52 protein-coding genes and 5 pseudogenes (2 of these 57 running past the window's edge) are annotated in these 55,874 nt (G+C 73.5%); 25 read left to right on the top strand and 32 right to left on the bottom strand.

All coding sequences use genetic code 11. The features are described from left to right. From BJF86_RS00540 to BJF86_RS00530, 3 genes and pseudogenes are all read left to right on the top strand, one after another. Positions 1–1,180, top strand: the 3' portion of a protein-coding gene (locus tag BJF86_RS00540) for an ABC transporter permease (RefSeq protein WP_075812728.1). It extends 155 nt beyond the left edge of the window; 1,180 of the gene's 1,335 nt are visible here — the last part of the coding sequence; its start codon lies off the left edge, out of view; it ends in the stop codon at positions 1,178–1,180. Then, positions 1,177–2,483 (top strand): annotated as a pseudogene (locus BJF86_RS00535) (ABC transporter permease). Before BJF86_RS00540 ends, BJF86_RS00535 begins: the two are co-directional and overlap by 4 nt. A 64-nt stretch (positions 2,484–2,547) precedes the next feature. After that, positions 2,548–2,934, top strand: a pseudogene (locus tag BJF86_RS00530) (cytidine deaminase); the annotation flags it as partial. Between the two features lie 413 nt (positions 2,935–3,347). Here BJF86_RS00530 and BJF86_RS00525 read toward each other — a convergent pair. Beyond that, complete coding sequence (locus BJF86_RS00525; protein WP_143553606.1) at positions 3,348–4,013, bottom strand: hypothetical protein; 666 nt, start codon at positions 4,011–4,013, stop codon at positions 3,348–3,350. Between the two features lie 69 nt (positions 4,014–4,082). Between BJF86_RS00525 and BJF86_RS00520 the strand changes: the two genes are divergently transcribed. Both BJF86_RS00520 and BJF86_RS00515 read left to right on the top strand, forming a co-directional pair. After that, on the top strand, positions 4,083–4,787 hold the full coding sequence (locus tag BJF86_RS00520) for a hypothetical protein (protein WP_075816541.1): 705 nt from the start codon (positions 4,083–4,085) through the stop codon (positions 4,785–4,787). Positions 4,788–4,847: 60 nt separating this feature from the next. Further along, on the top strand, positions 4,848–6,137 hold the full coding sequence (locus BJF86_RS00515) for a thymidine phosphorylase (protein WP_075816540.1): 1,290 nt from the start codon (positions 4,848–4,850) through the stop codon (positions 6,135–6,137). Between the two features lie 12 nt (positions 6,138–6,149). Here BJF86_RS00515 and deoC read toward each other — a convergent pair whose 3' ends face one another. Further along, on the bottom strand, positions 6,150–7,019 hold the full coding sequence (gene deoC / locus BJF86_RS00510) for a deoxyribose-phosphate aldolase (RefSeq protein ID WP_083652602.1): 870 nt from the start codon (positions 7,017–7,019) through the stop codon (positions 6,150–6,152). 24 nt (positions 7,020–7,043) lie between these two features. Here deoC and BJF86_RS00505 point away from each other — a divergent pair, with 24 nt between their 5' ends. Together BJF86_RS00505 and BJF86_RS00500 are read left to right on the top strand one after the other, a co-directional pair. Then, on the top strand, positions 7,044–7,394 hold the full coding sequence (locus tag BJF86_RS00505; RefSeq protein WP_022924970.1) for a cupin domain-containing protein: 351 nt from the start codon (positions 7,044–7,046) through the stop codon (positions 7,392–7,394). Beyond that, a complete protein-coding gene (locus tag BJF86_RS00500; RefSeq protein WP_075816539.1) occupies positions 7,387–8,529 on the top strand; it encodes an adenosine deaminase in 1,143 nt (380 codons plus the stop codon). Before BJF86_RS00505 ends, BJF86_RS00500 begins: the two co-directional genes overlap by 8 nt. On the opposite strand, the gene BJF86_RS00495 is transcribed toward BJF86_RS00500, so the two are convergent. Next, positions 8,517–9,323 carry an RDD family protein gene (locus tag BJF86_RS00495; RefSeq protein ID WP_075816538.1) on the bottom strand — a complete coding sequence of 269 codons (807 nt, stop codon included), beginning with the start codon at positions 9,321–9,323 and terminating at the stop codon, positions 8,517–8,519. The genes BJF86_RS00500 and BJF86_RS00495 overlap by 13 nt on opposite strands. A 48-nt stretch (positions 9,324–9,371) precedes the next feature. Between BJF86_RS00495 and BJF86_RS00490 the strand changes: the two genes are divergently transcribed. Continuing rightward, positions 9,372–10,367, top strand: a complete 996-nt coding sequence (locus BJF86_RS00490; protein ID WP_075816550.1) for a stage II sporulation protein M — start codon at positions 9,372–9,374, stop codon at positions 10,365–10,367. 104 nt (positions 10,368–10,471) lie between these two features. Here BJF86_RS00490 and BJF86_RS00485 read toward each other — a convergent pair whose 3' ends face one another. The 9 genes and pseudogenes from BJF86_RS00485 to BJF86_RS00445 all read right to left on the bottom strand — a co-directional run bounded on the left by BJF86_RS00485 (position 10,472) and on the right by BJF86_RS00445 (position 19,827). Further along, positions 10,472–11,782: a DUF58 domain-containing protein gene (locus BJF86_RS00485; protein ID WP_075816537.1), complete on the bottom strand. Its 1,311-nt coding sequence runs from the start codon at positions 11,780–11,782 to the stop codon at positions 10,472–10,474. A gap of 12 nt (positions 11,783–11,794) precedes the next feature. After that, a pseudogene (locus tag BJF86_RS00480) lies at positions 11,795–12,818 on the bottom strand (AAA family ATPase). Continuing rightward, on the bottom strand, positions 12,815–14,080 hold the full coding sequence (locus BJF86_RS00475) for a DUF4350 domain-containing protein (RefSeq protein WP_075816536.1): 1,266 nt from the start codon (positions 14,078–14,080) through the stop codon (positions 12,815–12,817). The pseudogene BJF86_RS00480 and the gene BJF86_RS00475 overlap by 4 nt, the downstream one beginning before the upstream one ends. After that, positions 14,077–14,757, bottom strand: coding sequence for a DUF4129 domain-containing protein (locus tag BJF86_RS00470; protein WP_075812714.1), 681 nt, complete (start codon positions 14,755–14,757; stop codon positions 14,077–14,079). The genes BJF86_RS00475 and BJF86_RS00470 overlap by 4 nt, the downstream gene beginning before the upstream one ends. A 14-nt stretch (positions 14,758–14,771) precedes the next feature. Further along, a complete protein-coding gene (locus tag BJF86_RS00465; RefSeq protein WP_075816535.1) occupies positions 14,772–15,815 on the bottom strand; it encodes a hypothetical protein in 1,044 nt (347 codons plus the stop codon). Between the two features lie 172 nt (positions 15,816–15,987). Further along, positions 15,988–16,554 carry a uridine kinase gene (locus BJF86_RS00460; protein ID WP_237768007.1) on the bottom strand — a complete coding sequence of 189 codons (567 nt, stop codon included), beginning with the start codon at positions 16,552–16,554 and terminating at the stop codon, positions 15,988–15,990. Positions 16,555–16,598: 44 nt separating this feature from the next. After that, a complete protein-coding gene (locus BJF86_RS00455; RefSeq protein WP_075816533.1) occupies positions 16,599–17,210 on the bottom strand; it encodes a hypothetical protein in 612 nt (203 codons plus the stop codon). Between the two features lie 39 nt (positions 17,211–17,249). Beyond that, the gene (locus BJF86_RS00450; protein WP_414819921.1) at positions 17,250–18,947 is read right to left on the bottom strand and encodes a phospho-sugar mutase; all 1,698 of its coding nucleotides are present in this window, start codon (positions 18,945–18,947) and stop codon (positions 17,250–17,252) included. Positions 18,948–18,987: 40 nt separating this feature from the next. Continuing rightward, positions 18,988–19,827 (bottom strand): purine-nucleoside phosphorylase, encoded by an 840-nt coding sequence (locus BJF86_RS00445; protein ID WP_075816531.1) that lies wholly within the window; start codon positions 19,825–19,827, stop codon positions 18,988–18,990. A gap of 31 nt (positions 19,828–19,858) precedes the next feature. Here BJF86_RS00445 and BJF86_RS00440 point away from each other — a divergent pair, with 31 nt between their 5' ends. Next, positions 19,859–21,325 (top strand): NAD(P)H-quinone dehydrogenase, encoded by a 1,467-nt coding sequence (locus BJF86_RS00440; RefSeq protein ID WP_075816530.1) that lies wholly within the window; start codon positions 19,859–19,861, stop codon positions 21,323–21,325. A gap of 102 nt (positions 21,326–21,427) precedes the next feature. Here BJF86_RS00440 and BJF86_RS00435 read toward each other — a convergent pair whose 3' ends face one another. Further along, positions 21,428–23,209: an acetyl/propionyl/methylcrotonyl-CoA carboxylase subunit alpha gene (locus BJF86_RS00435; RefSeq protein WP_075816529.1), complete on the bottom strand. Its 1,782-nt coding sequence runs from the start codon at positions 23,207–23,209 to the stop codon at positions 21,428–21,430. A gap of 86 nt (positions 23,210–23,295) precedes the next feature. Next, a complete protein-coding gene (locus tag BJF86_RS00430) occupies positions 23,296–23,682 on the bottom strand; it encodes a MerR family transcriptional regulator (RefSeq protein ID WP_075812702.1) in 387 nt (128 codons plus the stop codon). Positions 23,683–23,808: 126 nt separating this feature from the next. Between BJF86_RS00430 and BJF86_RS00425 the strand changes: the two genes are divergently transcribed. From BJF86_RS00425 to BJF86_RS19250, 8 genes are all read left to right on the top strand, one after another. Continuing rightward, positions 23,809–24,993 carry an acyl-CoA dehydrogenase family protein gene (locus BJF86_RS00425; protein ID WP_075816528.1) on the top strand — a complete coding sequence of 395 codons (1,185 nt, stop codon included), beginning with the start codon at positions 23,809–23,811 and terminating at the stop codon, positions 24,991–24,993. 24 nt (positions 24,994–25,017) lie between these two features. Beyond that, positions 25,018–26,598 carry an acyl-CoA carboxylase subunit beta gene (locus tag BJF86_RS00420; RefSeq protein WP_075816527.1) on the top strand — a complete coding sequence of 527 codons (1,581 nt, stop codon included), beginning with the start codon at positions 25,018–25,020 and terminating at the stop codon, positions 26,596–26,598. Beyond that, positions 26,598–26,837: a hypothetical protein gene (locus tag BJF86_RS00415; RefSeq protein WP_143553605.1), complete on the top strand. Its 240-nt coding sequence runs from the start codon at positions 26,598–26,600 to the stop codon at positions 26,835–26,837. The genes BJF86_RS00420 and BJF86_RS00415 overlap by 1 nt, the downstream gene beginning before the upstream one ends. A 139-nt stretch (positions 26,838–26,976) precedes the next feature. Next, entirely contained in the window at positions 26,977–27,576 is a 600-nt protein-coding gene (locus tag BJF86_RS00410) for a GNAT family N-acetyltransferase (protein ID WP_075816525.1), read from the top strand. Beyond that, a complete protein-coding gene (locus tag BJF86_RS00405; protein ID WP_075816524.1) occupies positions 27,573–29,525 on the top strand; it encodes a GNAT family N-acetyltransferase in 1,953 nt (650 codons plus the stop codon). Before BJF86_RS00410 ends, BJF86_RS00405 begins: the two co-directional genes overlap by 4 nt. Positions 29,526–29,599: 74 nt before the next feature. Next, positions 29,600–29,941, top strand: a complete 342-nt coding sequence (locus tag BJF86_RS00400; RefSeq protein ID WP_075816523.1) for an ArsR/SmtB family transcription factor — start codon at positions 29,600–29,602, stop codon at positions 29,939–29,941. Beyond that, complete coding sequence (locus tag BJF86_RS00395) at positions 29,938–30,375, top strand: SRPBCC family protein (protein WP_075816522.1); 438 nt, start codon at positions 29,938–29,940, stop codon at positions 30,373–30,375. Before BJF86_RS00400 ends, BJF86_RS00395 begins: the two co-directional genes overlap by 4 nt. A 36-nt stretch (positions 30,376–30,411) precedes the next feature. Continuing rightward, on the top strand, positions 30,412–30,540 hold the full coding sequence (locus tag BJF86_RS19250; protein WP_269087242.1) for a hypothetical protein: 129 nt from the start codon (positions 30,412–30,414) through the stop codon (positions 30,538–30,540). 307 nt (positions 30,541–30,847) lie between these two features. Here BJF86_RS19250 and BJF86_RS00390 read toward each other — a convergent pair whose 3' ends face one another. The 5 genes from BJF86_RS00390 to BJF86_RS00375 all read right to left on the bottom strand — a co-directional run bounded on the left by BJF86_RS00390 (position 30,848) and on the right by BJF86_RS00375 (position 35,636). Then, positions 30,848–32,095 (bottom strand): alpha/beta hydrolase family protein, encoded by a 1,248-nt coding sequence (locus tag BJF86_RS00390; RefSeq protein ID WP_202817285.1) that lies wholly within the window; start codon positions 32,093–32,095, stop codon positions 30,848–30,850. Beyond that, positions 32,092–32,781: a TolB family protein gene (locus tag BJF86_RS18230; RefSeq protein ID WP_143553604.1), complete on the bottom strand. Its 690-nt coding sequence runs from the start codon at positions 32,779–32,781 to the stop codon at positions 32,092–32,094. Before BJF86_RS18230 ends, BJF86_RS00390 begins: the two co-directional genes overlap by 4 nt. A gap of 173 nt (positions 32,782–32,954) precedes the next feature. Next, positions 32,955–33,962: a dihydrofolate reductase gene (locus BJF86_RS00385; RefSeq protein WP_083652594.1), complete on the bottom strand. Its 1,008-nt coding sequence runs from the start codon at positions 33,960–33,962 to the stop codon at positions 32,955–32,957. Continuing rightward, a complete protein-coding gene (locus BJF86_RS00380) occupies positions 33,959–34,780 on the bottom strand; it encodes a thymidylate synthase (RefSeq protein ID WP_075816521.1) in 822 nt (273 codons plus the stop codon). Before BJF86_RS00380 ends, BJF86_RS00385 begins: the two co-directional genes overlap by 4 nt. 25 nt (positions 34,781–34,805) lie before the next feature. After that, a complete protein-coding gene (locus tag BJF86_RS00375; RefSeq protein ID WP_075816520.1) occupies positions 34,806–35,636 on the bottom strand; it encodes a DMT family transporter in 831 nt (276 codons plus the stop codon). A gap of 124 nt (positions 35,637–35,760) precedes the next feature. Here BJF86_RS00375 and BJF86_RS00370 point away from each other — a divergent pair. Continuing rightward, positions 35,761–37,445: pseudogene (locus BJF86_RS00370) on the top strand (ribonuclease J). 22 nt (positions 37,446–37,467) lie between these two features. Further along, complete coding sequence (locus BJF86_RS00365; RefSeq protein ID WP_075816519.1) at positions 37,468–38,430, top strand: endonuclease/exonuclease/phosphatase family protein; 963 nt, start codon at positions 37,468–37,470, stop codon at positions 38,428–38,430. Positions 38,431–38,456: 26 nt separating this feature from the next. On the opposite strand, the gene BJF86_RS00360 is transcribed toward BJF86_RS00365, so the two are convergent. The 5 genes from BJF86_RS00360 to BJF86_RS00340 form a co-directional block, all read right to left on the bottom strand. Next, positions 38,457–38,828, bottom strand: coding sequence for a 2TM domain-containing protein (locus BJF86_RS00360; protein ID WP_083652601.1), 372 nt, complete (start codon positions 38,826–38,828; stop codon positions 38,457–38,459). Between the two features lie 13 nt (positions 38,829–38,841). Next, the gene (locus BJF86_RS00355) at positions 38,842–39,225 is read right to left on the bottom strand and encodes a 2TM domain-containing protein (RefSeq protein ID WP_075816518.1); all 384 of its coding nucleotides are present in this window, start codon (positions 39,223–39,225) and stop codon (positions 38,842–38,844) included. A 118-nt stretch (positions 39,226–39,343) separates the two neighbouring features. Further along, positions 39,344–40,111 carry a hypothetical protein gene (locus BJF86_RS00350; protein ID WP_075816517.1) on the bottom strand — a complete coding sequence of 256 codons (768 nt, stop codon included), beginning with the start codon at positions 40,109–40,111 and terminating at the stop codon, positions 39,344–39,346. Further along, complete coding sequence (locus BJF86_RS00345; RefSeq protein ID WP_143553603.1) at positions 40,111–41,907, bottom strand: M91 family zinc metallopeptidase; 1,797 nt, start codon at positions 41,905–41,907, stop codon at positions 40,111–40,113. The genes BJF86_RS00350 and BJF86_RS00345 overlap by 1 nt, the downstream gene beginning before the upstream one ends. A 2-nt stretch (positions 41,908–41,909) precedes the next feature. Further along, complete coding sequence (locus BJF86_RS00340) at positions 41,910–42,227, bottom strand: hypothetical protein (protein WP_143553602.1); 318 nt, start codon at positions 42,225–42,227, stop codon at positions 41,910–41,912. A gap of 330 nt (positions 42,228–42,557) precedes the next feature. Between BJF86_RS00340 and BJF86_RS00335 the strand changes: the two genes are divergently transcribed. Next, positions 42,558–45,215: an FtsK/SpoIIIE family DNA translocase gene (locus BJF86_RS00335; protein WP_237768009.1), complete on the top strand. Its 2,658-nt coding sequence runs from the start codon at positions 42,558–42,560 to the stop codon at positions 45,213–45,215. Between the two features lie 43 nt (positions 45,216–45,258). Here BJF86_RS00335 and BJF86_RS00330 read toward each other — a convergent pair whose 3' ends face one another. After that, positions 45,259–46,401 (bottom strand): dipeptidase, encoded by a 1,143-nt coding sequence (locus tag BJF86_RS00330; protein WP_075816513.1) that lies wholly within the window; start codon positions 46,399–46,401, stop codon positions 45,259–45,261. Between the two features lie 75 nt (positions 46,402–46,476). Here BJF86_RS00330 and rimO point away from each other — a divergent pair, with 75 nt between their 5' ends. Genes rimO through BJF86_RS00310 form a run of 4 tightly spaced genes read left to right on the top strand, consistent with a single transcriptional unit; the run spans position 46,477 to position 49,541 of the window. After that, on the top strand, positions 46,477–48,000 hold the full coding sequence (gene rimO, locus BJF86_RS00325) for a 30S ribosomal protein S12 methylthiotransferase RimO (protein ID WP_075816512.1): 1,524 nt from the start codon (positions 46,477–46,479) through the stop codon (positions 47,998–48,000). Next, positions 47,997–48,599 carry a CDP-diacylglycerol--glycerol-3-phosphate 3-phosphatidyltransferase gene (gene pgsA, locus BJF86_RS00320; RefSeq protein ID WP_075816511.1) on the top strand — a complete coding sequence of 201 codons (603 nt, stop codon included), beginning with the start codon at positions 47,997–47,999 and terminating at the stop codon, positions 48,597–48,599. The genes rimO and pgsA overlap by 4 nt, the downstream gene beginning before the upstream one ends. A gap of 7 nt (positions 48,600–48,606) precedes the next feature. Next, positions 48,607–49,203 carry a CinA family protein gene (locus tag BJF86_RS00315; RefSeq protein ID WP_075816510.1) on the top strand — a complete coding sequence of 199 codons (597 nt, stop codon included), beginning with the start codon at positions 48,607–48,609 and terminating at the stop codon, positions 49,201–49,203. A gap of 2 nt (positions 49,204–49,205) precedes the next feature. Beyond that, a complete protein-coding gene (locus BJF86_RS00310) occupies positions 49,206–49,541 on the top strand; it encodes a helix-turn-helix domain-containing protein (RefSeq protein WP_033418823.1) in 336 nt (111 codons plus the stop codon). A gap of 58 nt (positions 49,542–49,599) precedes the next feature. On the opposite strand, the gene BJF86_RS18225 is transcribed toward BJF86_RS00310, so the two are convergent. Next, entirely contained in the window at positions 49,600–49,947 is a 348-nt protein-coding gene (locus BJF86_RS18225; protein WP_202817288.1) for a DUF3459 domain-containing protein, read from the bottom strand. 42 nt (positions 49,948–49,989) lie between these two features. Beyond that, entirely contained in the window at positions 49,990–50,436 is a 447-nt protein-coding gene (locus BJF86_RS18220) for an alpha-amylase family glycosyl hydrolase (protein ID WP_269087243.1), read from the bottom strand. Between the two features lie 53 nt (positions 50,437–50,489). On the opposite strand from BJF86_RS18220, the gene BJF86_RS00295 reads away from it, so the two are divergent. Further along, positions 50,490–51,884: a DUF6395 domain-containing protein gene (locus BJF86_RS00295; protein ID WP_075816507.1), complete on the top strand. Its 1,395-nt coding sequence runs from the start codon at positions 50,490–50,492 to the stop codon at positions 51,882–51,884. Here the strand turns inward: BJF86_RS00295 and BJF86_RS00290 are convergent. The 5 genes and pseudogenes from BJF86_RS00290 to BJF86_RS00270 all read right to left on the bottom strand — a co-directional run. Then, positions 51,878–52,735, bottom strand: a complete 858-nt coding sequence (locus tag BJF86_RS00290) for a DNA-formamidopyrimidine glycosylase family protein (protein WP_075816506.1) — start codon at positions 52,733–52,735, stop codon at positions 51,878–51,880. The genes BJF86_RS00295 and BJF86_RS00290 overlap by 7 nt on opposite strands. After that, positions 52,728–53,738: a hypothetical protein gene (locus BJF86_RS00285; RefSeq protein ID WP_075816505.1), complete on the bottom strand. Its 1,011-nt coding sequence runs from the start codon at positions 53,736–53,738 to the stop codon at positions 52,728–52,730. Before BJF86_RS00285 ends, BJF86_RS00290 begins: the two co-directional genes overlap by 8 nt. Then, positions 53,735–54,220, bottom strand: coding sequence for an ATP-binding cassette domain-containing protein (locus tag BJF86_RS19430; protein ID WP_083652592.1), 486 nt, complete (start codon positions 54,218–54,220; stop codon positions 53,735–53,737). The genes BJF86_RS00285 and BJF86_RS19430 overlap by 4 nt, the downstream gene beginning before the upstream one ends. Then, positions 54,221–55,114, bottom strand: a complete 894-nt coding sequence (locus BJF86_RS00275) for a hypothetical protein (RefSeq protein WP_075816504.1) — start codon at positions 55,112–55,114, stop codon at positions 54,221–54,223. 158 nt (positions 55,115–55,272) lie between these two features. After that, positions 55,273–55,874: pseudogene (locus tag BJF86_RS00270) on the bottom strand (DEAD/DEAH box helicase); it runs 4,442 nt beyond the window's last position.

Raw genomic sequence — 55,874 nt, 5'->3', positions numbered from 1 at the left:
CGCCCTGATGTCGGTGCTCGCCGTCGTGCTCGCGCTCTTCATCGGCGGATTGCTCATCGCCTTCGCCGACGAGGACACCCGCGAGGCCGCGACCTACTTCTTCGCCCGGCCGCTGGACACGATCTCGGCCGGGTGGACCGCCATGTGGGAGGCCTACGTCGCGATGTTCCGCGGCTCGGTCTTCGACTGGCGGGCCGACACCCTCGCCGGGATGGTCGACCCGCTCACCGAGTCGATGGTCTTCGCCGTCCCGCTCATCCTGGCGGGCCTGGGCATCGCGATCGGCTTCCGCGCGGGCCTGTTCAACATCGGCGCGCAGGGGCAGATCATCGTCGGCGCCATCGTCTGCGCCTGGCTCGGGTTCGCCTTCGACCTGCCCCCGGTGATCCACCTGCTCGTGGCGATCATGGGTGGCCTCGTCGGCGGCGCCGTCTGGGGCGGGATCCCGGGTGTGCTCAAGGCCCGGTTCGGCGCCAACGAGGTGATCGTCACGATCATGCTCAACTACATCGCGGTCTACCTCATCAGCTACATGCTCAAGCAGCCGAGCTTCAACCCGGGGCGGACCGGGCAGCGCAGCCCGGCGGTCGGGGCGGACGCGACCTACCCGCTCCTGGTGCCGCAGTGGCTGTGGCCGGACAACGGCTTCCGGCTGCACTGGGGCTTCGTCGTGGCCATCCTCGCCACCATCGCGGTGTGGTGGCTCATGGAGCGCTCCACCGTCGGCTTCCAGATCCGGGCCGTCGGGGCCAACCCGGCCGCCGCCCGCACGGCCGGCATGTCGGTCGGTCGGATCACCGTCATCACGATGGTGCTCGCCGGCGCGCTCGCCGGGCTCGCCGCGACGGCGCAGGTGCTCGGCACCGAGCGTTCGCTCACGGCCGGGGTCGCCGCCTCCTTCGGCTTCGACGCCATCACCGTGGCGCTGCTCGGGCGCTCCCGACCGTGGGGCACCTTCTTCGCCGGCCTGCTCTTCGGCGCGCTCAAGGCCGGCGGCTTCCTCATGCAGTCGCTGACCGCGACCCCCATCGACATCGTGCTCGTCGTGCAGTCGCTCATCGTGCTGCTCATCGCGGCCCCGCCGCTGGTGCGCAGCGTCTTCCGGCTGCCCGACCCCGACAAGCCGCGACGCAGACGCGTCTCCCGCGGCGACGCGAAGACCCAGGAGGCCACGGCATGAGCACCCCCACGCAGGCCCCGGCACCGACCACCCCCTCCGAGGGGGAGGGTCCGGCCCGCGGTCGCCCGAAGGTCGGCATCAAGACGACCGTCGTGTATGCCCTCGCCGCCCTGGTGACGCTGCTCGCCTGGGTGCTGGACACCCCGGCGGACGCCCGGACGACGTTCCAGTTCGGCACCGGCGGCGACCTGTTCCGCATACCGAACATCCCGCTGCCGGCGCTGGCCACCCTCGTCGTGCTGCTCGTCGTCATGCTCGCCGCGACGGCCTTCGCGTGGGTGCGCTACCGCGCCCGCCGGCCGGTCCCGGTGTGGTTGCACGTCGTCGTCGGCGCAGCTTCGTCATCTCCTTCCTGACCTTCGTCGGCGCCGGCCGCAGCACGGTCATCCCGATGGTCTCGCTGCTCGCGGGCGCGCTGGCGCTGTCGGTGCCGCTGGTCTTCGGCGCGATGTCCGGCGTGATCTGCGAGCGCTCGGGCATCATCAACATCGCCATCGAGGGGCAGCTGCTCATGGGTGCCTTCGCCGGTGCCGTGGTCGCCTCGGCGGCGGGCTCGGCCTACCTCGGTCTCGTCGCGGCGCCGATCGCGGGCGGTCTGGTCGGGGCGGCCCTGGCGTGGTTCGCGGTGTCGTTCCGGGTCAACCAGATCATCGTCGGTGTCGTGCTCAACACGCTCATCATCGGGCTCACCGGCTTCCTCTTCTCCACGGTGCTGTCAGACGACAAGGCGCTGTGGAACACGCGGATGCCGCTACCGCGCATCCGGATCCCGCTGCTGGCCGACATCCCCGTCATCGGGCCGGTGCTGTTCAACCAGACGATCCTGGTCTACCTCATGTACGTCCTGGTCATCGGGCTGCACTTCATGCTCTTCCGCAGCCGCTGGGGCCTGCGGACGCGCGCCGTGGGCGAGCATCCCAAGGCCGCGGACACGGTCGGCATCAAGGTCAACGTGCGCCGGGTGTGGAACACCATCCTCGGCGGGGCGGTCGCCGGCCTCGGCGGCGCCTTCTTCACCGTCGGCTCCGGGCTGGCCTTCGGTCGCGAGATGTCCGCCGGGCAGGGCTACATCGCGCTGGCCGCGATGATCCTCGGCAAGTGGAACCCGTGGGGCGCCGTCATGGCGGCGCTGCTCTTCGGTTTCTCCAAGAACCTCGGCAACGTGCTGTCGACCATCGGCAGCGGCGTCCCCTCCGAGCTGCTGCTCATGCTGCCCTACGTCATCACGATCCTGGCCGTCGCCGGCTTCGTCGGACGGGTCCGCCCGCCGGCCGCCGAGGGCGTGCCCTACACCAAGAGCTGAGCCGGGCGCCCAGGTGGAGCCGGGCGAGCGGCATACCAGAACTGCGCAGCACCGAGGAGGAGACGTGGCCGAGATCGACTGGCAGCCGCTGCACGACCGGGCGGTGGAGATGACCCGGCGGGCGTATGCGCCGTACTCCGGCTACCCCGTGGGCGTCGCCGGCCTGGTGGACGACGGCCGGGTCGTGGCCGGGTGCAACGTCGAGAACGCCGGCTACGGCGTCACGCTGTGCGCCGAGTGCGGCATGGTCTCCGACCTCGTGGCCGGTGGCGGCGGGCGGCTCGTGGCGGTGTGGTGCGTCGACGGGCGCGGCGAGACCATCATGCCCTGCGGCCGGTGCCGGCAGCTCGTGTGGGAGCACGGGGGAGCGGAGTGCCTGCTGCAGACGCCCGAGGGCGTGCTGCGGATGGACGAGGTGCTGCCCCAGGCCTTCGGCGCTGAGGACCTCGACCGCTCCTGCGCCCGGCCTTCGCGGCCTCCCCTGACTCACGGGCCCGGCCCCCCGCCCCCCGGGCCCGCACATGCTCGGCTCCCCGGCTCTGGGGACCAACGTCAGGCTAGCCCGACTTGCATGAGGAAATATGCCGATGAAGGTCGGGCTATCCCAACGTTGGTTCCGGGTCCCGGCGGCGACTGGACACCGCACATAACGTGCGCCCCGGTGGTCACCGGCTGCCGGGAAATGCTCATCTGCTGGGCCTATGAGCCCGGCATACGGGGATTTCCTGGCGCTGCGATGCGGGTGGGGGGCGTGTGACTGCTGCCGCGTGGCCGAGGGTGGGAGGCGCGCGACTGCCGGGTGGACGCGTGTGGGGTGCCGGCGGGACTGGCAGCGCGCGACCCCCGGGTATGCGCGGGCGCGGCTCAGGCGGAGCCGGGATAGCCGCCGAGCAGGCAGGCACGGGGGAGGCCGGCGGACAGCGCCAGCCGGCCCGCCTCGGGGCTGCGGGCGACGTAGAGCGCCCGACCGCCGATCTGGGCGACCCGCTCCTGCAGCGTGGCCAGGGTGCCGGCGTCGACCACGACCCGGCCCTGCTCGGGCGGCAGGAAGGTCTCCTCGCCGAAGGTGCCACCCCGGTCGCTCCGCGCCACCGTGCTGACGTCGACCGGCCGCTGCGCCATCGCCTCGGCCAGCAGCCGCAGCGTCCCGGCCGCCTGCCCGGTCGGCTCGCCCCCGTCGACCGGCACCGAGAAGCGCACCTCGTCGCCGGACCCGGTGATCTCCTGCAGCACCCAGCGGGCGGTCCGCTCCCGGGTCATCACGGCATACGTCAACGCCGGCTGCTCACCGTCGAAGCGTGCCTCCGTCGCGACGACGAGCGCCTGCGGGTCGAGCCCCACGGCCAGGCTGGTGGCGGCCGACATCGTGGCCTCGATGCGCGGCGTCGAGACGATCGCCACGACGCGGTCGTTGCGGACCGCCACCATCGTCGGGAACATCGGCTGCGGTGACGGCGTCCCAGTCTGGGAACGCCGCAGCAGATCGGTCACCGGAGGAGCGACGAGGGTCATGAGGTCAGCCACGAGCACGCCGCTCAGGATGTCACACCAGGTCGGTGCGACCACCGGTCGCACCGAGGGAGCGGCATGATGTCCCCCATGAAGGGCAAGCAGGTGCCGTGGGCCGGGATCATCTTCGCGATCATCCTGCTCAACATCTTCACCGACCTCGACCTCCCGGTCATCCCGATCATCATCGGCGCGGTGATCTTCAGCATGGTCACCGGCCCGCGGCGGGCGCGGCAGGTCGGCGGTGGACGGCCGCAGGGGCAGCAGCCGCCCGCGCCGCAGCAGGACCCGGCAGCACGAGCCGAGGACGACGGTGGGCTGCCCCGGATCGACGTGCCGCGCTTCCCCGGAGAGTCATCGCCCCCTCCGCTGCCCGGCCAGGGCCCGAGCGGCGCGGACCAGCCGACGCCCGAGCCGCCGACCACCCGACCCGCTGCCTCGGCGACGCCCGGCGCCGCGGCATACCCCTCCAGCACGTCGACCGATCCGGTCGTCTCCCTCGGGCAGCTGCACCTGGGCCGCCTCGCCCGTGAGCTCGACGCCGCGGCGCGCACCGGCTCCGACGCGGACACGCAGCGACTCCTCGGCGAGATCGAGGAGATGACCCGCCGGTCGCTGATGATGCTCGACGGGGCCAGCGGCGTGCCGGGCAGCGGGCGCAAGGAGTTCGAGGCGGGGCTGCGCCGGCTGGAGCGGGAGGTCTCGGCGGCACGCGGGGAGCAGCCGCCCGGCGGCAAGGTAGCGCGCGTGGTCCAGACGTGCAGCGCGCTCGGGCAGACCGGGCGGTATGCCTGAGCCCACCGGCTCGGCTTACCCGGCGGCGGCGAGGATCGTCGATAGGCCACACTGGCCTGCATGAGTGAGTCCTTCGACGCCGTCGACATCATCCGCACCAAGCGCGACCGGGGCGAGCTGAGCCCCGAGCAGATCGCGTGGGTGATCGACGCGTATACCCGGGAGGTCGTCGCCGACGAGCAGATGGCGGCCCTGGCCATGGCGATCCTGCTCAACGGCATGGACCGCCGCGAGATCAGCGACTGGACCAGCGCCATGATCGCCTCGGGGGAGCGGATGGACTTCTCCTCGCTGTCCCGGCCGACGGCCGACAAGCACTCGACCGGTGGTGTCGGCGACAAGATCACGCTGCCGCTGGCGCCGCTGGTCGCGGCATGCGGCGTCGCCGTGCCGCAGCTCTCCGGGCGGGGCCTGGGCCACACCGGCGGCACCCTGGACAAGCTGGAGGCCATCCCCGGCTGGCGGGCGGCGCTGTCCAACGAGGAGATGCTGGACCAGCTCGAGGACGTCGGTGCCGTCATCTGCGCGGCGGGGTCCGGCCTGGCCCCGGCGGACAAGCGGCTCTACGCCCTGCGCGACGTGACGGGGACCGTCGAGGCGATCCCGCTCATCGCCTCCTCGATCATGAGCAAGAAGATCGCCGAGGGCACCGGCACGCTCGTGCTGGACGTCAAGGTCGGCTCCGGGGCCTTCATGAAGACCCAAGAAGACGCGCGCGAGCTCGCCGAGACGATGGTGGCGCTGGGGCAGGACGCCGGCGTGCACACCGTCGCCCTGCTCACCGACATGTCGACCCCGCTCGGGCTGACCGCCGGCAACGGCGTCGAGGTCGCCGAGTCGGTCGAGGTGCTCGCCGGAGGCGGCCCCCAGGACGTGGTGGACCTCACCGTGGCACTGGCCCGGGAGATGCTCGAGGGCGCCGGCGTCACCGACGTCGACCCCGCGGACGCGCTCGCCGACGGCCGCGCCATGGACGTCTGGCGGCGGATGATCGAGGCCCAGGGAGGTGACCCGGACGCCCCGATGCCGGAGGCGAAGGAGAGCCAGGAGGTCCTCGCGGACGCCGACGGGGTGCTCACCCGGCTGGACGCACTCGCCGTGGGTGTCGCGGCATGGCGGTTGGGCGCCGGTCGCGCCCGCAAGGAGGACCCGGTGCAGGCCGCCGCCGGCGTGGTGCTGCACGCCAAGCCCGGCGAGGAGGTCAAGAAGGGTCAGCCGCTCATGACGCTGCACACCGACGAGGAGCAGCGGCTCGGCCGGGCGACCGAGGCGCTGGAGGGCGCCTGGGCCATCGGCACCGCCGACCAGGTCGAGACCGCCGACAGCATCGTCATCGACCGCGTGAGCTGACCCGCCGCCCGGTCACTCCGACCGGAGGCACGGTATGCACGGACCGGCCGCGGCATGCACGCGCTGGCCGCGGTCGGTCGAGCCACGTACGCGGTCGGTCGACCCCACCGCGCGGTCAGTAACCCTCGCCGTCGGCGCCGGGAGCCTCGCGCCCGGCTCGGGCACGACCAGCGTCCCCTCCTCCTCGCGCTCGCGCGCTCCCGCGAGCAGGGCTTCGGTGGAGGAGGTCCCGATCCGGGTGACGCCTTCGGCGACCATCGCCAGCAGGGTGTCGATGTCGCGGACCCCGCCCGAGGCCTTCACCTGCATCGTGTCCGGGATCGTGGCCCGCATGAGCCGCACATCCGGCAACGTCGCGCCACCGCCGGCGAAGCCGGTCGAGGTCTTGACGAAATCCGCCCCCGCGTCCTCGCTCGCCCGGCAGGCCGCCTCCTTCTGCGCCTCGTCGAGCAGGGCGGTCTCGAAGATGACCTTCACCAGGACTCCGGCTGCGTGGCCGGTCTCGACGACCGCGGCGATGTCCTGCTTGACCGCCTCGACGTCACCACCGCGCAACCACCCGATGTTGAGCACCATGTCCAGCTCGGTCGCGCCATCGGCCAGCGCCTGGCGCGACTCAGCCACCTTCGCGGCGGTCGAGGTGGTGCCGTGCGGGAAGCCGATGACCGTGCATACCCGGGTCTGGTGCCCCTCGACCGCCTGCAGCGCCAGCCGGACGTCCGAGGGCCGGACGCACACCGACCAGATCTCGTCCTGGGCCAGCTCGCGGCAGGTCTGCTCGACCTCCTGCGGCGTGAGCTCGGGCTTGAGCAGCGCGTGGTCGATGAGGTCGGCGACGTCCTGCGCGGTCAGGCTGGTCCCGGGGGCGATGATGTGCGACATGACCACCACTCTAGGATCACTGCTATGCCGACGATGCTGCGGCCGGTCCGGGTGCCCGGGACCGGGGAGAAGCTGATCCAGGAGCTGGCCGGTTCCGCGAGCACCGGGCACGACGGTGTCTCGGTCGCGCGGATGACCGCCCCGGCGGGGTGGGACGAGCCGGGCCAGCGGCCCGAGTTCGACGAGGTGACCTACGTCCTGGCCGGTCACCTCGTGGTCGAGCACGAGGACGGTCAGATCGACGTCGGCGCGGGGGAGTGCGTGCTGACCCGCGCCGGGGAGTGGGTCCGCTACTCGGTCGGACCCGGCGGCGCGGAATACCTCGCCGTCTGCGCCCCCGCCTTCACCCCCGAGCGGGCGCACCGCGATGAGTGAGCTGGGCGCCGAGCAGATCCGCGCGCTGCCGAAGGTGCTGCTCCACGACCACCTCGACGGCGGCGTGCGCCCGGCGACGGTGCTCGAGCTGGCGCAGGAGCAGGGGTATGCCGCGCTCCCGGCCGACGACGTGGCGTCCCTGTCGGCGTGGTTCGCCGAGTCCGCGGACAGCGGCTCCCTGGTGCGCTACCTCGAGACCTTTGCCCACACCGTCGGGGTGATGCAGACGGCAGACGCCCTGCGGCGCACGGCCCGCGAGTGCGTCCTGGACCTGGCGGCGGACGGCGTGGTCTACGCCGAGGTCAGGTATGCCCCCGAGCAGCACCTCGAGGGCGGCCTGGGTCTCGACGAGGTCGTGGCGGCGGTCAACGAGGGGCTGCGGGACGGCGAGCGCGAGGTGGCGCAGGGTGAGGCGGAGGCACCGGCCGGACGCATCCGGGCGCGGGCGATGCTCACCGCGATGCGGCACGCGGCGCGCAGCAGGGAGATCGCCGAGCTGGCGGTCCGGCACCGTGACAGCGAGGTCTGCGGCTTCGACATCGCCGGCGCCGAGGACGGCTTCCCCCCGACCCGGCACCTCGGTGCCTTCGAGTTCCTGCGGCAGGCCAACGCGCACTTCACCATCCACGCGGGCGAGGCCTTCGGGCTGGCCAGCATCTGGGAGGCGATCCAGTGGTGCGGGGCCGAGCGGCTCGGGCACGGCATCCGGATCGTCGACGACATCACCCTCGACGGGTCACCGGTCACGGACGACCTCGCCGGGGCCATCGCCCGGGCGCAGGAGGAGCCGGGCGCCTTCGCGCTCGGCGAGCTGGCGGCATACGTCCGGGACCGGCGGATCCCGCTGGAGATGTGTCCGAGCAGCAACGTGCAGACGGGTGCGGCGCCCTCGATCGAGGAGCACGCGATCCGGCTGCTGGACGCACTGCGCTTCCGGGTGACGCTCAACACCGACAACCGGCTGATGAGCGCGACGTCGATGAGCCGCGAGGCGCAGCTCCTCGTGGAGCGCGGCGGCTGGGGCCGGGCCGAGCTGCGGCGGGTCGCCGTCAACGCGATGAAGTCGGCCTTCCTGCCCTTCGACGAGCGGCTGGCGATCATCGAGGACGTGCTCAAGCCCGCCTACGACGGCTGACCGAGCACCCGGGCGCGCAGGGCGTCGGCGCGCTCCAGCCGCTCCTCGTCGCGGCGCCGCCGCTGCGCGAGCACGCTGGCCATGACCTGCTCCGGGTGGGCGCCGTCCGGCGGCGGGGGAGCGACGTGGCCGAGCACGGCGGCATACAGCTCGCTGCCGGTCTGCGCCCGGGCGGCCGGGGTGAGCGTCCCGGCCCGGGCCAGGAACTGCCGGGTCGCCACGACGAGGCTGTCGGGCAGCACCCCGATGTCAGCACCGGCCACCCAGTCGGCCAGCTCGGGGGCCGTCTGCGGAGGGGTGAGCATCCGCAGCCGCACCCGGTCGTGCACGACGTAGGTGCCGGCGAGGAAATCACCCAGGCGCTTGGCCCGCTCGTTGGTCATGGCGGTGATGAGCGCGACGCTGCCGAGGGTCATCCAGAGCTCGACGGTGCCGGCCAGCGCGCGGATGATCGCGTGCCGCAGGCCGATCGGGCCCGTGTCGTCCCGGACGGTCCGCAGCCCCATGACCATCTTGCCCACGGTGCGGCCACGGGTGAGGGTCTCCAGCGTGATCGGCACCCCGGCCATGACCAGCGCCACCACGACGATGACGAAGACCTGCCCGAGGGCGGCGTCGGCGGCGAAGACCTCGCCCGGCACCAGCCAGACGAGCAGGAAGACGCCGACGGCCACGAGGAGCAGGTCGATGATCCCGGAGACCATCCGGGTCGGGACCTGGGCGGCGGGCAGCTCGATCTCGACCGCCTCGCTGGTCACGAAGCGCTGGGCCTCGAAGATCCCCCGCGTCGCCATGGCCGCACTCTATCCCTGCGGCCGGCGGTGATGGCCTACCGTGGTCCCGTGGACCTTGATGCGCTGGTGGGGCGGCGGAGCGCGGCCTGGGAGCGGCTGGACCGGCTCTCGCGGGAGCGCCGGCTGGACGGCGCGCAGGCCGACGAGCTGCTCGACGGCTACCAGCGGGCCGCCACCGACCTGTCGGTCATGCGTTCCAGCGCCCCCGACGCCACGGTCGTGACGCACCTGTCGACCCTGGTGGCACGTGCCCGGGCCCGCGCGGCGCGCGTGCCGACGATGTCCTGGGCGGGCATCGGCCGCTTCTTCGCCGAGGACTTCCCGGCCGCGCTCTACCGTTTGCGGTGGTGGTGGGGGATCACCGCCGCGGCCAACGTCGTCGTCGGCCTGGTGCTGGGGTGGTGGCTGGTGCAGAACCCGGTCGTCGAGCAGTCCCTGCTCAGCACCGAGCAGGTCACCGAGCTGGTCAACGTCAGCTTCGAGTCCTACTACTCCGAGCACGCGGCGAGCAGCTTCTCCACGCTGGTCTGGGTCAACAACGCCTGGGTGGCGGCGCGCTGCATCGGCATGGGCGTGCTCGGTGTGCCGGTGATCTGGCTGCTGTGGCAGAACATCGCCAACGTCGCGGTCATCGGCTCGCTCATGCACCGGCACGGCCGCGCCGACGTCTTCTGGGGGCTCATCACGCCGCACGGTCTGCTCGAGCTCATGGCGATCTTCGTGGCGGCCGGGGTCGGGCTGCGGCTGTTCTGGGCCTGGGTCGCGCCCGGGCGCCGGACCCGGCTGTCCAACCTCGCGGCCGAGGGGCGCACCGCGGCCGGTGTCGCGATCGGGCTGGTCTTCGTCCTGCTGCTCTCCGGCGTCATCGAGGGCTTCGTCACGCCCTCGCCGCTGCCGACGTGGGCGCGGGTCGGGATCGGTGTCCTCGCCCTGCTGCTCTTCTTCGTGTATGTCTTCACGCTCGGCCGGCGGGCGGCGCTGCGGGGTGCGGACGGTGACGTCGGCGAGGAGCTGCAGGCGGCCTCCGCGCCCACCTCGGCCTGACCGGCATACCTCCCAGGCGTAGGACGAGGCAGTCCGTGACCGGGAGGCCGAGGCGGTGCCGCCGGTCGACGCAGACCGTGCGGCCGGTCGGGGGAGCGGGAGGGTCAGAGCAGGCCCTGGGCCTTGAGCGCCAGGTAGTGGTCGGACAGGGCCACGGGCAGGTCCTCGGGCGACTCGTCGAGCACGGTGACGCCGAGCTGGTTCAGCGCGACGGCGGTGCGGTGCCGCAGCGACTCGGTGCGCTCGGCCGCGGCGGCGGCGTAGGTCTGCTCGACCCGGTCGGTGCCGGTCCGGATGTCCTCCAGGGCCGGGTCGGCGACCGAGGCGACGACGACCCGGTGGTGCGCGGTGAGGCCGGGCAGCACCGGCAGCAGGCCCTCCTCCAGCGCGGCGGGCTCGAGCGGGGTGAGCAGCACGACGAGCGCGCGGCGGCGGGTCAGCGAGGTCACCGCCCCGGCGAGCAGCGACCAGTCCGCCTCCAGCAGCACCGGCTCCAGCGGGGCCATCGCGGTGACGAGCTGGTGCAGCAGCCCCGAGCGGCCGGCCGTGGTGCCCGAGCCGACCCTCGCCCGGATGCTGCGGTCCCCGGCGACCAGGTCGACGCGGTCGCCGGCCCGGGAGGCGAGCGCCGCGAGGAGCAGGGCGGCGTCCATCGCGGCGTCCAGCCGCGGCTCGTCACCGATCCGGGCGGCGCTGGTGCGGGCGGTGTCGAGGACGAGGATGACGCGCCGGTCGCGCTCGGGCTGCCAGGTCCGCACGACGACGTTCTGGCGCCGCGCCGTGGCCCGCCAGTCGATGGAGCGCACGTCATCGCCCTCGACGTAGTCGCGCAGCGAGTCGAACTCGGTGCCCTGACCCCGGGTGCGCACCGCGGACCGGCCGTCGAGCTGGCGCAGCTGGGCGAGCTTGGCCGGCAGGTGCCGTCGCGAGCGGAAGGGCGGCAGGGAGCGCACCACCCCGGGCACGGGCGTGGTCCGCTGGCGTCCACCGAGGCCCAGCGGGCCGAAGGTGCGCACCGTCACCCCCACCGCAGGGCGGTCGCCGCGGCGGGTCGGCCGCAGCGCGGTATGGACCGTCCGCCGCTCACCGCCCGGCAGGTCCAGCGGGTGCCGGGTCGGCTCCTGGGCACCGGCCGAGGGGACCCACGCGTCCCGGAGAAGCCCCCGGACACGTCGCGAGCCGGGGTTGGTGACCGTCAGCGTCGTCCGCGTCTCCTCGAGCAGCCGCACCTGCGGCACCGGGGCGCGCTCGAGCAGCAGCGATCGCGGCGCGGGCGCCATGGCGACGTCGGCGGCGACCAGCACCGCGACCCCGAGCAGCCACGCCGCCGCCACGGCTCCGGCGGAGTCCGGCCACAGCACGACCGGCACCAGCCCGAGCAGGGCCAGTGCCACGACGGGACCACGGACGACCATCGCAGTGCCTGGTCAGCGAGGGACGGGGACGCTGGAGAGGACCGAGTCCAGCACCGAGTCGCTGGTCACGCCCTCGAGCTCGGCCTCCGGGCGGAGCGCCACCCGGTGCGCCAGGGTGGCCCGGGCCAGCGCCTTGACGTCGTCCGGCGTGACGAAGTCGCGCCCGGACAGCCACGCCCAGGCCCGGGCCGTGCCCATGAGGGCGGTGGCCCCGCGAGGCTGACGCCGAGCTGCAGCGAGGGCGCCTCGCGGGTCGCCCGGGCGAGGTCGACGACATACCCGATGACCTCGGGGGAGACCTGCACCTCCCGGACGGCGGCCGCACCCGCCGCGAGGTCCTCGGGGGTGGCGACCGCGCGCACCCCGGCGGCAGCGAGGTCGCGCGGGTCGAAGCCGGCCGCGTGCCGCTCCAGCACCTTGGTCTCGTCCTCGCGCGGCGGCAGCGGCAGCGTGACCTTCATGAGGAAGCGGTCCAGCTGAGCCTCGGGGAGGGGGTAGGTGCCCTCGTACTCCACCGGGTTCTGCGTCGCCGCCACGAGGAACGGGGTGGGCAGCGGACGGGACGTCCGTCGACGGTGACCTGGCGCTCCTCCATGGCCTCGAGCAGGGACGACTGCGTCTTGGGCGGGGTGCGGTTGATCTCGTCGGCCAGCAGCAGGTTGGTGAAGACCGGACCGGGGCGGAACTCGAACTCGCCGCGACCGCTGTCGTAGACCATCGACCCGGTGACGTCCCCGGGCATGAGGTCGGGGGTGAACTGCACCCGCTTGGTGTCGATCGACAGGGCCGCGGCCAGCGTGCGCACCAACAGGGTCTTGGCGACGCCGGGCACACCCTCGAGCAGGATGTGCCCACGCGCCAGGAGCGCGACGATGAGACCGGACACGGCCTGGTCCTGCCCGACCACGGCCTTGCCGACCTCGGCGCGGACGGCGTGGAGCGCCGTGCGGGCGGCCTCGGCACGGTCGGCGGAGGGGCCGGGCGAGGTCGGGGCGGGCCCCTCCGGCGGCGTCGTCGGGTCGTGCTGGTCGGTCATGGTGTCCTCTCGCGAGTCGGTCGGGGCGCTGGTGCGCCACCAGGAGCGGGTCCGGGGGTCGCCGGTCCGGAGACGGCTGGTGTGGCTGCCCGCGTCGTGGGTCGCCGCACCTGCGCCTCGAGGTCGTGGATTTCCCGGACCAGGCGCACGAGGGAGGCGTCGTCGGGCAGCGCGGGCGGGTCCACGAGCAGCCGGCGGGCCCGGGCGTCGTCGGTGTCGGTGGCCCCGCTCACCGCTCGCACCAGGGCGTCCAGGCCGGCACCGGTCGGCAGCCCCAGCACCGGCGCGATCCGGCGTCGCGCGCCGGCCTGGACGGCGCGGGCCGCGTGGTCGCGGTCGTGCGCCTGGTGGTAGAGCCGGCCGCGGCTGAGGGTGGTCTCGGTGGCACGGACCACGGCGGGCAGCGGCTCGGTGACCACCGCCCCGAGGCGTCGTCCCTGCCAGAGGGCGAGGGCCAGCACACCGCCGGCGACGACCCACAGCGCGGCGGTGAGGTTGCGGGGCAGCACGTCCCACAGCGAGGAGGCCGCGTCCAGCCCGGCGTCGCCCGGTTGCGGCAGCACCCAGAGCAGCCGGTCGCTGGCACCCAGCGCACGCAGCGCCAGCGCCGCGTTGGCCTCCTCGGTGATCTGCGCGTTGGTCCAGGCCGGGCCGGTGCCGGCGATCACCGTGACCGGCCGGTCCGGCTGCGCCTCGAGGACGAGCAGGGCGCCCTCGCGCGCGCCGCCGGCGTTGTGACCCGCCCCAGGCGGGTAGCACGCCGTGGTCCCCGCCCGGTCCTCGCCGCCGGCCGAGAAGAGCACGTCCCACCCGACGACCCGGTCGCCCTCGCGGACCAGCGGGTGCGAGCAGTCCGCGGCGACGGAGATGCCGGACCCGCTGCTCGTGTCGATGTCGAGCCCGAGCGCTGCGCCGACGTCGCGGCCCGGGTCGTCGGTGAGCACGACCAGGCGGTCGAGTCCCGCGGTCGCCAGCTCGGCGAGCAGGTCGGGCCCGCTCTCCGGCCCGAGGTATGCCGTGTGCGGCAGCAGCACCGACGTGCCGGGACCGAGGTCGGCCGGGTCGAGCTCGCTGGTCCCGGCGACGATCTCCACCTCCACGCCCTGGGACACCAGCACCTCGTGCAGCGCCTGCGCCCCGTCCGGGCCGGGGTTCATCGGGTGCAGCAGCTCACCTGAGCGTGGGGTCGTCAGCATCGCTGCCACGACCACGGCGGCGAGGGCGAGCAAGGCCCACGGGGCATACCGGCGCAGCGCCCTCACGACGGCACCGTCGAGCGCGGTGCAGCCGCCGCGAGCTCGGGTCGTGAGTCCAGCAGCCGCTCGTCGAGCGCGAGCACGGCCTGCGCCTGCTCGGTGCTCGCGCGGTGGTCGCCGTAGCGGACCGCGTCGAAGACGTCACCGGCCCGCCGCAGGTCGTCGGCGTGCACCGGGAAGACGGGGGAGAGCTCCTGGGCCACCTCGTGCGCGGTGCGGCCCGGGCGGTCGTCGAGCAGCGTGCGCTCGATGGCTCCGGCGGCGAGCGCCCGGTAGCCGTCGAGGACGGCCTCGTCGACCCGTCCCGCCGACAGCGCCTCCCGGGCGCTGGTGCGGTAGTCGGCCGCGGAGCGCCGCACACCGCCCAGGACCGGTCCCGCAGCGGTCTGCGGGGCGAGCCGTCCCGCGCGCCACCGGTCGCGGCTGGCGAAGACCAGGACGGCCGCCACCGCGCAGAGCACCAGACCGAGCACCGCCCAGGTCGTCCACGGGGGCAGCGCGCCCAGGTCGGGGACGTCCGGCAGCTGCTCGACGAACCATCTCCAGGCCCGGGTCAGCCAGGGCTCCTGCAGCCGGTAGTCGCCGGACTCCAGCTCCTCGGTCAGCAGGCGTCGCGCCTCGTCCCGGTCCGGGTCGAGCGGAGCCGCGGGCAGGGTGTGTCCCGCCTGCCGGGGCCAGGGCATACCTGTCTTCCTGGTCAGCCCGACCGCTGGGCGGCCCGCGCCTGCGCCGACCGCACGAGCGAGACGTCCAGACCCTCACGCCGGATGCGCTGGTCGAGGTAGAGCAGCGCGGTGACGCCGGCGGTGAACGGGATGGTCAGGGCACCCACCACGAGCTGGAGCGCGTGGTCGGTGACGAGCGCGGCCGGGCTGAGCGGGTCGAGCCAGGCGGGTCCGAGGGCCGCGATGAGGGCACCGGTGATCGGCACCTGGATCACGCCGGCCAAGATCGCGGTGACGATGCCCGCGAGCATCGTGATCCCGACGATGCGCCAGCCCTGGCCGCCCGTGGAGAGGGTCCAGGCGCGGGCGATGCCCCGCCAGGGGCCGACCCGCTCCAGCACCACCGGTGCCGGTGCGAGGCTGAGCCGGCAGGCCGCCCACACGAGACCGACCAGCGCCCCGAGGCTGAGCAGGACGACGAGGAGGACCGACAGCGCGCTGTCCCCGAGCGCCGCGACGATCAGCACGATCAGCAGGACCAGGGCCACGGCGGCGATGACGGTCATGAGGCCGATGAGCAGCACGGTGCCGACGAGCGCGAGCAGCCGGCTGCGGACGGCCCGCCAGGTGTCGCCCAGACCGGCGCGGTCGCCGAGGACGGCCTCCCCGACGACGTGCACGATCATGCCGGTGAGCGTGATGGAGGACAGGCCCGAGAAGATCGCCCCGAGCGTCAGCTGCAGCGCCTGCACGTCGAGGTCGCTCATGCCGGTCAGCACGTTGCCCAGGAGCAGGGAGAGCAGCAGCGAGGGGACGAGCAGGACAGCGAGCACGATGAAGCCCATGCCGATGGTGGCCTCGGGGTTGCGTCGCATCGTCTGCAGCGCACCACCGAAGATGTCGCCCAGGGTGAGCGGGCGCAGCGGCACGACGCCGGGCTGGTGCATCCGGGCGAGCTGCTCGGGCGGCAGCTGCTGCCACTGCGGCTGCTGCTGCGGTGGCTGCTGCCACTGCTGCGGGGGAGCCGGTTGCTGCCACTGCTGCGCGCCCGGCGCCTGTCCCGGGGGCGGGTCCATCGGACCCGGGGGTACCGGTGGCGGCAGGGGCGTGCGGTCGGGTGGTCCTTGGCCGCCGGGCGGCGGGCCGAAGGGTGGCTGGGTCATCCCCCTGCTCCTCGGTCGGTCTCTCGTGGCTGCGTCGCCGGTGGTCGCTGGAGTCCCCCGGCCCGAGCCTCTGCCTCGCGTGCGGTCATCGGTGCGGCACCGAGCGCCTGCTGTGCGGCCACGATACCCGGCTCGGCGCGGCGCAGGACGTGACCCCGCCGCCACAGGGTGAGCGGGGGCTTGCGGCGCTGGGCGAGGTCGCGCGCCAGGCGCCGGGCGAAGGTCGTCCAGGCTGGTTGCGGATGCACCAGGCGCCCGCGAGCAGGCCGCGCTCGCGCAGCCCGGCCACGACGTGGGCGGCGAAGATCCCCTCGGCGACGACGACGGTATGCCCGTCGCGGCGCACCTCGTGGGTGCCGCTGACGGCCGAGCGGCCGATGTCGTAGACCGGCATGTGTGCGGTGCCCTCGCGGCACAGCTGCTCGAGCGCGTCCAGGGCGGCCTCGCCGTCCCACGAGTCGACGTGGTCCCAGTCCGGCAGGCCGAGAGGACTCATCGGCAGACCGGTGTCCGTGCCCTCGCGGTAGAAGTCGTCGAGCTGGACCACCGGCCAGCCGTGGCGGGCGTGCAGGCGAGAGGCGAGCCGCGACTTCCCGGCGCCGCTGGGGCCGGCGAGGACGAGCACGCGGGCAGGAGGAGGGGCCGGGTCCATGGGCGGACAGTCTAGGAGGGTGCCCGACGGGCCCCGACGGCTGCTCAGGCGAGGATCGCGACGAGCGCCAGGCAGATCGCCGCCCCGAGAACGACGATCGCCGGCCAGGCCAGCCGCGTCCGCGCCGCCTCGAGGCCACCGTGCAGCTCTCCGCCGTCCAGCCGCCAGCGCTGCAGCGCGCGCTGCGCCTCGTCGGCCACCCCCTGTGCCGTCGCTCCCGCGTCGCCACGCCGGCGGGTGGTCTCGGCGAAGTCGTCGATCTGCTGACGCCGGACGCGCTCCCGCTTGGCCGGCACGGCCCAGGCGCTGTGCCGCCGGCCGGCGGTGTCGTGCAGCTCCAGCGCCCACTGGTGGGTGATCTCGTCGACGGCGGCGAAGGGCACGGACGTGTCGGCCACGACGTTGGCCAGCAGCACGCCGTCCTCGCGCAGCACGACGTGCGGTCGCAGGAAGAGCGCCCAGGCCACGGCGGCGATGCCGAGGACGAGGGCGACCGCTCCCAGCAGTCCCTCGGTGCGGCCCGACCCGACGTCCCAGATCGTCAGGGCGGCTAGGACCGCGGCACCGGCCACCATGAGCCAGCCCAGGATGCGGGCCGGAAGGGTCCGATAGACACCGATGACCTCACCGGTGAGTCCCTGGTCGTCCTGCTCCACGCACCGATCCTAGCCCGGTGGGGGCAGGCTCCCGTGGTCTCAGACGGCGGTGAGCTCCTCCATGCCGGCGCGCACGGACGCGAGCCGTCGGGCCGCCTCGTCCCGGGCCGCCGCCAGCGCGGCCCGGTCCTCGACGGGCACGACGGCCTCGAGGTAGACCTTGAGCTTGGGCTCGGTGCCGCTGGGCCGCACGATGACCCGGGTGTCGTCCTCGAGCAGGAAGCGCAGCCCGTCGGTCGGCGGCAGCCCGTCGACACCGTCCGCGAGGTCCTCGGCCCGGGCCACCGGGACACCGCCCAGCTCCTGCGGCGGCTGCTCCCGCAGCCGCGCCATGACCGGCGGGATCTGCGCCAGGTCGCTCACCCGCACCGAGAAGGCGTCGGTCTGGTGCACGCCGTGCCGCTGCGCCAGGTCGTCGAGCAGGTCCGCGAGGGTGCGGCCCTGCTGCGCGAGGGTGGCGGTCAGCTCGGCGGCCAGGAGCGCCGCGGTGACGCCGTCCTTGTCCGGCACGGTCGCCGGGTCGACGCAGTAGCCCAGGGCCTCCTCGTAGCCGTAGGCCAGCCCCGGGACCCGGCCGATCCACTTGAACCCGGTGAGCGTCTCCTCGCCCTGCAGCCCGGCATACCGGGCCATCGCGCCGAGCAACCGGGAGGAGACGATGGAGCGGGCGAGGACCGGGCGGTCGCCGCCGGCGCGCCCGCGGTCGATGACGTGCTGGCCGAGCAGTGCACCGACCTCGTCGCCGCGCAGCATCCGCCAGCCGTCGCCGTCGCGGACCGCGAGCGCGCACCGGTCGGCGTCCGGGTCGTTGGCGATGACGAGGTCGGGGCCGACCTGCTCGGCGAGCTCCAGGGCGGCGTCGATGGCCCCGCTCTCCTCGGGGTTCGGGAAGGCCACGGTCGGGAAGTCCGGGTCCGGCTCGGCCTGGGTGGCCACGGGAGCGGGGGCGGGGAAACCGGCCTGCTCGAAGGCCCGGCGCACGACCTCGGACCCGACCCCGTGCAGCGCGGTGTGCACCACCGACAGCTCGCGCGGGCTGGTCGGGTCGAGCACGGCGACCGCGGCCGCGAGGTAGGACTCGAGGACCTCCTCGCCGACGGTCTCCCAGCCGTCCTGCGCGAGCGGCACGTCGGCGGTCGCGGTGACCGCGTTGATCTGCTCGGCGATGTCACGGTCGGCGGGAGGCACGATCTGCGAGCCGTCGCCGAGGTAGACCTTGTAGCCGTTGTCCTCCGGCGGGTTGTGGCTCGCCGTCACCATGACCCCGGCGTCGGCCCCGAGGTGGCGGATCGCGAAGGCCAGCACGGGCGTGGGCAGCGGCCGGGGCAGGACCATCGCCCGCCCGCCGGCCGCGGTGACGACGGCAGCGGTGTCGCGGGCGAAGACGTCGGAGTGATGGCGTGCGTCGAAGCCGACGACCACGGCGGGGCCCGGGGTCGCGTCGCCGGACTCCGCCAGCCGCGCCCGGAGGTAGGCCGTCAACCCGGCCGCGGTGCGGATGACGACCGAGCGGTTCATCCGGTTGGGCCCGGCCCCGAGCCGGCCGCGCAGGCCGGCGGTGCCGAACTCGAGGAAGGCGCTGAAGCGGTCCTGCAGGTCCGCCAGCGCGGTGTCGTCGCCGCCCTCGGCGGCGGTGAGCACCTGCTGCAGCTCCTCGCGGGTCGCCGGGTCGGGGTCGTCCTCCAGCCAGGTGCGGGCGGTGCGCAGCAGGTCGGTCGGGTCGCTCACGGGGGTCACCTCTCGTGCGTGTGGGTGGGGCGCGTCGGGGCGGTGGCGCTCAGATGCGCTCGACGATGCGGGCCAGCAGCTCGCCGCAGCGCTGCGCCGCCGCGGCGCCGGCGTCGATGACCTCCTGGTGGTCCAGCGGGGTCTCGCTGATCCCCGCGGCCGGGTTGGTGACCAGGGAGACCCCCAGCACCTCGAGCCCGGACTGCCGCGCCGCGATCGCCTCCAGGGCGGTCGACATACCGGCGAGGTCACCCCCCATCACCTTGGCCATCTGGACCTCGGCCGGGGTCTCGTAGTGCGGCCCCGGGAACTGGACGTAGACGCCCTCGTCGAGGTCGGCGTCGACCTCACGGGCGAGGTCGCGCAGGCGGGGGGAGTAGAGGTCGGTGAGATCGACGAAGTTCGCCCCCTCGACCGGCGAGGTCGCGGTGAGGTTGATGTGGTCCTTGATGAGCACCGGGGTGCCCGGGGCCCACTCCGGCCGCAGCCCGCCGCAGCCGTTGGTGAGGACGATGGTGGAGCAGCCCGCGGCCGCGGCGGTCCGCACGGCGTGGACCACGGAGCGCACCCCCTTCCCCTCGTAGAAGTGGGTGCGCGTGCCGTAGACGAGCACACGCCGGCCGTTCGCCAGCGGGATCGAGCGCATCGTGCCGGAGTGCCCGGCGACCGCCGCCGCGGCGAAGCCGGGGACGTCGGCGTGGTCGATCTCGGCGTCGGCCCGCCCGAGCGCGTCGGCGGCGGGCTTCCAGCCGGAGCCGAGGACGAGCGCGATGTCGTGCTGCGGCACCCCGGTCCGTTCGGCGATGACGTCGGCCGCCGCCTGCGCCACCTCCAGCGGGTCGGTCGCGGGGTCGTCGAGGGCGAGGTCTCGGGCTGCACCAGTAGTCACGGGCTCAGGGTAGCGATGGTTGGATAGGGGTGTGAGTGCTGGCAACAAGTCCGTCGTCGTCATCGGTGGTGGCCCCGGCGGCTACGAGGCCGCCCTGGCCGCCGCGCAGCTCGGTGCCGAGGTGACCGTCGTCGAACGCTCCGGGCTGGGCGGGGCCGCGGTGCTCTCCGACTGCGTGCCGAGCAAGGCGCTCATCGCGACGGCCGACTTCATGGACCGGTTCAGCGCCGCCAAGCGGATCGGCGTGCACTTCGACGGCGCCCAGGTGCCGGGCGACCAGGGCGTCACCGCGCACATCGCCGACGTCAACTCACGCATCCTCGACCTCGCCCGGGCGCAGAGCCGCGACATCGGTGAGCGGCTGGAGTCGGCCGGGGTCGAGGTCGTGCAGGGCGCCGGCAGCCTGCTCCCGGACGGCCGGGTGCAGATCGTCGAGGGAGTGGACGAGGTCGAGTCCGGCGAGGAGCCGGCGCCGCACGAGGACGACTGCGACGACGCGCATACCCGGCGTGAGGTGGAGGCCGACCTCGTGCTCGTCTCGACCGGTGCCCGCCCGCGGGTGCTGGACTCGGCGCAGCCGGATGGCGAGCGCATCCTCACCTGGCAGCAGATCTGGGACCTCGAGGAGCTGCCCGAGCACCTGGTGGTCATCGGGTCCGGCGTCACCGGCGCCGAGCTGGCGCACGCCTACCTCGGGCTCGGGTGCCAGGTCACGCTGATCTCCTCGCGCGACCGGGTGCTGCCGGGGGAGGACGCCGACGCGGCCAACGTCGTGGAGGAGGTCTTCCGGCGCCGGGGGATGACGGTGCTCAACCGGTCGCGCGCCGGAGCCGTGCGCCGCGAGGGGGACGGCGTGGTCGTGACCCTGGAGGACGGGCGCGAGGTGAGGGGGAGCCACGCGCTGCTCGCCGTCGGCTCGATCCCCAACACCTCGGACATGGGGCTGGAGGAGGCCGGTGTCCGGGTGAGCCCGTCCGGGCACATCGAGGTCGACCGGGTCTCGCGCACCAGCGCGCCCGGGGTGTATGCCGCGGGGGACTGCACCGGCGTCTTCCCGCTCGCCTCGATCGCGGCGATGCAGGGCCGGATCGCGGTGGCGCACTCCCTCGGTGACGCGGTGGCGCCGCTGTCGCTGGGCAAGGTGAGCTCCAACATCTTCACCGACCCCGAGATCGCCACGGTCGGCGTGAGCCAGGCCGACGTCGACGAGGGGCGGGTGGACGCGCGCGCGGTCATGCTGCCGCTGACCAAGAACCCGCGGGCCAAGATGCAGAACCTGCAGGACGGCTTCGTCAAGCTCTTCGCGCGCAGCGGCAGCGCGACGATCGTCGGGGGAGTGGTCGTGGCCCCGCGCGCCAGCGAGCTGATCTTCCCGATCGCGCTCGCCGTCGCCAACCGGCTCAACGTCGACCAGTTCTCGGCGACCTTCACGGTCTACCCGTCGATGAGCGGCTCGCTGTCCGAGGCCGCCCGCCAGCTGCACGAGATCGCCGACTGACCCGGCCCGGGGCATACCACCGGGCGTCGCGTGTGGTTGTCCTGAGCCGACCATGGGCGGCGCTCGGTGGGGGAGGGCGGACGGTCGGACGGGGGTGTCCGGTCAGTCCTTGAGCTCGCAGATGGCGGCGCCGTTGGTGACGGTGTCGCCGACGGCGGCGGACAGGCCGGTGACGGTGCCGCCCTTGTGCGCCTTGATCGGCTGCTCCATCTTCATCGCCTCCAGCACGACGACGACGTCGCCCTCGGCGATGCTCTGGCCCTCCTCGACCGCGATCTTGACGATCGTGCCCTGCATCGGCGCGGTCACCGCGTCACCCGAGGCCGCCGCCGCGCCACCGCCGCCGCGGGAGCGCTTGGGCGCCTTGCGCCGGCCGCCGCCGGACGAGGCACCGCCGCCACCGCCGAGTGACAGCCCGGCGGGCAGCGAGACCTCGAGCCGCTGGCCGCCGACCTCGACGACGAGGTTCTGCCGCTCGCCCTGCTCGCCCGGGTCCTCGGCGGTCGGCCCGGAGTAGGGCTCGATCGTGTTGTCGAAGTCGGTCTCGATCCAGCGGGTATGCACGGTGAAGGGCTGGTCCGCGTCCTCCGGGGCGAACGCGGGGTCGGTGACCACGGCCCGGTGGAAGGCGAGCACGGTGGGCATACCCTCCAGCTCGAACTCGGCGAGCGCCCGGCGCGAGCGCTCCAGCGCCTGCTGCCGGGTCCGCCCGGTGACGATGAGCTTGGCGAGCATCGAGTCGAAGGCGCCGGCCACCGCGTCGCCCTCGAGGACGCCGGAGTCGAGCCGCACGCCCGGTCCCGACGGGGGCCGGAAGACCAGCGCCGTCCCCGGCGCGGGCATGAAGTCGCGACCGGCGTCCTCGGCGTTGAGCCGGAACTCGAAGGAGTGCGCGTGCGGCACCGGGTCGTCGTAGCCGAGCTCCTCGCCGTCGGCGATGCGGAACTGCTCGCGCACCAGGTCGACGCCGGTGACCTCCTCGGTCACCGGGTGCTCCACCTGCAGCCGGGTGTTGACCTCCAGGAAGGAGATGTCACCCTCCGGCCCGACGAGGAACTCGCAGGTCCCGGCGCCGACGTAGCCCGCCTGCCGCAGGATGGCCTTGCTCGCCCGCACCAGCTCGGCGTGCTGCTCCTCGCTCAGGAACGGTGCCGGCGCCTCCTCGACGAGCTTCTGGTTGCGCCGCTGCAGCGAGCAGTCGCGGGTCGAGACGACGACGACGTTGCCGTGCTGGTCGGCCAGGCACTGGGTCTCGACGTGCCGCGGGCGGTCGAGGAAGCGCTCGACGAAGCACTCGCCGCGGCCGAAGGCGGTGACCGCCTCGCGTACGGCGGAGTCGAACAGGTCGGGGATCTCCTCCATCGTGCGGGCGACCTTGAGGCCGCGGCCCCCGCCGCCGTAGGCCGCCTTGATCGCGACCGGCAGGCCGTGCTCGGTCGCGAAGGCGACGACCTCGTCCGGCCCGTCGACCGGGTCGGTCGTGCCGGGCACGAGCGGCGCCTCCGCCTCCAGCGCGATGTGCCGGGCCTTGACCTTGTCGCCGAGGGAGTCGATCGCCTCGGGGGAGGGGCCGATCCAGGTCAGCCCGGCGTCGATGACGGCCTGGGCGAAGGAGGCGTTCTCCGCGAGGAAGCCGTAGCCCGGGTGCACCGCGTCCGCCCCCGCCTGCCGGGCGACGTCGAGCAGCTTCTCCTGCAGCAGGTAGGACTCGCCGGGGGTGCTGCCCCCCAGTGCGTAGGCCTCGTCCGCCACCTTGACGTGCAGCGCGTCGCGGTCGGGCTCGGCGTAGACCGCCACCGAGCCCAGGCCCGCGTCGGCGCAGGCGCGGGCGATGCGCACGGCGATCTCGCCGCGGTTGGCTATGAGGACCTTGCTGATCGGCATGGGGGTCACCCTAGCCCCAGGGGTATGCCCGACGCGCGCGACTCCGGCGCGCGCCCGCAGACCTCGCCGGTCGCGGTCGCCGCTGCTCAGGACAGCCGCGCGACGTCCTCGGCGCAGCGCTGCTCCAGCTCGCCCAGCTCGCGCAGGCTGTCCTCGATGTCGCGGCGGCGGCGCTCGAGGTCGGCCCGCCGGTCGCCGATCTGGGAGAGCAGGTAGCGCAGCTGACCGACCTCGCCCGGCTGGTCGTCGTACATGTCGAGGATGGTGGCGATCTCCTCGAGCGAGAAGCCCAGCCGGCGCCCGCGCAGGATGAGCGCGAGGCGGGTGCGCTCGCGGCGGTGGTAGATGCGGCGCTGCCCCTCGCGGTCGGGCCCGAGCAGGCCGAGGTGCTCGTAGTGGCGCAGCGCCCGGTGGGTGACGTCGTAGTCGTCGGCCATCTGGGCGATGGTCCACGTCGTGGTGGCGTCGGTCATGGTTGTCCTTACGTCAAGTCGTCCGGGACCATCTTGCTTGACCTTCGCGTCAACGTCAAGCACGATGGAGGGACGGTGCCGGGAGCCCCCGTCACCCCCCGAGCGCGAGCGAGGATGCGGACGGCGATGTTCGAACTGACCCAGGATCATGAGGAGTTCCGCGGCCTGGTCCGCGAGTTCGCGCAGGGGGAGGTGGCGCCGCACGTGGAGAAGTGGGACAGGGACTCCCACTTCCCGACCGAGCTCGTCCCCAAGATGGGCGAGCTGGGTCTGTTCGGCCTCAACGCCCCCGAGGAGTTCGGCGGCGCGGGCACCGAGCACGGCGGCTTCACGTATACCTGCCTCGCGATCGAGGAGCTCGGTCGCGTCGACCAGTCGATCGGCATCACCCTGTCCGCCGGCGTCGGTCTGGGCATCAACCCGATCCTGTCCTACGGCACCCAGGAGCAGAAGGAGCGCTGGCTCCCCGACCTGCTCGCCGGCAAGACCCTCGCGGGTTTCGGGCTGACCGAGCCGGACGCCGGCTCGGACGCCGCCGCCAGCAAGACCCGCGCCCGGGTCGAGGACGGCCAGTGGGTGGTCAACGGCGCCAAGGCCTTCATCACCAACTCCGGCACCGACATCACCTCCGTGGTCACTGTCACCGCCAAGACCGGCGAGGACGAGAACGGCCGGCCGGAGATCAGCGCGATCATGATCCCCGCCGGCACCGACGGCTTCGTCGTCGAGCCGTCCTACCGCAAGCTCGGCTGGCACATCTCCGACACCCACGGCCTGAGCTTCGAGGACTGCCGGGTGCCCGAGGACCACCTGCTCGGCGAGCGCGGCGAGGGCTTCAAGCAGTTCCTCAAGACCCTCGACGACGGCCGGATCGCGATCTCGGCGCTCGCGCTCGGCTGCGCCCAGCGGATGCTCGAGGAGTGCACGGCCTACAGCCAGGAGCGCACCGCCTTCGGCAAGCCGATCGCGGTCAACCAGGGAGTCTCCTTCCAGATCTCGGACCTGGCGGTCATGGTCGAGGCGGCGCGGCTGCTCACCTACAGGGCGGCCTGGCTCAAGGACGAGCAGGAGGCCGGGCGCCGCTCGGTCGCCGAGGTCAAGCAGGCGGCGGCGGTCGCCAAGCTCTACTCCACCGAGGCCGCGGTCACCTCGACCCGGATCGCCACCCAGCTCTTCGGCGGCAACGGCTTCATGGAGGAGTACCCCGTCGCCCGCTTCTACCGCGACGCCAAGATCCTCGAGATCGGCGAGGGCACCTCGGAGGTGCAGCGGATGGTCATCGCCCGCGGTCTCGGGCTCCCCGCCCGCTGACAGCCGTCGGTGGGTGCTGACACGATGACCGGCATGAGCGACGACGCCACCTCCGCCGACGCCGTCGGCGACCCCCGGGTCGCCGACCTGCGCTCGCGGCTCGCGACGGCACACCAGGCCTCGGCGGAGCCCAGCGAGCGGGCCCGGGCCAAGCTGGACGGCCAGGGCAAGCTCTACGTCCGCGAGCGGATCGCGCTGCTCTTCGACGAGGGCAGCTTCGTCGAGGACGGTCGGTATGCCAACGCCACCGCCGAGGGTCTGCCGGCTGACGGCGTGGTCACGGGCCGCGGCGAGGTCGACGGGCGCGCCGCGATCGTCGTCGCCAACGACCCGACGGTCAAGGCCGGGTCGTGGGGTGCCCGGACGGTCGAGAAGATCATCCGCGCCACCGAGGCCGCGCTGCGCGAGGAGCTGCCGGTCTTCTGGTTCGTCGACTCGGCGGGGGCGCGGATCACCGACCAGGTGGACCTCTTCCCGGGGCGTCGCGGTGCCGGGCGGATCTTCCACAACCAGGTGGCCCTGTCCGGCAAGGTGCCGCAGATCTGCTGCCTCTTCGGGCCGAGCGCCGCGGGCGGCGCCTACATCCCGAGCTTCACCGACCTGATCATCATGGTCGAGGGCAACGCCTCGATGTACCTCGGCAGCCCGCGGATGGCCGAGATGGTCGTGGGGGAGCGGGTCTCGCTGGAGGAGATGGGTGGCGCGCGGATGCACTGCACCGTCTCCGGGGTCGGCGACCTGCTCGCCTCGGACGACACCGAGGCGATCGAGCTGGCCCGGCACTTCTTCTCCTACCTGCCCGAGTCGTGGCGCGCCCCCGCGCCCGCCTACGAGGGCGAGGAGCCCGCGGTGCCGCTGGGCAGGCATACCGTCCCCGAGGCGGAGTCGGTGCCCTTCGACGTGCACGACGTCATCGAGGGACTCGTCGACGGCGACAGCTTCTTCGAGGTCAAGCCGCTCTTCGCCGCCGAGCTCGTCGTCGGGCTGGGGCGGATCGACGGGCAGACCGTCGGCATCCTGGCCAACAACTCGATGGTCAAGGGTGGGGTGCTCTTCACCGACTCGGCCGACAAGGCGTCCCGCTTCATCTGGCTCTGCGACGCCTACGGCATCCCCCTGATCTACCTCGCCGACGTGCCGGGATTCATGATCGGCTCCGAGGTCGAGCGCGGCGGCATCATCCGGCACGGCGCCAAGATGGTCTCCGCGGTCTCGGAGGCGACGGTGCCGCAGCTGTGCGTGGTGCTGCGCAAGGCCTACGGCGCCGGGCTGTATGCCATGGGCGGCCCCGGCTTCGGCCCGGACGCGACGATCGCGCTGCCGACGGCGCGGATCGCGGTGATGGGCCCCGAGGCCGCGGTCAACGCGGTCTACGCCAACAAGATCGCCGCGATCGAGGACGAGGGTGAGCGGCAGGCCTTCATCGACGCCCGGCGTGCGGACTACCTCGAGGACGTCGACCTCGAGCGGCTTGCCGCCGACCTCGTCATCGACGCGATCACCGAGCCGGAGGACCTGCGCGCCGAGGTCGTGCACCGGCTGCGATATGCCGCGCGCCGCGACCGGCACTTCTCCGCCCGCCACCGCAGCATCCCCCCGGTCTGATGGCAGCGGGGCGTCGCCCGGCGGGCCGCACCAAGGTTGCGGCGGGGATCGGTGCGCTCATGATCCTGGCCGGGCTGGTCATCATCCTCTTCACGCCGCGCAGCCTCGGGTGGTTCGCCGACCAGCCGATCGAGCCCGCCCGGATCGTCCTCTGGCACGACGTCGCCGCGATGGTCCTCGTCGGGCTCGGTGCCGTCGTGCTGGGCGTCGCCTGCTACCGCTGGGGCAGAACGCGCTGAGGCCGGCGACGCGCCCGGGCTGATCGGCTCAGGCGTTCATGTGAACGCTGGGGCCGACGACACGCCGCACCGGCGCGGCCGGGGGCGAGCACGTGGACGCCACCCGGCGTCGGAGTGGCCGTCGGCTAGCATCGGCGCCATGCCGCTGACGTCCCTGGTCCCCGACTCGTGGCAGAAGTCCTGGCGCAAACGGGAGGTGCTCGACACCTATGTCTTCCCGGTGCGGGGGCGAGAAGGGGCAGCCGACCCGGCCCGGTCGCTCGAGGACGCCACCCGGGAGGTCCTGGATCAGATGCGTCGGGACTACCCGGACGACCTCAACGAGCGCAAGCACGGTTTGCTGGTCGAGCGGCTGGACCACCGTGCGGACCGCACCCTGGTGATCCGCGACGAGCACGGCGAGCCGTGCGGCTACTGCCACCTGACCTCTGGCGACACCGAGAACGCCCGGATCCACTACCGGCTGAGGGTCGGGCCGCGGCAGGCATACTTCTGGGACGACCACGTCTTCATCGCCCACCGTCGGCGCGGCCTGCACGCCTTCTCCATCGCCCGCCGGCTGGAGCTGCTGGCGGAGGACGGAAGGACGCAGGGGGTGACGATGATCTCCCGCAAGAACACCGCGTCCCGTGCGTCCTACGGCGCCTTCGGCGCCCGCCGCACCCGGCAGCACGTGTTCCTCAAGGACCGCCAGCGCACCCTCACCTTCCCGACCTGGGTGGAGATCCCCGCCCGATGATCGAGACCTCGATCTGCCGCACCACGGAGGACCTCGCCGCGCTGCGCGAGGAGTGGGAGGCGCTGGAGCGGCCGGGAGAGTCTTACTACACGAGCCACCGCTTCGTCTCGGCCTGGTGGGAGAGCTACCGGCACGCCCCGGGCTACCGGCTGCACGTCGTGCTCGTCCGCCAGGAGGGCCAGCTCGTGGGCGTCGGGCCGTTCGCGTTCCGCCCCGAGAAGCGGGAGGGCCAGCCGGTCACCGTCCTGCGCTGGGCCAGCCACGGCGACTACATGGCGGCGCTGCACGCCCGGGGTGACTCGGTGGCGAACCCCAAGACCGTCTCCGGGCTGATCCTCGACGAGCTCCAGCGTGTCGTCGACGACGACGAGGCCCAGGTCGTCCAGCTCACCGGCATACCGTCGGAGTCTGACTTTGCCTGGCACATCCGCACCTCGCAGCAGCACCACCAGCGGCTCGCCTTCCTCATCGAGAACCCGTGGATCGACCTGCGCGAGCCGTATGCCGTCCCCTCGCACGCCCGGAAGTACCGCGGGAAGCTCGAGCGCGAGCGCGAGGTCCACCTGCACACCTTCGCCGGTGACGAGCACGGCATCCTGGACCGGATCGCCGAGGTCCACCGGGCGGAGAAGAACCACCTCGTCGAGGCGCGAGGGCGGTCCGAGCGGCACTCGCTCTACGACGACGACCGGCGCACCGAGCACATCCGGCAGGTCTTCACCACCACCGACGACGCGCTCACCTTCGCCTACCTCGATTCGGACGACCCGGCCACCGGCCGCGTGCTCGGCTACCGCACCGTCTTCCGCGACGGACGCCGCCTCCTGTCGTGGAACAGCGCCTACCTGCCCGAGCTGGAGCGCTACCGCCTCGGCAAGGTGCTGCAGCTGGCGATCTTGGAGCACGTCACCCAGCACGACCTCGCCGACGAGTTCGACCTCGGCGCGGGGAAGTATCCCTGGAAGTTCGAGTGGACCCCCCATCAACGGCCCACCTACCGCTACCTGCTCAAGCCCCCGCGCCCCGCCCCGGCGAAGACCTCCGGGCCGGCGAGGTCCGGGAAGCCTGCCGCGGCCAGCGGAAGCTCGGCGACTTCGGCGAAGAAGCCTTCTGCCGCGGCGAAGCCGGCTGCCGCCCCGACGTCGCCCACCCCCGGACCGACCCCGGCCCAGGCAGCCGCCCAGAGCGGGCCACGGTGGCGGCGTGCCGTACGTCGCGGGGTCCGTGGCGCCATCGCCCGGATGCCCGAGCCCGCCGCTCAGCAGGCCAAGCGCGTCGCCCGGACGCGGCGGCTGCGGCGGGAGGTGAGCGTCTGGTACGTCCCGCACCCCGACGACGAGTCGATCTTCATGGGCGGCTCCATCGCCGCGCTCCCGGACCACCGGCACGTCCTCGTGCTGCTCACCGCGGGGGAGGGGTCGCAGGCGATCCACAGCCTGCGGCGCCGGCTCGGGCAGGACATCGGACTGGAGGAGTTCGTCGCCGCCCGGGACCGCGAGTTCGTCGCCGCCGTGCAGCGCCTGGGCGTCGACCCGCGCGACGTCCACCGCGCGGGGCGTCCCGACGGTGGGCTGAGCGAGGACGCCGTGCTCGACGTCATCCGACGGCACGCCCGCCGGCACCCGCGGGCCGCGCACCGGACGATGAGCTACCTCGACCCGCATACCGACCACGCCACCGCTGGGCGCGCCCTGCGTCGCGCGCACCGGGAGGGCCTCGTCCGCGACGCCGGGTTCTACCTCCCCGTGCCGCAGGTGGTCGACGAGCGGGCCGACCGGGTCACGCTCTCGGAGGCCGCGCGCGCGGCCAAGAAGGCGGCGCTCGCGGAGTACCGCCTCTGGGACCCGGAGCAGGGGCGGTACGCCATCGGCCGGCGCAGCGTGAGCGAGCTGGTCACCTACCACCACCGCACCCCGGACGAGCGGGTGCACGGGCCCGACCTGGACTGAGCGAGCTCGCCGCACCGCGCCGGTGTGCTTCACAACACTTAGCACGACAACTAAGTGTCTGCTATCCTCGCGGCATGAACACCCTGGAGGCCGCCGCGGCAGCCGTGGCGAGCGAGCCGCGACGCCGGCTCCTGGAGCGGCTGGCCGAGGGTCCCGCGACGGTGTCCGATCTCGCCGACCACGTCGGCATGAGCCTGCCGACCGTGCTCCGCCACCTCGAGCGGCTGGAGGACGGCGGGCTCGTCAGCCGCAGCAAGCGGGGCCGGACCGTCCACGTGCGGCTGGTCCCGGGCGCGCTCGAGCCGCTCGCGGAGTGGGCCACGCGCACCCGCCTCTTCTGGGGCAACTACCTCGACCGTTATGCCGCGCACCTCGACGCCGGGTCCTCACGCCGCGACGAAGGGATCACCCCATGAGCGCCACCACCCTCACGATCTCCCGGCACGTCCCAGTCGACGCCGAGCGGGCCTTCGCCGCTTGGATGGATCCCGAGGAGCTGGCGAGGTGGTGGTGGCCGCAGTGGCCGGACACGACCTACGCGATCGAGCCCCGGGAGGGGGGAGCGGTGCGGATCTACAGCGCTGAGGTGGGGATGGGGGTGACCGGCACCATCACCACCTATGACCGGCCGCGCAAGTTCGCCATGACCTGGGTCTGGATCAGCGACGGGTCCGAGGCGCAGGTGGAGGGAGAGCCGGTGGTGGACACCGTGCAGGTGGTCTTCGACGAGGGGTCGGACGGCACCGAGGTGACGGTGCGTCATACCTCCACCGAGCACGTCGAGGGTGGCGGCGCCGAGCAGGGCTGGAACGACGTGCTGGACCGGCTGCCCGGGCACCTGTCCGGCTGAGTCCGTCGTGCCCACCGGGCAGGGCAGCATGGTCGTATGACGGGAACGACGGACCCCTGGCCGGAGGGGATACCTGCCCGGGCGCGGCGGTCGCTGGAGGCGGCGGGCTATGCCCGCCTGGCCGACCTGGCAGGCGTGGCGATGCTCGAGGTCGCCGACCTCTAGGGCGTCGGTCCGGCGACGATCACCCGGCTCGCAGACGCGCTGGAGGCTGCCGGCACCCCGCTGACCGGGGTGGAGGAGGCTCGTCGTCACTGGCGGCCCCAACAGGGTCGGCCGGGGGGATCGACGAGCAGGCTTTCGGCCTGGAGCCGTTGCTGGAGTGGGCCGACCGTTTCGAGGGCGAGGCCGAGCTTCCGGCGGAGTAGAGAGACGCCTGTACATCTCTTGGTGCGTCAACGTGTGTCACATGCGTGCTCAGGAGCACAGATGTGACACACAGAACGGCACCAGCGTGCCACTGCTCGATCCCTCAGCGCAGGTGCTCGGCCCACCAGTCGAGGATGTGCTCGAAGCGCTGCAGCCGGTGCCGCGGCTGGCCCGAGCGCGACAGCTCGTGCCCCTCGCCGGGGAAGACGAGCAGCTTGCTGGGCACGCCGTTCTTGCGCAGCCGCGCGAAGAGTCGCTGCCCCTGCTCCAGCGGGCAGCGGAAGTCGCGCTCGGAGTGGATGACCAGCGTCGGTGTGGTGATCCGGTCGGCCCAGGTCAGCGGTGACTGCTCGTGCTGGAAGGCGCCGGCATACTCGTCGGCGAAGAACCAGCCGATGTCGCTGGTGCCGGCGAAGGAGTCCCAGGCGTTGACGGCGCGCTCGCTGATCGCCGCGGTGAAGCGGTCGGTGTGCCCGACCAGCCAGGTCGTCATCAGCCCGCCGTAGGAGCCGCCCATGGCGCCGAGCCGAGAGCCGTCGAGGCCCGGCGGGGTCAGCGCGTGGTCCAGCAGCGCGGTGAGGTCAGCCACGTCGACGGTGCCGATCGCCTCCTTGACCGCCCGTCCGTGCGCCGCGCCGTAGCCGGAGCCGCCTCGCGGGTTGCCCATGACGACGGCATACCCAGCGCCGGCGAGGACCTGGGCCTCGTCGAAGAGGTTGCCGGAGTACTGCGCGTAGGGGCCGCCGTGGATCATGAGGATCACCGGGTGGCCCGCCTTGCGGCGCGGCTTGGTGGTGGGCCGGACCAGCCAGCCGTGCACCGGGTAGCCGTCGCCCGAGGTCGCGTCCAGCTCCTCGGTCTCAATCGGCGCCGCCGTGCCGGTGAGGTGGCGGGCGAAGTCGGTGCGCTGCGTGAGCGTCTCGCTGGAGCGGCCGACGAAGAGCTCGGAGTATGCCTCGCGCGTGCCCGCGACCGCGACGACGACGTCGCCGCCGGCGGCCAGGGCGGTCACGCCCACGTGACCCTCGAGCAGCACCCGGTCGGCCGTCAGGTCACGCACGACGGTGTCGCCGCGCACCTCGAAGGCGGCGACGACCGCGCCGTCGCCGCCGATGACCGGGGCGCAGGCGAGGTGGTCGGTCTCGGCGTCGGTGAGCGCGACCCCCGGGCCGTCGAGCCGGCGCAGCACCGCGTTGCGAGCCACGAAGTCCTGCTTCGAGCTGCCGAGGTCGGCCGCACCGTAGACGGCCGTGCCGTCGGGGCCGACGTGCACGCTGCCGACCGATCCGGTGCCGTCGGTGTGCCGGCGGAAGCCCTTGCCGCGCAGGTCGACCGAGCACACGTCGCTCACGAGGGTGTCCGGGGTCCAGGCGCCGCGCCGGTCGCGAGAGGCGACGAAAGCGATCCGGGTGCCGGCGTGCAGGAAGACGGGCGCGCTGTCGTCACCTCGACCCGAGGTGAGCTGCGTGCTGGGCGGGAGCTCGTCGCGTCCGGGCCATCGGGATCGGGCAGGTCGGCGAGGTCGAGCAGGAAGAGCTTGCTCGGGCGGTCGAGGACGTAGCCGAGCCCGTCGGCCAGGTAGGTGCTGTGCTCGATGAGCCGCGGCGCCTCCTGGTCGGGCTTGACGGCGTCGTCGGTGCCGTAGCGACCCTGCTCGGGGATACGGGCGGCATACACGAGCTGCGTGCCCTCGGGGGACCAGGAGACGGAGCCGACGCCCAGCGGCTGGTCGGTCAGGCGTCGAGCGTCGCCGCCGTCGGCAGGCATGACGTGCAGCTGCGGCGGTCCGTCGTCGCCGGCGCGGAGGAAGGCCAGCTGCGTGCCGTCGGGGGAGTATGCCGGTGCCGAGTCCCGCGTGCTGCTGGTCAACCGGGTGGGCCGGGCGTCGTCCGTGCTCAGGTCGAGCCGCCACAGGCTGGTGCGGTAGCGGTTGTCCTCGACGTCCGGCCGGCTCACGACGAAGACCACGTCGCGGCTGTGGGGGTGGACGGTGGGAGAGGACAGCGTGCGGATCGTCGTCAGGTCGCTGGGCTTCACCTGCGCGAGCCTACGCCGGGACCGTCAGCCGCTCGTCCGAGCCGTCTGCACGCCTCGACGTCACTCCGGAGCCTGCTCGAGGGGGCTCGTGAGTGACGAGCCGGCATGCAGACGACGGTCCCGTGGGAGTCGGGACCGTCCCCGAGTCTCACGGGACCATCGCGGCCTCGGGCTCAGCGCCGCTCCCAGGTGACCCAGGCCTTGATGTCCCCGGAGCCAGGCTGGCGACGTGTCTCCGTCCACCGCTCCTGGTCCACCTCGGGGAAGCGGGTGCTGCCCTCCGGCTCGAGGTCGACCTCGGTGAGCACCAGCCGGTGGGCGTGCTCGATGGTCTGGGCGTAGATCTGGCCACCACCCGCGACGAAGACCTCACGGTCCCCGGCCATGAGCAGAGCCTCCGACAGGGAGTGCGCGACCTCTGCCCCGGGCGCCGACCAGTCGTGCTGCCGGGTCACGACGATGGTGCGCCGGCCCGGGAGCGCCCGGCCGATGGAGTCCCAGGTGCCGCGGCCCATGACCAGGACGCCCCCCATGGTCGTCTCCTTGAAGAAGCGCAGGTCCTCCGGCAGGTGCCACGGCATCGCGCTGCCGTCGCCGATGACCCCGTTGCGCCCGACGGCCGCGATGAGCGTGAGCCGCTGCGCGAAGCCGTGGGTGAGCAGCGCCCCGCGCGCGCCCGCGGCGAGCGCCTCCAGCGCCAGCCGCTCGTGCGGCACGACGCGGTTGGGCAGGTCGTCCAGGGGCCACCACTGCAAACGCGCGGCCCGGTGGGGCTCGGCGACGCGCGGCTCGCCCACCCACCGGTCGGTGGCGACGAAGACGTCGACCCGTTGCTCGAAGGGGTCCGGCATCGCGATGGTCCGGTGCACCGTCGCGACGTGCTCCAGGTCGTCCTCGACCAGCTCGACGCCGATCTCCTCGGCGGCCTCGCGGACCCCGGCGCGCCAGAAGCTCTCGCCCGGCTCGACATGGCCTGCGGCCCCGCAGGCCCACCAGCCGTCCATGTAGGGCGTGCCCTGGCGCAGCTGCAGCAGCACCTCGGTCCCCGAGGGTCCCTGACGACGCAGCACGACGTAGGTCGCGGGCACGAGCGCACCCGGACGGGACCGGCGTGCCGCCTCGTCGCGGGGCGCACCCTGCCCGGCGTCCGTCACCGACGACGGGGTCGACGGCTGCGTCATACCGCGATCGGCGCCTTGATCGTCGGGGCCGCGACGTAGTCGCGCACCTCGACGTCCTCCAGCTCGAAGGCGTCGATCTGCCGCACCTCGGGGTTGAGCCACAGGGTGGGGAGCGGCCCGGGCGTCCGGGTCAGCTGCTCGGCGGCCTGGTCGAGGTGGTTGAGGTAGAGGTGCGCGTCGCCGAGGGTGTGCACGAAGTCCTTGGCACGCAGGTCGGTCACCTGCGCCACCATGTGCGTCAGCAGGGCGTAGGACGCGATGTTGAAGGGCACCCCGAGGAAGGTGTCGGCGCTGCGCTGGTAGAGCTGGCACGACAGCCACCCGCGCTGGTCCGGGTCGCCCTCGGCGGCGGGCGCGACGTAGAACTGGAAGAGCGTGTGGCACGGCGGCAGTGCCATGGAGTCGACGTCGGCGACGTTCCACGCCGAGACGATGTGACGGCGGGAGTCCGGGTTGCTCCGCAGCCCGTCGACCAGCCGCTGGATCTGGTCGATCGTCCCGCCGTCGGGGGCCGGCCAGGAGCGCCACTGGTGGCCGTAGACCGGGCCTAGGTCGCCCTGCTCGTCGGCCCACTCGTCCCAGATCGTGATCCGGCGCTCCTGCAACCACCGCACGTTGGTGTCGCCGCGCAGGAACCACAGCAGCTCGCCGATGATCGAGCGCAGGTGCAGCTTCTTGGTCGTCAGCGCGGGGAAGCCCTCGGTCAGGTCGAAGCGCATCTGGTGCCCGAAGACGGACAACGTCCCGGTCCCCGTCCGGTCCTCCTTGCGCACCCCCTCGCTGCGGATCCGCTCCAGGAGGTCGAGGTATGCCTGCATGCAGGTCAGAGTAGCGGCGCCCGCCTCACCCGGCCGCGACGAGCGCCACGCAGGCGAGGCACAGCAGGAGACCCACGCCCTGCGCCGCCCCGAGCCTCTCGCGGAGCACGGTCGCCGCCAGCAGCACGGTCACGGCGGGGTAGATCGAGGTGAGCACCGCGGCCACCGTCAGCAGCCCGGCCTGGGTCGCGAGCAGGAAGCCGAGCGCAGCCAGCGTGGCCAGCGCGCCGGCGAGGAGGCCACCCCCGACCTCCAGGGCGGTCCGGGGCCGCCAGCTGTCACCCAGCAGCGTGGCGGTGATCGCGACGCTGACCAGCCCCACGGTCTGGGCCACCGCCAGCGGCCAGTAGCCGGCGCTCTGCGGCACCTGGCCGATCGCGGCGAAGAGCAGCCCGAAGCCGGCCCCCGCCAGCACGCCGTCGAGCAAGCCGTCGGCCAGGCGTCCGCCGTCGCCGGGCTCACGGCTGACCAGCCAGATCCCGGGCAGCGCGGCGGCGATGCCGCACCACACCAGCAGCCCCGGTCGCTCCCCGCCGAGCAGGGCGACGACCACCGGCAGCACCGCCGCGCCGACCCCGGACACCGGCGCGACCACGCCCATCCGCCCGGCGGCCAGGCCGCGGTAGAGGAAGGCTCCGCCGAGCCCGCTCCCGACCCCCGCGAGCGCGCCCCACCCCAGGTCCGCCGGGGTCGGGTCGCCGGTGCGGGTCAGCGCCACGAGCACGGCCCCCGCCATACCCCCGACGGCGCACATGATCGCGACCGGCCAGGGCGAGCTCCGGCGGGACGCGACGCCGCCGACGAAGTCGGACAGGCCGTAGGACAGGGCAGCGGCCAACGCGAGCACGACACCCATACCCATCGACCATGCCTCCTGTCGCACCACGCCATCTGCCCCGGGACGATCTCGTCCACAGGAGACTGTCGCAGACGGAGGCAGGCTTCGTGGCATCGCGGCCCGACGGTCTACCCTGTGCGCCATGAGCCACCCGCATCCCGAGCTGACCGCGCCCCCGCCCCTCCCGGACGGGGGCGTCCGCGTCATCCCGCTCGGCGGGCTCGGCGAGGTGGGTCGCAACATGGCCGTCATCGAGCACCGCGGCAAGCTGCTCGTCGTGGACTGCGGGGTGCTCTTCCCCGAGGAGCACCACCCCGGCGTGGACCTGATCCTGCCCGACTTCAGCCCCATCGAGGACCGGCTGGACGACATCGTCGCGATCGTCCTCACCCACGGGCACGAGGACCACATCGGCGCGGTGCCCTACCTGCTGCGGCTCAAGCCGGACATCCCGCTCGTGGGCTCCCAGCTCACCCTGGCCCTCATCGAGGCCAAGCTCAAGGAGCACAAGATCACCCCGCTGACGCTGGGCGTGCGGGAGGGCGGACGGGAGGAGCTGGGCCCGTTCGACTGCGAGTTCGTCGCGGTCAACCACTCGATCCCGGACGCGCTCGCCGTCTTCATCCGGACCTCCGGCGGCACGATCCTGCACACCGGCGACTTCAAGATGGACCAGCTGCCGCTGGACGGCCGGATCACCGACCTGCGCGCCTTCGCCCGGCTGGGGGAGGAGGGCGTGGACCTGTTCATGACCGACTCCACCAACGCGCACGTGCCCGGGTTCACCACCCCGGAGCGGCAGATCGCGCCGGCGATCGAGCGGGTCTTCCACACCGCCGAGCGGCGGATCATCGTCGCCTGCTTCTCCTCGCACGTGCACCGGGTCCAGCAGGTCCTCGACGCCGCGGAGGAGTCCGGCCGCAAGGTCGCCATGGTCGGCCGGTCGATGATCCGCAACATGGGGATCGCCGCGGACCTGGGCTACCTCCAGGTGCCGGACGGGGTGCTCGTCGACCTCAACAAGCTCACCAAGCTGCCCGATGAGGACCAGGTGCTCATCTGCACCGGCTCCCAGGGCGAGCCGATGGCGGCGCTGTCGCGGATGGCCAACGGCGACCACAAGATCGACGTCGGCGAGGGTGACACCGTCCTGCTGGCCTCCTCGCTCATCCCGGGCAACGAGAACGCCGTCTACCGGGTCATCAACGGGCTCACCCGCCGCGGCGCCGACGTCGTGCACAAGGAGAACGCGCTGGTGCACGTCTCCGGCCACGCCAGCGCGGGCGAGCTGCTCTACTGCTACAACATCGTCAAGCCGCGCAACGTCCTGCCGGTCCACGGCGAGTGGCGGCACATGGTCGCCAACGGCGACCTCGCGGTCCAGACGGGCGTCCCGCGCGACAACGTCGTCATCGCCGAGGACGGCGTGGTCGTCGACCTCGTCGACGGCCGGGCGCGCATCTCGGGCGCGTCGACTGCGGGTACGTCTACGTCGACGGCTCGCTCGTCGGGGCGGCGGACGAGACGATGCTCAAGGACCGCCGCATCCTGCGCGACGAGGGCTTCGTGACGATCATCGTCGTCCGCGACTCCTCGACCGGGGCCATCGCGGCCGGCCCGGAGATCCAGACCCGTGGCTTCGCCGAGGGCGAGGACGTCTTCGAGCGGGTGCAGCCCAAGCTGGTCGCGGCGCTGGAGGAGGCGCGGCGCAACGGCGTCCAGGACAGCCACCAGCTCCAGCAGGTCATCCGTCGGACGGTCGGGTCGTTCGTCGGCAACAAGCTGCGCCGCCGCCCGATGATCATCCCGATCGTCGTCGACGCCTGACGCCGGCTCCGGGGGGTATGCCGTGCGCCGGGTCCTCGTCGCGCTCGCCTGGGCGTGGTGGCTGGCGGCGGCCGGCCTCACCGCGTTGCGCTGGGTGGACGCCGTCGGCCCGGTGCCGGTGCTGCAGTCCGGTCTGGTCCTCGTCGGCCTGAGCCTGGTGCCGCTCGCGGTCCTCGCCTGGGCGTTGGCCCGGCGGCTGCTGCTCGGCGCCGCGGTGCTGCTGGGGCTGGGGCACGCTGCCCTCGCGGCGCCCTGGCTGCTGCCGGACACCGTGCCCGCCGGTCGCGACGACCTCGTGATCGCGACCGCCAACCTGGAGTACGGCCGGGGGAGCCTGGCGGACCTCGCCGCGATGGTCGACGAGCGCGAGGTCGACGCCCTCGTGCTGGTGGAGATGACACCGGAGGCGCAGGCGCGGCTCGAGGGGTCGGCCCTCGACCGCGCCCTGCCGGTCCGCGCCGGCACCCTCCGGTCCGACGCGGGCGGGACCCTCGTGCTCACCCGCGAGGGCATGGCCGGGTCCGCTGACGACGAGACCGGCGCCGACGGCGCGCACGTCATCGACGAGCCGTATCTCTTCGACCAGGTCCGTCTCCCGATCACCTGGGGCGGGCAGACCGTGACGCTGCTCGGGGCGCACACCCGGCCTCCGGCGGTGGCCGGCTCCGCGGCGTGGCGCGAGGAGCTGGGGTGGCTCGGTGAGGACGCCACCGGCATCGAGGGTCCGCTGCTCGTGGTCGGTGACCTCAACGCCTCGACCGGGCACCCCGCGCTGCGCCAGGTCAAGGACGACGCCGGGCTGCGGGACGCGCACGAGGCGTCGGGGTCGGGGTGGGTGCGCACCTGGCCGACGGAGGGGCTGTTGCCGGCCTTCGTGCAGATCGACCATGTGCTCGTGCGCGGGCTGGACGTCGTCGACGCCGGCGCGGCGACGGTCACCGGATCGGACCACGCGGCGGTCTGGGCGCGGCTGCGGCTGCCCTGATGACCGCCGGTCGGAGGGATCCCGGGTCAGTCCTCCGGGTGGTCAGGGCGGCCGAGACGCTTGCGCAGCTTGGCGGCCTCGTCGGCGATCTCCTTCTCCGTGGGCTCCTTGTCGATCGCGAGCGAGGCGCCGTGGATCGCCACGCCGACCCCCCAGCCCATCATCGGCCAGATCGGCCAGAAGTACTCGCCCCACCCCGAGGTCACCAGCCAGATGAGCACGAGCAGGGTCATGACGATCCAGTAGACGGCCAGGTGCAGCGTGAACTCCTTGCGCGCCTCGATCTTCGCGAGCGCACGCTTGCGCATCTCCGGGTCGAGCTCGGTGCTCGGGCGGTAGGGCTGCAGCGGGAAGTTCCCTTCGACCGGGTCGGTCGGTCCCTGCGGTGGCTGGCTCACGGCAGCAGCGTACTCAGCGGGCTGCGCTGCCACGGCCGTGACGACCCTCGACGAGCCGCGTGACGTCGGGAGCCAGGCAGATGCCCCACCCGATCATGACCCAGCCCGGCCAGAAGTGGCCGCCACCGCTGAGCGCCCACACCGCGACGAGCATGCCGATGAAGGCGGCCGCGCCGATCACGCGGGACCGGCTGGAGGCGAGGTCGTGCCCGCCATGGCCGCCGAAACCGTGCTTGGCCCGGCCGCTCCCGCACCCGGCCGGTCGGGTCTCCTGCGTCGGAGTGCTCTGCTGCGGCAGCTCCTCGCGGCCACCGGTGCCCGGGGTGGGCAGCGGTGGCGGGGTGCTCGAACCTTCGAGCGGGCTGACGGGGTGGCTGCGCGGCACCTGCGTGTCCATGACGGCTCCTCGATCTCCTCGGCTGCGGTGACCTCGACGGTATGCCCGCACGCTCGCCGAGCGGCGTGACAGATGTCAGCAGGTCGCCGGGTGGCGCGTCAGGAGGCGGGAGGCGCGGTCACCGACCCGTGACGTCGGGCAGTGCTGCGGGGTCGGTGCAGACGGTGCCCGGGTCGGCGCTGAGCCGACCGATGACATCGGTCCGCCCGTCCTGACGCCCGTCGGCGTCGGCCACGCTCAGGCAGAGCTGCCACTGCGTGACCTCCGGCCCGACCGGCTCGCCGTCCTGCGCGTCGTCGGGCAGGTCCACCGAGAGCGGGGCCCGCACGAAGGCGGTGCCGGTGATCGACCCGCCTGGCTCGACCTGCACCGCACCGAGCGTGGTCTCGGTCTCCTCGTCGATCCGGTCCGGGGCCGGGAGCAGCTCCTTGCGCAGCCGGAGGACCTCGCCCTCGACGCCCACCCACACGGCCTCGTCGTTCTCCGGGCCGAAGGAGCCGGTGTGCTGACCGTGCCCACGGTCGCGGGCCACGAGGACCGGTCGGTCACCGTCGTTGCGCACGACGTACTCCACGGCCAGCCCCTGGCTCGCGGGGTCCAGGCCCGGCTCCGTCGGTGACCCGGGCGTGGCACTGGCCTCGACGGTGACCGCCGCCGACGCGGCGCGGGTCGCCGCGCTCGCGGAACCGGCGTCAGCGGACCCGGTGGCTTCCGACCTCGTGGGGTCCGACGTGGTGGCCGCGGTCCCGCTCGTGGGGGTGCCGGACATGGTGTCTCCCTCCTGCCCGCAGGCCGCGAGCACCGCCGTCGCCAGCAGCATCGTCGCCGGCACCGTCGTCGCCGCGCGGTGCCGGGCGAGGGCCGGACGGGACCGACTCTCGCGCATCAGTACTTCTCCCGGTGTGGCAGGCCCCACTCCTCGCGGACCGCGTTCTCCGTGAACCGGTAGTCGTGGTCCGGGTCGATCGCCTCGTTGGTACTGTCGTCGTCGTCGTGGTCCCACTCGAGCCCGACGTTCTGCCGCTCGAGCAACGGCTGGTCCTGGTCGTCGGTGTAGGAGTCACCGTTCTCGTCCTTCCAGCGTTCCCAGGCGTCGGGCTGCTCGTACTGGTTGAGGTGCCCGAGCTCGTGGTAGAGCCCGATCGTCGGCGGTCGACCGTTCTCGTACCACGGCTTCGAGGCATCCCCACTGATGAGCAGGTTGGTGTCGTTGTAGTTGACCGACCCGCCCCAGGATGCGCTGTTGCCGCCGTCGGTCTCGTCGATGCCGTAGGTCCTGCCCTGCTCCTCCGCGTGGCGGGTGAGCTCGTCGATGAGGGCTTGGGAGGTGGGGGAGCTGTTGAGCATGTCGAGATCAGCCTCGGCCCGCGCCTCGAACGAGTCGTCGCCGGAGATGTCGAAGGTCTCGTCCCAGGCCCGGTCCTCGATCACGACCTCCTCGCCGCCCTCGGAGCCGGTGACCGTGTCTCCATCGGTGTGGAAGGTGCTGTCCTGCCCCGCTCCGCCGTCGAGCCCGTCCTGCCCGAGCCCGGCATACATCGAATCGTCGCCGCCACCGCCGACGAGCACGTCGTCGTCGCGACCGCCGGAGACGATGTCGTCGCCGTCGACACCCAGGACGACGTCGTCGCCGCGCGCGCCCTCCAGGTAGTCCTGGCCGGACCCGCCGATCACGGCGTCGTCGCCGTCCATCCCGTAGAGCACGTCGTTGCCGGCGCCGCCGGCCACGAAGTCGTCACCCATCCCGGTGTCGGCGTAGTCGTGGCCGGTCCCCCCGCTGACGTAGTCGACCCCGCTGCCGGTCTGCACGGTGTCGTGACCGCCGTTCGCGTAGACCTCGAGGTGGTTGCCGCTCTCGTCGGCCGTCACGGTGTCATCGCCGTCCCCGACGACCAGGCGTATGCGGTTCGGCACCGTGTCCTCGATGGTGATGTGGTCGCCGCCTCCGCCGGTGTTGACGGTGATCGAGACGCCCCGGGGGTAGCGGTAGGTCTGCCCGTTGACGACCACCAGGGTCTCCCCGGTGCTGGGGTCGGCGCTGATGTCGACCTGGTCCGCGTGGTCGCCGGAGTTGATGACGACGCCGTTGCCGTGCTGGGTGACGGTGACGCCGCTCGCCCCTCCGCGGGGCACGTCCCAGCCCGGGGAACCGCCCGCGGGACCGCTCCACGCGGTGGCGACCGGAGCGAGCTCGGCGGTGGCGGCGTGTACGGCGGAGACGAATCTCCCGACGGCCGAGCGAGCCTCGTCCAGGGCACGCTCCGCGACCGCCCGTTGGCGGGCGATGGCGGGGGGCTCCGGCTCCTCGTCCTCCCAGGTGAACGTCGCCTCCCCGCCGCTGCGGACGGCGTGGGTGCTGCCGACGCGGGCAGCGAGCCACGACAGGCCCAGCTCGTCGCGCGCCTCCTCCAGCCGCTCCTGGAGGACTCTGGTCGCCTCGGACAGCAGGCTCGCCCCGCCGGTCGCCGAGGTCAGGGCCGACCTCAGGTCGACGGCATACCCGAGGTAGCTGTCCGCGCGGGCACAGGACCACGAGCACTCCAGCGAGGTGATGCCGCGGCCCACATCGGCCCACGTGCCGTCGAGCGTGCTGGCGATCGCGTGGGTGCGCGCTGTCGCGTCCGCGAGCCAGCCGAGATCGACGGGGAAGGTCCAGAGGTCGGTGACCGTCGTGCTGCCCATCGTCAGACGGCGGCCGGTCCGGCGGAGCCGCCGGGGCTGCACTCGTTCATGGCCTCGTCGATCTCGAGCGAGGCCCGCTGCAGGTGGTAGCCGTCGTTCTCCAGCGTGGAGGACAGGTGGTCCATCGTGCGGGTGAGCGTGTCCATCGCCTCGCTCCAGGACGCCTCGACGCCGGACCCCTCACCTGCCGGGCCGGTGGCCCCGGCAGGCATGGTGGCCACCTCGCCACCGCGGCCGAGCGCCTCCCTCACACCCTTGCCGTCCTGCATCCGGTCGTCGCCGACCGCGTTGAGCACGGCAGGATCCCCGTAGACCGTCATCTGAACCCCTTCGGCGTGAGCTGGTGGCATACGCCGCGGCCCCTGCACGACGTGCCGTCACTGTATCAACGAACCCGGCGTGGGACCCCTGTGGCGGAGGTGAACATTGGGTACGGTGCGACCGTGGCCAAGACTGCGACGACCTCGACCCGTGCCGGCTCCGGCAGTGCCTCCCGGCGCCCGGCGAGCCGGACGACGTCCACCAAGGGGCGGAGCACCTCCGGCTCCGGCCGCAGCTCGGCGCCGCGCTCCCGCGCCTCCGACGGTCCGTCGCTGCCCGGGCGGGCGATGCGCGGCATCGCCGGGGTGACCGGCGGCACCGTGCGCGCCATGACCGACACGGCCCACGACCTCGAGCCCGAGCACCGGCGCGACGGCGCCGGCTTCCTGCTCCTCGCGCTCGCCCTGGTCGTCGCCCTGCGCGAGTGGTGGGGCCTGGACGGCTTCGTGGGGGACGTCATCCACGTGGCCGCGGCCGGCACCTTCGGGCGGGTGGCGCTCATCCTGCCCGCCGTCCTCGTCTTCTTCGCCGTCCGCCTCTTCCGCGCGCCGGACGAGCAGCAGGCCACCAACCGAATGAGCATCGGCACCACGGCCATGCTCGTCGCGGCCAGCGGCATCGCGCACCTGGCCACCGGCAACCCCGACTACGCCGAGGGCTCGCACGTGCTGCAGCGCTCCGGCGGCATCCTCGGCTTCATCGCCTCCTCGATCCCCGCCTCGGCGATCACCGTGACCGGGGCATACATCGTGCTCAGCCTGCTGGGCGTCTTCGGCCTGCTCGTGCTCACCCGCACCCCGGTGCACCGGATCCCCGACCGCATCCGCGAGGTCGAGCAGCAGCTCTTCGACTCTGCCCGTTTCGACCGGGTCGACGAGGACGGCAACCCGCTGCCACGTGCCCGGCGCGGCGCCGGCGACCTCGACGGCCCCCGCGACGGCGACGTCGCCTTCGAGCAGGCTGCCGAGGTCGACCGGGCGGCGAAGGGGCGCAGGCCCCGGCGCGGTGCCGCTGCTCGCCAGCGCCCGGCGGAGGACCCCGACCGCACCGGCGACGCCCCTCAGCCCGCCTCGAAGCCCGCCGCCGGCGCCGGTTCCCGCCGACGCGGCGCGCGCGCCGAGGGTGACTCGACCGAGGAGATCCCCGCGCTGCGGCCGGGGCAGAAGCGTCCCGCGGCCCCCTCGGCCGTCGAGAAGTCCAAGCAGACCGCCAAGCCCGAGCTCGAGGCGCCCCCGACGACCCAGCTCCCGCAGCGGGTGGAGCAGCTGCAGCTCGCCGGCGACGTCACGTACACCCTCCCGGAGTCGGTGCTGCTCAAGCCGGGCACCCCGCACAAGGAGCGCTCGGAGGCCAACGACAAGGTGGTTGAGGCGCTCACCGGCGTGCTCGAGGACTTCAACATCGACGCCCAGGTCACCGACTTCACCCGCGGCCCGACGGTCACCCGCTATGAGGTCGAGCTCGGGCCGGGCGTCAAGGTCGAGCGCATCACGGCGCTCTCCAAGAACATCGCGTATGCCGTCGCCAGCGCCGACGTGCGCATCCTCTCGCCCATCCCGGGCAAGTCGGCGGTGGGTGTGGAGATCCCCAACGCGGACCGCGAGAACGTCAGCCTGGGCGACGTCCTGCGCAGCCAGACGGCACGCAACAACACGCACCCGATGGTCATGGGGGTGGGCAAGGACGTCGAGGGCGGCTACGTCATCGCCAACCTCGCGAAGATGCCCCACATGCTCGTCGCCGGGGCCACCGGCTCGGGCAAGTCGAGCTTCGTCAACTCGATGATCACCTCGGTCCTCATGCGGTCGACGCCGGACGAGGTGCGCCTCATCCTCGTCGACCCCAAGCGGGTCGAGCTGACGGCCTACGAGGGGATCCCGCACCTCATCACGCCGATCATCACCAACCCCAAGAAGGCGGCCGAGGCGCTGGCCTGGGTGGTCAAGGAGATGGACCACCGCTACGACGACCTGGCGGCCTTCGGCTACAAGCACATCGACGACTTCAACAAGGCGATCCGGGCCGGCAAGGTCACCCCGCCCCCGGGCTCGGAGCGGGTGCTCCAGCCCTACCCCTACCTGCTCGTGGTCGTCGACGAGCTCGCCGACCTCATGATGGTCGCGCCGCGCGACGTCGAGGAGTCGGTGGTCCGGATCACCCAGCTCGCCCGCGCCGCCGGCATCCACCTCGTGCTGGCGACGCAGCGACCCAGCGTCGACGTCGTCACCGGCCTGATCAAGGCCAACGTGCCGAGCCGGATGGCCTTCGCGACCTCCTCGCTCGCCGACTCGCGCGTCGTGCTCGACCAGCCCGGCGCGGAGAAGCTCATCGGCATGGGTGATGCGCTCTTCCTGCCGATGGGCGCGAGCAAGACGATGCGGGTGCAGGGCTCGTGGGTCAGCGAGTCCGAGATCCACGACGTCGTCGCGCACGTCACCGGTCAGCTCAAGCCGAAGTACGTCGAGGAGGTCCTCGCGACCCCGGCCAAGAAGCAGATCGACGAGGACATCGGCGACGACCTCGACCTGCTGCTGCAGGCGACCGAGCAGGTGGTCACGACGCAGTTCGGGTCGACCTCGATGCTGCAGCGCAAGCTGCGCGTCGGCTTCGCCAAGGCCGGGCGGCTCATGGACCTCATGGAGAGTCGCGGCATCGTCGGGCCCTCCGAGGGCAGCAAGGCCCGCGACGTCCTGGTCAAGCCGGACGACCTGGAGTCCACACTTGCGCTGCTGCAGGGCCAGGATCCGCCGCGCCCGGACGTCGAGAGCGACAGCTCCCCCTTCGACGCCGACCCGACCGAGGTCGCCGACGGTGAGGGCGACGACAGCGACGAGGTGCGGTATGCCGCGGCCGGCGGCTCCGCGCCAGGCGCCGGGCGAGCGCCGCGCGAGGACCGCTACGACGGCGACCCGATCAGCGGCAGCTACGTCGAGGACGACGAGGAGCCCGAGAGCGAGGACGCCTGGGGCCTCACCGGCCGGGACTGAGCGCACAGGCGGGACCGAGCGCACCCGGTGACCCGGTGCGAGGTCAGGACCCGACCGGAGACCCCTCGTGTCCGGCCACCGCCTCGACGTCGCGCAGGACGCGCAGCACGTTGCCGTGGGTGAGGCCGCGCAGGTCGGCCTCGCTCCAGCCGCGTCGGGCCAGCTCGGCGAGCAGCGCCGGGTAGGTCGAGACGTCCTCGAGCCCGACGACGACCTGCTCGGTGCCGTCGAAGTCGCCCCCGAGACCGACGTGCTCCACCCCGGCGACCTCCCGCAGGTGGTCGAGGTGGTCGGCCACCTGCGCCAGGGTCGCCTCGGGCCGGGGGTGCCGCTCCTGCCGGGCCAGGCTGAAGGCGGTCATCACCGGGTGGTCGTTGGGGTCGACGCCGGCGGCCCGGGCGGCCTCGCGCGACTCGACCTTCCACTCCCAGCAGTCCTGCGCCACGAACTGCGGCACGAAGGTCGCCATGCAGACCCCACCCTGGCCCGCCATGGTGACCAGCACGTCGTCGGGCACGTTGCGCGGCGAGCCGCACAGGGCGAGCGCGTTGCTGTGACTGAAGATCACCGGGGCGGCCGACGCCGCGAGCGCGTCCCGCATCGTCGTGGCCGCGACGTGGGAGAGGTCGACCAGCATGCCGAGCCGGTTCATCTCGCGCACGATCTCGCGTCCGAGATCGGTCAGCCCGCCGTGCTCCGGCTCGTCGGTCGCGCTGTCCGCCCAGGGCGTGTTGTGGTTGTGCGTCAGCGTCAGGTAGCGCACCCCCAGCCGGTGCAGCGCCCGGAGCACCCCGAGGGAGGAACCGATCGAGTGCCCGCCCTCGGCCCCGAGCAGCGAGGCCACCCGGCCGCCCGCCATCGCCGACTCCACCTGTGCCGCGGTCGTCGCGAGCGCGAGGCGGTCGGCATACCTCGCGACCATGCGGTGCACCAGGTCGACCTGCTCCAGCGTGGCCACGACCGCGTCCGCCTCGGGCAGCGCCGAGGGGACGTAGACCGACCAGAACTGCCCGCCCACCCCGCCGCGCCGCAGCCGCGGCAGGTCGGTGTGCAGGCCGCGCGCCGACGTGTCCGTCGCGAGGTCGACCTCGAGCGCACGCTCGGTGCCGACGAGCTCGCGCAGCGCCCACGGCAGGTCGTTGTGGCCATCGAGGACCGGCAGGTCGGGGAGGGTGGGGTCGGTCACCGGCCCATCAGACCACGCCCCGCGCGACGGCGTCGCCGCTAGGTCGCGACCCCCGCGCCGACCTACACTCGAGGAATGTCCACGTCCACCCGCAGCGTCGCCGTCGTCACCCTCGGGTGCACCCGCAACGAGGTGGACTCCGAGGAGCTGGCCGGCCGCCTCGCCTCCGAGGGCTGGACGCTCGTCGACGACGCCGCCGAGGCCGACGTCGCCGTGGTCAACACCTGCGGCTTCGTCGAGCAGGCCAAGAAGGACTCGATCGACGCGCTGCTGGAGGCGGGCGACCTCAAGGAGACCGGCCGCACCCAGAAGGTCGTGGCCGTCGGCTGCATGGCCGAGCGCTACGGCGAGCAGCTCGCCGCCGAGCTTCCCGAGGCCGACGCGGTGCTCGGCTTCGACTCCTACCGCGACATGTCGACGCACCTGCGCAGCATCCTGGCCGGGGAGACGGTGCCCTCGCACGTGCCCGGCGACCGCCGTCGGTTGCTGCCGATCACGCCGCGCGACCGGCACACCTCCGCCGCGGGCGTGGCGCTGCCCGGCCACCAGCAGCCCGCCCGGCCCGAGCGGACCGTCGCGGAGCCCGACGTCCCGCTGGAGCAGGTCGCCCCGGCCACCGGGCCCCGCGTCGTGCGGGCGCGGCTCGACGGCCGCCCCTGGGCGCCGCTCAAGATCGCCTCCGGCTGCGACCGGCGCTGCGCGTTCTGCGCGATCCCGATGTTCCGCGGCGCCTTCGTGTCGCGGACGCCGCAGGAGATCCTCGCCGAGGCCGCCTGGCTGGGGGAGCGCGGCGTCACGGAGGTCTTCCTCGTCAGCGAGAACACCACGTCCTACGGCAAGGACCTCGGCGACCTGCGCCTCGTCGACGCGCTGCTGCCCGAGCTGACGCAGGTGCCCGGGGTCGAGCGGGTGCGCGTCTCCTACCTCCAGCCGGCCGAGATCCGCCCCGACCTCCTCGACGCGATGGCGGGCACCCCGGGCGTGGTGCCCTACTTCGACATCTCCTTCCAGCACGCCTCCGGCCCGCTGCTGCGGCGGATGCGCCGCCTCGGCGACCGCGCGTCCTTCCTCGGGCTGCTGGAGCAGGTCCGCGCCCGGGTCCCCGAGGCCGGGATCCGCACCAACGTCATCGTCGGCTTCCCCGGCGAGACCGAGGAGGACCTCGCTGAGCTCACCGCCTTCCTCGTGGAGGCCCGGCTGGACGTCGTCGGGGTCTTCGGCTACTCCGACGAGGACGGCACCGAGGCGGAGGGGTATGCCGACAAGCTCGACGAGGACGTCGTCCGCGAGCGGGTCGAGCAGGTGCAGGCGCTGGTCGAGGAGCTCACCGCCCAGCGTGCCGCCGACCGCGTCGGGACCGTCGTCGAGGTGCTCGTGGAGTCGGTGGAGACCGACGACGCCGACCCCGAGGGCGAGCCGCGGCTGGTGGGGCGCGCCGGCCAGCAGGGGCCGGACGTCGACGGCGTGACCTATCTCGTCACCGGCGACGGGGGTCTGCCCGACCTCGCCCCCGGCGACCTCGTCACCGCCCTCGTGGTGGGGTCCGAGGGTGTCGACCTCGTGGCGGTGCCGCAGGGACCCGCAGGGGGCGCGCGGTGATCGGCCCGCACGATCCCGACGGCCCGGAGATCGCGACCGCGGCGGCGCCGGAGCGGGTCTCGTCCTGGAACCTCCCCAACGCGCTCACCGTGCTGCGCATCCTGCTCGTCCCGCTCTTCGGCTGGCTGCTGCTCGCCGAGGGCGGCGAGGACGTGGGCCTGCGGTGGTGGGCGCTGGTCGTCTTCCTCGTCGCGATCGGCACCGACTGGGTGGACGGGCACCTGGCCCGCAAGCACGGCCTCATCACCGCCTTCGGCAAGCTCATGGACCCGATCGCCGACAAGGCGCTCATCGGGATGGCCCTCATCGGGCTCTCGCTGCTGGCCCTGCTGCCCTGGTGGGTGACCGTGGTCATCCTCGTCCGGGAGGTCGGCATCACCCTCATGCGCTTCGTCGTCATCCGCCGCGGCGTCATCCCCGCCAGCCGTGGAGGCAAGCTCAAGACGGTGCTGCAGGCCATCGGCATCGCCGTCGTGCTGGCCCCGCTGGGCGGCGTGCTCGACACCCTCGGGCTCTGGGTGATGTATGCCGCGGCCGTCGTCACGGTCGTCACCGGCATCGACTACGTGCGCCAGGCCTTCGCCAGGCCCGGCACATGAGCGGGTCGTGAGGAGCCCGGCCGCCCAGGTGGTGGCCGCGCTGCGCGAGCGGGGCGAGAGCGTGGGCACCGCCGAGTCGCTCACCGGCGGCCTGGTCTGCGCCGCCCTCACCGACGTGCCCGGCGCGAGCGCCGCGGTCCGCGGCGCGGTCGTGGCCTACGCCGCGGCGGTGAAGGAGGCGGTGCTCGGCGTCCCGGCCCAGGTCGTCAGTGAGCACGGCACCGTCTCCCAGGAGTGCGCCGAGGCGATGGCCCTCGGCGGGGCGCGGGCGCTGGGCGTCGACTGGTGCGTCGCCACCACCGGCGTCGCCGGCCCGGACCCCAGCGAGGGCCACCCGGTCGGCACCGTCCACCTCGCGCTCGCCCACGGGGAACAGGTCGTGGGTCACCAGGTGTTGACCCTGCGTGGACTCCGTGACGACATCCGCGCCGGCACCGTGACGGCGGCGCTGGAGCTGCTGCGAGGACGGCTGACCGAGGGTCTGTCGGCCGCACGGGGTACGGTAGAGGTACGACCTGCCGCGACGGCATCCGCCGCACCGGGCAGGCACGGCGACGGGATGACCACCGACACGGACACCCGGAGAGAGGACGAGGAGGGTTGACGATGGTGCTACTTCGACGTGAGCTGGGTGACGCGCTCCGCGAGACGCGCCAGACGCAGGGGCGCACCCTGCGCGAGGTCAGCTCCTCGGCGTCCTGCTCGCTGGGCTACCTCTCCGAGATCGAGCGCGGGGAGAAGGAGGCCAGCTCCGAGCTGCTCGCCTCCATCTGCCGGGCGCTCGACGTGCCGCTGTCCGAGATGCTGTCGACGGTCGCCGACCGGGTCAGCCTGACCGAGACGGCCGAGGCGCAGATGACCACGGTGCTCACCGAGGGCCTGGCCACGACGATCGACACCCGGCGTATGCCGCGCCGCGACGCGGTCGTCTCCGCCGCCTGAGCGACGCACACCTGACCACGATCGTCTGACCGGCCCTCGCCGGAGCGACCGCTGGCGCTCACTCCTGCGGCGTGACCCCCACCCGGTAGCCCCAGGCCGGGAGCTGCCAGACCGAGCCCTCGGCATACTCGACCGTGCTGCCGTCCGTGGCGTCGACGTAGGCGAGGTCCTGACCCGGCGCCACCCCGAGGGTGACCGACGCCGGGGCGTCGCTGAGGTTGAAGGCCGCGACGACGGCATCCCCGGACTCGGGCACCCGCACGAAGCTGATGACCCGGTCCTCGCCGTCGTGGGGCACCCGCACCATGCGCGCGCCCCAGGCGGCGTTCCACAGCGCCGGGTGCTGCTTCTTCAGCGCGAAGAGGCGACGGTAGAGCTCGCCCTGCGGGTCCTCGCGCCAGACGATCTCGTCCTTGTCGGAGAAGGTGAGCCGCCGGTCGTTGCCGGCCTAGACCTTGAGGTCGGTGGCGCTGGCCCGGCCGTGCGCGATGTGGTGCATGGTCTCGTTCCAGGACCAGGCATACGTCGCGTCGAAGGCACCCACGTGCAGGTCGCGGTTCTCCCACTCGGTGAGCAGGAAGACCGGCTTGATCTGCTCCAGCTGGGCACGCGCCGCCTCCCAGAAGTCCAACGGCACGTAGCCCGCGACGTCGCAGCGGAAGCCGTCGACGTCGGCCTCGCGGACCCAGTGAGCCATGGCGTCGGCCATGTACTCCCGCAGCCCGGGCTGGTCGTAGTCGACGAAGCCGCGTAGGTCCTCCAGCGTCCCGAACTCGGGGTTGACCGCGAGGTAGTCGCGCACGGCGTAGGGGGAGCCGAGCCCGCCCTTGCGGTTCTGCTCGCCGATCGGGTTGATCGGCATGAGCCAGAGGATGTCGACGCCGAGGTCGCACAGCCGGGGCAGGTACGCTCCGGGGCCATGCCCGCCACCGTCGCCCGAGCGCGCTGATGCACCTCGACATCACGCACGAGCCCGGCCGCGTGCAGGTCCGGCTGGTGCCTGGCGCGGGGGAGCCGGATGAGCGCAAGGGCGCCCTGGCGCGGCATACCGCGTGCTTCGAGGTGGGGGTGCGCCCGGGCGAGGTGCACCCCGACCTGCTCGTGCTCTCGGCCGTCCTGTCGGCCCGGCCCTGGATCGTCCGGAAGGTCCCGGTGACCACCTCGGTGACGGCGAGTCCTGTCCTCGCCCGGGCGCTGCGCGAGGGGCCGGGCCTGCGGTTGACCTCGGCGGACCGCGACGTGGCGCCACGCGTGAGACCCGCCGAGGGAGACGGGGCGCCCGGGTTGTGCTTCAGCGGTGGCACCGACAGCGTCGCGACGCTCGCGGTCATGCCGGGCAGCACCCGGTCCTACCACCTGCTGCGGCGGGCCCCGCGAGGCGACCCGCGGGCCACGATGTTCGTCACCCGGGCAGCCGAGGAGTCGTGCGAGCGGCTGCGCGCCCAGGGGTGGCCGGTGGAGGTGGTCCGCAGCGACGTGGAGTACCTCCGCGCCGCCATGGGGTTCCCGCACGACTTCACCACGGCGGTGCCGTTGCTGCTCCACGCCGACCGCGACCGGCTGGACGCCGTGGCCTGGGGCGCGCCGCTGGAGGCGACCTACCGGCTGCAGCGGGGCTACTACCGCGACTTCGCCGACTCGCCCTTCCTCAAGGAGTGGGGCGGGGTCTTCGCCGCGGTGGGGCTGGAGGTGTGCGTGCCGGTCGCCGGGGTGTCCGAGGTCGTGACCAGCCGCATCGTGCACACCCATCCGCTCGGGGAGGCGGCGCAGTCGTGCGTGCGCGGCCGTCGGCTCGGGCGTCCCTGCGGGCGGTGCGCCAAGTGCGCCCGCAAGACCCTGCTCGCCGGCGCGGTCACCGGCGCCTGGCCCTCCGCCCCGGCGCTGGAGCGGCAGTGGCGTGGGCAGGAGCCGCGGGGCCATCTGCTGGCCGACCCGATCAAGGTCGAGCCGGTGATCGCCCGGACGGTCCACCGCTACCTCGCCGACGGCGGCGACAGCGCCCTGATGCGGCTGGTCGCGGCCAAGACCGGCCCGGACCCGATGGACTGGCTGGACCGGTCCTACGAGCCCGCGCTGGCGCTCGTGCCGGAGCGCTATCGGCGGGAGGTGGCCGAGCGCCTGCACCGGGTCGCGCCGCCCATGAGCGCCGAGGAGGAGGCCGCCGTGCGCTCCTACGACGTGCGCGGCCTGGACCGCTCGCGGGCACAGGCCGGGCTGGAGGCGTGGTTCGCCGCCCACCCCCCGCAGGACCTGGTGCCGCGCGCCGTCGGCCGGGTGCGCCGGGTCGTGCGCGCCCGGGCGCGACGGGTGTTCGCTGGGCGTGTCGGGCGCGGGCCTCAGTAGGTCGGGCGCCGGCCGTGGCCGAGCGGCGACTGGGGCCGACCGTCGTCGGTGGGGGCGAGGCCGCCCTGGCAGGTCGGGCAGGAGAACATCACCCGCTGCTGCGGCTGCTGGCCGATCGGGGCAAGCCGGATCGTCGTGCCGCAGCGCTTGCACGGCAACCCCATCCGGCCGTGCACCCACGCGTCGTCGTCGTTGACGTCCCCACGGCCCGTGATGGTCGTGCGGCCGGTCCGGCAGCTCAGCACCAGCAGCCGCCGGGCGGTCGCCAGCAGCTCGACCACCTGCTCCTCGGCGAGGTCGCCGACGGGCGTCCAGGGGTTGATCCCCAGCAGGAAGAGCGGCTCGGCGGTGAAGATCGTGCCCATGCCCGCCACGTTGCGCTGGTCCAGGCAGGCCTCGGTGATGGTGCGGCCCGGGTCTGCGCGCACGTTGGCCAGGGCCGTGTCCGCGTCGTACGCGGGGTCGAGCAGGTCGGGGCCGAGGTGCCCCACGACCCGGTCCTCCTCGCTGGTCCGCACCAGCTCGAGCATCCCGAGGGAGTCGCCGACCGCGACCCGCTGCGGCGTCCACAGCAGCGCCCGCACGGTATGCCGTCGCCCCAGCGCGTGCCGCCGCCCCACCGGGTGGACCCGCCAGGAGCCCTCCATCCGCAGGTGGCTGTGCACGGTGATGTCACCCTCCACCCGGTGCAGCAGGTGCTTGCCGCGGGGGACGACCTCAAGGGTGCGGCGGCCGGACAGGTCGGCGGTCGCGTGCGCCGGCACCCGGAGGTCCGATCCCTCCAGGGCCACGCCGGCCAGCCCCTGGTGCAGCCGTCGGGCGGTGCGCCACACCGCGTCACCCTCAGGCATCGGCGAACCCCAGACCGAGCGAGGTGCCGATGCTGATGACGGCGGTCGTCGCTTCCCCCCGGCCCTGGTCGTCGTGGCGGCTGGGGCCCACTCGCGCGTCCGCTGCGGGCTGCGTGCTCCGCACCCCGAGTGCGGCGGCGGCACCGTCGTTGAGGAGGACGGTCACTGCGCAGGGGCGACGCAGGCCCCGGGTCAGCGCGTGCCCGAGAACCCGGCGCGGGTCCGGCCCGCGGGAGGGCAGGGTGCCGTAGGTCGGGTCGTCGTCGAGCAGGCCGTCGACGACGTAGTTGGCGATCGCCACGCGCACCTCCAGGTCTCTGTCGTCGGGACCGGATGGGTCCATGGCGTCCCGCGCGGCCTCGACCACGAGACCCAGGACGGTGTCCGGCGACGGCCACGTGCTGGTGTCGAACGGCCGCCAGGGCACCGGCATACCCGTTGTCCTCGCGAGGACACCGTCGCAGACCGCGGCGGCCTTGATGCTGCTGTGACCCAGGTCGAGCACGAGCCCGTCGGCCAGCCCGGCGGCCAGACCCAGCAGGGGTGCGCGGCCGGGCTCAGGGGCCAGCTCGGCGCGCTGCGCGACGACGCGCGGGTCTCGGGATGCCCGCCGCCCGAGCTCGCCGGCGACGACCCCGCCGCAGAGCACGACCTGCCGCACCGACGCCCAGCGCGCCCAGTCCTCCTCGCCCCACTCCTCCCGTGCCGCCCGGTCGTCGTCGGTGGGGGAGCGCAACGTCTGCAGCAGGTGCGCCAGCGCGTCCGTCCACTGCTCCGCGACGGCCTCGGCCCACTGCTCCCCGGCCACCAGCGTGCGGTCGAGGGTGACCAGCGGGGCGTCGTCGAGGGCCACCGCCGCCCGGGCCGCGGCGTCCGCGACGATGCCGGACAGCCCGGTCGCACCGAGGACCCGTCCCGCCCGGTGCCCGTGCCACGGCGCACCTGCCCGCAGCAGCACGGTGCGGTTCAGCCCGGTGCGCCGGGTGATGGGGGTCGTGGTCACCGCTCCAGTGTCTCGCCGGGCAGCTCGAGCCGCTCACCCACCCAGTCCTCGCGGAGCCACCGGTCGTGGCTGGCCACCACCACGGCGCCCGGGAAGTCGGGCAGGCCGAGCTCGAGCTCGGAGACGAGCAAGAGGGACAGGTGGTTGGTGGGCTCGTCCAGCAGCAGCGTGTCGGGGGTGCGCAGCAGCCTCCAGGCGAGCGAGAGCCGGGACAGCTGACCCCCGGACAGGTCGGCTGCGGTGCGCCGGCGGGGAAGGTGTGCGAGACCGAGCCCGTGCACGACCTTGTCCGTCCGGTGGTCGATCTCCCACGCGTCGTGCCGTCGGGCCGACTCCAGCGCGGTGGCGAGGGCAGCACTGGCGCCGTCGTCGACGCGCGCCAGCGCCTCGCCGGCGCGTTCGACCTGGACGACGGGGTCGCGGACCCCTGCGGTTCCAGATGGGCCGCACCCTACGTGCCGTGGCGGCTCGCCGCCACGCATTCATCGCGTCGCAGCCAGCCCGGCGAGCTCCTCCCGAAGCCCGCCCAGCGCGGTGCGGGTGTCGGCGTCGTCCTGGTGCGGGCCGTGCAGCCACTCGGCGTAGGAGCCCACCTCGCTGAGCTGCCACTCCAGCCGGACGAGGTCCAGCAACGCCGGGTCGTGCGGGAGGAGGTCGGCATACCCGGCGAGGACGTCGCGCTCTCGAGGTGCGAGCCGCAGCGTCTCCCAGTCGAGGAGCAGCAGGCGACCGTCGTCGGCCCGCCACTGATTGTGCACGCCGGGTTCACCGTGGGTGGGGACATAGGCGGAGGGGTCGAGCCGGTCGAGGAGGCGCAGGTATGCCGTGAGCCCGCGCCTGACGTCCGCCAGCCCGGCGCGCACCGCGCGCCGGGCGGGCTCGCCGAGCGGCCCCGCGGTCCACGGCTCGGCCGTCAAGGCCGCGAGTTCGTCGACGAGCTCGGGGCTCACGGCCGGCTCCCAGGTCAGGATGCCCTCGGGTGCCGGTGCCGCGTGCAGGTCGCGCACGGCCCGCACCGCGTCGGCGTCGATCGTCGTCGGTCGGCGCCCGGTCACCCACGGGGTCAGGCTCAGCCATCCCGGCCCGAGCGTGCTCGTGAAGCGCCCCTGCGCGGAGGGCACGGACGCGTGCACGCAGGTCAGGGTGGCCGCGAGGGAGGCGGCCGCGGCATACGTCGCCTCGGCCGACTCCGCGGTGTGCCACAGCGGCGGGTCGAGGGTCACGAACCACCGCGGCTCTCCCCGTGCGTCCGCCCGCCAGTGCCAGCCGCCGAAACCGACGGCTAAGTGCTCCAGCGCCGTCACCTCGGGGTCCCAGAGGGTCCGCACCCGCTGCAGCACCTCGTCGGTGCTGACGTCCTGCGGCGGCTCGTGCATCGCCCCAGGCTAGGGCGCCAATCAGGCGCACTGATCGTGCCGGCGACTCGCGGGCCGCGAACGGCTCCAGCGTTCACGTGAACGCCAGGGCCGCTCGGGTCGGGCGAGTTCCCGGCTCTGGCGTTCAGGACCGGGGCCACGCCGGGGTGGCGCCCGGGTCAGCGGCGCAGCCGCAGGCCTTGCGGGGCGGTGTGGAAACCCGCGTCGCAGGCCCGGCCAGCGGGTGGGTGGACGAGAGCGCGCCGCCACCGTCGATCTTGGCGATGGTGATGCCGCCGAGTGTGCCGCGACGCACCGCGGTGACCAGGGCGCCGGCCACCGAGCGCCAGACCTGCTCTGGCTGTGCCTCCGGCGGCGGGGCGAAGGTGAGCGCGCTGCGCCCACCGCGCTCCAGGTAGACCGCGAGCGAGCCGTCGAACAGCACCACCATCGACCCGGCTTTGCGGGCCGGGCGGTGGGTCACCTCGTCGTCGAGCGCGGGCCACGGCACGCTCGCGCCGAAGGGGCTGGCCGGGTCGGTCGCCGCCAGCAGCACGGCCTCCGTCTCGCCGGGCGCCGGGCTCTCCGAGCGCTGCCGGTCCAGAGCACGCAGCCGGTCGATGGCACCGGTGCTGCCGAACTGCGCGGCACCCAGCCCTTCGACGACGTACCCGCGCCGCACGCGACCGGCCTCCTCGGCCCCCGAGAGCACGCGGTAGACCCCGGCGAACCCGCCCGCCACGCCCTCGGCGACGACCGAGCCACGGGTGAGGACGCCGTA

The sequence above is a fragment of the Serinicoccus sp. CNJ-927 genome (genome assembly GCF_001942435.1).
Lineage (GTDB): Bacteria > Actinomycetota > Actinomycetes > Actinomycetales > Dermatophilaceae > Ornithinicoccus > Ornithinicoccus marinus.
Note: the sequence above shows the minus strand (reverse complement) of the source record. Positions and strands in the feature narration are given on the sequence as shown.

Coding starts and splice junctions, on each gene's coding strand:
- BJF86_RS00415 (WP_143553605.1), top strand. CDS start 26,598: ATGGCAGCGGGGCGTCGCCCGGCGGGCCGCACCAAGGTTGCGGCGGGG.
- BJF86_RS00425 (WP_075816528.1), top strand. CDS start 23,809: ATGTTCGAACTGACCCAGGATCATGAGGAGTTCCGCGGCCTGGTCCGC.
- BJF86_RS19250 (WP_269087242.1), top strand. CDS start 30,412: ATGACGGGAACGACGGACCCCTGGCCGGAGGGGATACCTGCCCGGGCG.
- BJF86_RS00410 (WP_075816525.1), top strand. CDS start 26,977: ATGCCGCTGACGTCCCTGGTCCCCGACTCGTGGCAGAAGTCCTGGCGC.
- BJF86_RS00385 (WP_083652594.1), bottom strand. CDS start 33,962: ATGACGCAGCCGTCGACCCCGTCGTCGGTGACGGACGCCGGGCAGGGT.
- BJF86_RS00335 (WP_237768009.1), top strand. CDS start 42,558: ATGACCGACACGGCCCACGACCTCGAGCCCGAGCACCGGCGCGACGGC.
- BJF86_RS00355 (WP_075816518.1), bottom strand. CDS start 39,225: ATGGACACGCAGGTGCCGCGCAGCCACCCCGTCAGCCCGCTCGAAGGT.
- BJF86_RS00495 (WP_075816538.1), bottom strand. CDS start 9,323: ATGGCGACGCGGGGGATCTTCGAGGCCCAGCGCTTCGTGACCAGCGAG.
- BJF86_RS00400 (WP_075816523.1), top strand. CDS start 29,600: ATGAACACCCTGGAGGCCGCCGCGGCAGCCGTGGCGAGCGAGCCGCGA.
- deoC (WP_083652602.1), bottom strand. CDS start 7,019: ATGTCGCACATCATCGCCCCCGGGACCAGCCTGACCGCGCAGGACGTC.
- BJF86_RS00430 (WP_075812702.1), bottom strand. CDS start 23,682: ATGACCGACGCCACCACGACGTGGACCATCGCCCAGATGGCCGACGAC.
- BJF86_RS00310 (WP_033418823.1), top strand. CDS start 49,206: ATGGTGCTACTTCGACGTGAGCTGGGTGACGCGCTCCGCGAGACGCGC.
- BJF86_RS00515 (WP_075816540.1), top strand. CDS start 4,848: ATGAGTGAGTCCTTCGACGCCGTCGACATCATCCGCACCAAGCGCGAC.
- BJF86_RS19430 (WP_083652592.1), bottom strand. CDS start 54,220: ATGCGTGGCGGCGAGCCGCCACGGCACGTAGGGTGCGGCCCATCTGGA.
- BJF86_RS00485 (WP_075816537.1), bottom strand. CDS start 11,782: ATGGTCGTCCGTGGTCCCGTCGTGGCACTGGCCCTGCTCGGGCTGGTG.
- BJF86_RS00295 (WP_075816507.1), top strand. CDS start 50,490: ATGCACCTCGACATCACGCACGAGCCCGGCCGCGTGCAGGTCCGGCTG.
- BJF86_RS00380 (WP_075816521.1), bottom strand. CDS start 34,780: ATGCAGGCATACCTCGACCTCCTGGAGCGGATCCGCAGCGAGGGGGTG.
- BJF86_RS00505 (WP_022924970.1), top strand. CDS start 7,044: ATGCCGACGATGCTGCGGCCGGTCCGGGTGCCCGGGACCGGGGAGAAG.
- BJF86_RS00520 (WP_075816541.1), top strand. CDS start 4,083: ATGAAGGGCAAGCAGGTGCCGTGGGCCGGGATCATCTTCGCGATCATC.
- BJF86_RS00420 (WP_075816527.1), top strand. CDS start 25,018: ATGACCGGCATGAGCGACGACGCCACCTCCGCCGACGCCGTCGGCGAC.
- BJF86_RS00470 (WP_075812714.1), bottom strand. CDS start 14,757: ATGCCCTGGCCCCGGCAGGCGGGACACACCCTGCCCGCGGCTCCGCTC.
- BJF86_RS00460 (WP_237768007.1), bottom strand. CDS start 16,554: ATGGACCCGGCCCCTCCTCCTGCCCGCGTGCTCGTCCTCGCCGGCCCC.
- BJF86_RS00275 (WP_075816504.1), bottom strand. CDS start 55,114: ATGCACGAGCCGCCGCAGGACGTCAGCACCGACGAGGTGCTGCAGCGG.
- BJF86_RS00340 (WP_143553602.1), bottom strand. CDS start 42,227: ATGACGGTCTACGGGGATCCTGCCGTGCTCAACGCGGTCGGCGACGAC.
- BJF86_RS00435 (WP_075816529.1), bottom strand. CDS start 23,209: ATGCCGATCAGCAAGGTCCTCATAGCCAACCGCGGCGAGATCGCCGTG.
- BJF86_RS00500 (WP_075816539.1), top strand. CDS start 7,387: ATGAGTGAGCTGGGCGCCGAGCAGATCCGCGCGCTGCCGAAGGTGCTG.
- BJF86_RS00405 (WP_075816524.1), top strand. CDS start 27,573: ATGATCGAGACCTCGATCTGCCGCACCACGGAGGACCTCGCCGCGCTG.
- BJF86_RS00350 (WP_075816517.1), bottom strand. CDS start 40,111: ATGCGCGAGAGTCGGTCCCGTCCGGCCCTCGCCCGGCACCGCGCGGCG.
- rimO (WP_075816512.1), top strand. CDS start 46,477: ATGTCCACGTCCACCCGCAGCGTCGCCGTCGTCACCCTCGGGTGCACC.
- BJF86_RS00290 (WP_075816506.1), bottom strand. CDS start 52,735: ATGCCTGAGGGTGACGCGGTGTGGCGCACCGCCCGACGGCTGCACCAG.
- BJF86_RS00465 (WP_075816535.1), bottom strand. CDS start 15,815: ATGGACCCGCCCCCGGGACAGGCGCCGGGCGCGCAGCAGTGGCAGCAA.
- BJF86_RS00345 (WP_143553603.1), bottom strand. CDS start 41,907: ATGGGCAGCACGACGGTCACCGACCTCTGGACCTTCCCCGTCGATCTC.
- BJF86_RS00375 (WP_075816520.1), bottom strand. CDS start 35,636: ATGGGTGTCGTGCTCGCGTTGGCCGCTGCCCTGTCCTACGGCCTGTCC.
- BJF86_RS00395 (WP_075816522.1), top strand. CDS start 29,938: ATGAGCGCCACCACCCTCACGATCTCCCGGCACGTCCCAGTCGACGCC.